Raw genomic sequence first — 57671 nt, forward strand, 5'->3', positions numbered from 1 at the left:
CCCGGAGAGTCGGCCATCAAAGATTCGAGCTCCTCAAATTGCTCCCAACTATAGTAACCAGGGAGAATCAATCGCTGTTCTGCAAGCGTACCTATTTCTTCTAAAATTTTTGCTGTCATAGGTATCACCATCCTATTTTAAATATTACTAGCCCCTACCCAGTACAAACCAGGCAGGGGCATTCACTCACATTCTAACTTAATGAACTAGCTCGATCGCCCTTTTAGTCAACGCCTCAGCAGTCAACCCATTAAACGCCATCAACTGACCAGCACTAGCAGTAGTTTCCCCCCGCTTCCAAGCGAAAGTATCCCGCTGGCAATTGCTGCGGAGCATCACAGGTTCCAACATCCCAGAAGCACCGCCTGTCACGCCAATCAAGGCATCTCCGCCAAACAATTCGGCAAATTTCTCATCGCTCAAAAAGCCGCCGTCAGATTCCGAACAAGTATCCCAAGCAACATCGCTAGCACGATACAAACGCCGGGGATTCACAACAGAAACAATTCGCACTCCAATCCCTTCTGTTTCCAAAAATGCCGCAGCTTCAAACACTGGCATTAACGTCATGTCGCCGACAACTGCAAACACAACTGTCTTATCTCCTGCTATTTCGTGCAGCACTATTCCACCGTCTTGCAAACCTTGGCGAGTCTGTTCAAGAGTAGTGCGAATTGGCAGCGGCGACTTGCTTGCAGTAATCACAACTCCCTTATTTTTAGCAGTCAAAGCCCACTCATAACAAGCTTGAATGCTGTTAGCATCCGGTGGAAACAAAGGAAACACATTGCCGTTCCGCATCATCGCCGCAAAATAAGCCTCAATTTCCGGCCGCTGGTGCGTCCAACCATTGCGGCCTTGTTCCAATGCACCCGCTGTAAATAAAGTGACAGTTGCCGGAGTTGGACGGCGCAATTCTGCCATTGCTTGGGTTACAGTTTGCCAAATTGGTAAACCGTTGATGGCAAAAGATTCGTAGGAACACCACAAACTCCGCGCTCCAAATAGCGATAAACCTACCGCTAAACCAGCGCAAGCATCTTCGCTCAAAGGTTCGTAAACTTGACCGTTGGGCGATTGATTGTACAGGTCATCTGTCGTTGGGTGAATAATCTTTAGAGCTTGGTTGATATTGGCAATTGCCGATGCTTCGTTGCCGTCAGCATTAGTCACAAGAAAAGTCCGATCGCACTCGCCGACTTTCCCTACCAAACGTCCCATTGCTGTTGTCGAAATCTTCGGTTCTCCCCCAACGGCAAATTCTTCTAAAGGCAATTCGCCTAAATCTGCCAGCGGCAATGTAAACTCAGTCACAACTGTTTTCGCCGCCGGCCCGCCGCCCGCACGCTCGCAATTTGTCCGCACCAATTGCCAAGCAGCAGCAGTTAAAGCGCGCTCTTTTAAAGCACTGACAATGTGCGGAGCATCCAGCGTATCTTTCGGATAAAGGTTGTGAGATTTTGCTCCGCGCGCGTGGACGCCGGCACCTTTCAACTGTTTGATAATAAACGCAGTTAATTTGCCGCCGAGAGCAGATTTTGCCGCTTTGTCTACTCCTTGTAAAACAGCTTTGGTAAATGCCATCCGCTGTTCGAGCGAAAAAGCAGTGCTGTCCACATAATCTTCCGGTTGATTTTTATCGTCAAATTCCTTAGCATCAACTAAGATAACTTCTTCAAAACCGTTGCCTTGCCAATAAGCAATCATTTCAGCATTAGTTTTAGTCGAAACCATGCTGTGATGTTCCTGAGAATATCCGTTCCAAACCAACACAGGCAAAAAGTTAGTAACACTCGGATAAGCAGTGTGGAAATGCGCCATACTGCTCATCGGATAGGGTTCGCCCATGCCGCCGTCGCCCATTGTGAAAGCAAACAGTTTTTCGCGGTGCAAAAGCGCTCCCGCCATTGCGAAATGCTGCCCTTGTCCGAGGGGGCCGGCCGGTGCTAAAAGGCCGGGAATGAAACCGGAAAGATGTCCTAACAAACCGTCTTTTTCTCGGAATTTATCGCGTACTTGCTGCACGTTAACAATTCCCATATCCTCCAAAGATCGATCGAGAAACATGGCGCTGTAAAAGCCGGGGGCGTGATGGCCGACTTCGGTGACAATGTTTTTGTGTCCGAGCATCACCAAAGCGGCATAGGCCTCAGCTTGGCTAGCAAAACCCCCCGGATGTCCCGATGCCTTGCTAGCGGTGACTTGTAGCGTCAGGTAGCGCAGGGCGTCTGCTCCCAGCATCGTTTGAAAGACGGCGACGGGATCGGCAGAATCGGCGATCGACTTGCTCCCCTCGGCGATCGCAGGTGTTTTCCCATAAGTATCAAAACCAGGGACTGTTTCAGAAAAATATTGAATGCCTTCGCAAAAAGCGGGCGTTGTTGACGTTGCCTGCGGGGTAGTTGCTGTCATGCTTGATACCGGAAAAATTTGAATTGGATTAATATAATAGTAATTTTATAGCTTCCGTGTTCCAAAAAATCATGAGTTCTATTAAGCTGTTGCGGCCTTTAAATTGTCTGTCAAAAAACAATCAAAGTCTTGTGGGGAGTAGGGCCCTAGCGTCCCGCCCGCCTCGAATATGCAATTTAAATGCGCGACAGCTTATGTCAGTGATAAATAAGTAAAATCTCTCAAATTTTCAGCTAATAAGTAGTTGTTTGAGAACCCGGAGTTTTTTAATAAATCCGGGTTCTGTGTTTACCCATTACTAATCCCTCTCAAATCTCAAATCGCCAATCTAAAATTGTTCCAGCCGTTCCCGCACATCGATATACAGCACAGTACCGCTTTCAGAAAGAGAAGGCACAGCTTTTTGATTCCGCAGCCAAACAAAAAAACTGCTAAGTGCAGGAGTCGGATCTTGATCGCGGCGCAGCGTGTAGATCAAACCTTCGCAAGGCCCATTAACGCGGCTAGTCGTGCAAATCGCTTTCTGGTTATTTACTATACCCACCGTCACATAATTTAGCTGTTTATTTCGGTTATAATTCTCAAGGCGCTGAGTCACTTGTTGGCAGCGAGTTAAAGGATCGTAGCCAGAACTAGAAAAGAAATTAGAATTCCAGCGAATCCAAGGCTCCCTGAACCCTTGCGGATTTTGATACACAGTCACCGGCTCGCCCGTGGAGGTATCGCATACAAATCCTCCATAACTCCGATTCGGCTGGTTTTGATCCGAGGCGCTGCTGAGAGAAAGATTGCTGAGAATGTCCCAGCCGTTACGCTTGTTTTGTGAAAGCAATGCCATAAAAGCATCGATCGGGATTGCCGCATTTAACCCCGTTTTTATCTCCTCAATCTGACCGTTCCACTGACTTCTAATTGTGCCAACAGTATCCCCCTGACCGTGAATTCCTATTACCCTGCCATCAGCATTAAATACAGGCCCGCCGCTCATCCCGCGCCTGGTTACAGCTTGGTAGCGCAGACGATACCCTGATGAGGCGCTGCCCAAGCGAGAAGAGATGATACCAGTAGTAAACTCAAGTTTTCGTTCAACTCCCGAAATTGGCAGCGGATAGCCAGAAACGTAAATAGCAGAACCAACAACAGCACGTTCTGACTCGCCCATTGGTGCTACTGGATACTGTTCTCGGCTCTGAAACTGGATCAAAGCCAAGTCTATATCCGTGTCATTTTTCGGTAGGCGCTGTATTCTAATCGCAGCATAATCCTTCTCTAAATGAGTGCGAATGCTGTATTTTTGAGCGAGGCTTGCCACTACATGATTAGCTGTCAAAACAGTGTAAATATTACCCTGTTTGGCAATAATTACTCCCGAACCACTAGCAAAAAAACCCAGCGTATTGTTGACTTCCACAGTTGTCAAGGTCGCTAGCTGGGCAATTTCTTCTGCTGTTTTGGCACAGGCAGCATATTGTTGACTGACAAGGGCCGTCACTGTTAATGCACCTGTCAAGATGATTGTCAGCGCGTCAAACCGCAAACTCCACACATTCATCGATAACTCCCTAGATGAAACGAGGCGAACTGCCAATATATACTAATTGGAATTCCCCAACTGGATTTAACCATTTTTTCCGATAATTCCGCTGTTGGTTCACTTCCCTCTTCAAAAGCATAAACGCAAAAATTTGGATCTCGATACTTGCCCCTACAGTTAATCCCAATCAAGAAACCTTTGGCATTAAAAATCGGGTCGCCACTCATACCGATTTTACCTCATTTGTATAGCCCAACCTATAACCTTGAGGCAAAGATTTGGCTAGCGGCACCGAAACGAAGCCCGCGTCAATCGATTTTAGATTTTAGATTTGAGATTTTAGAGGCGACCCCACGGATAAATGCTCTTTCTTGAGGATTTTCGATTTTCGATTTGGGATTGACTTGCGCGAGATAAATCACGTGGCGGGTACTACCTTTGAAATTCGTGGTCAGCGAAACTCCTAACCTCAGCACCCCCAGGAAAGCCGACTGCCAACACTGGCTCAGACACCGCTCCGGGTTCAAGGCTGAATAGTGCTATTTTATACTCGATCGCGCTGCGAAACAGAACGATCGCCCGATCGGTATTGCCCAGCCGCCTCAGAACTCCTAGCAGTGGGTGGAGGAGGCCGTCGTCGGTGACAAGTCCGATCGCCACAACCTGCTAGTTAGTGAGCACCCTATAGGTTTGGCCCTGCAGCCGGACGCTCGTCTCGGAACCAGAAGATTTCCCCGTCGGGATGCGTACCGCTGTTTGACGAAGAATTTCAAAGGTGGTATCCGCCACGTGCTTGATCCGTGGAATCAATCGAAAGCATCTAAGGAATGAGAATTAAATAACTTAGAATGCGTGATGCTTCTTGTGGGATGGGCCTGAAAGCCCGTCCAGAAAGGGCGGGCTTTCAGGCCCAACCCACTTTCAAGAGTGTAAATTATTTAATTCGCGATCCTAAAATCTAAAATCCTCAAGCCCCCGAATTTATCCGTGGGGTCGCCTCCAACATCCAAAATCTCAAATCTAAAATCTAAAATCGAATGACGCGCCAAACTTTCCACCTCAATCCTTGGAATTGGTGACGGGATGGAAAATTTGCCCATCTTTAAGGCTGTCCCGACGGCGGAGAAAAAGAAGGCTGTTGCACCTCATCATCCGTGTTTTCCCCTAGCTTTTCCCTGACATCAATGTAAGGAATTTTACTGGTCTCATCAAAAGACGGCATCCCGACATATCCTTGGCGCCAAGCCAACAAATTATACAAAGAGCCGATCGGGTCTTGGCCGGGTCTGAGGGTATAAATCAAATTTTGACACCGCCCATTGACTTGATTCGCCGTGCAGATGACGTTCTGGCCGTTCATTTGGCCTGCTGTAATGTACTTAAGCATTCGTTGGCGGCGATAGGTTTCGAGGCGTTGACTCACTAATTGACACCGAGTTGCCGGATCGTAGCCAGAACCGGAGAAATAATCGGAAGTCCACTCAATCCAAGGCTCTACAGCACCTTGAGCGTTTTGGTACACCGTCACCGGCGCACCAGTCGAGGTATTGCACCAAAATCCACTTTCCCCCGACGCTCGCCGACCGTAACTCGGTTCAGAAGCAACCGTCAGGCCGCTGAGGGCGATGGCTGTTGCCGCCAAAACTTTTGTCCATAATTGCTGTTTCATGATGTTCTCACTCTTTTTGATGGGATGCGACACAAAAATCACCGAATGCTGCGATAACACCCTTGACACGCCTGTTCGTTACAGATCCGCTGACTGAGGAATTATGTGATTCGCGACTTGACCAGAAACCAGTTTTTTTTACGAAAACACTTCGTTGCAGCCCTTATGCCTGGTTAAACAACCCGGTTTCTTTGCTTTTGATCCGTAAGTTTTGATATTGTTCGCGACTTGGACATTCCCTCTAACCGCGATTATCGGCGCTGTTAAAAAGGCGCTCCGAAACCGAGCTTAAAATGCGCGCGCCAGTCTGAATTCTGTCCTCATTACTACTAATCCAGCTCGGGCTGTCGCAAACCGGAAAGAGGCTCTTTACCTCAGATATTGGAATTGCTCGAATTGCAACGGTACATCACACCTACTGACACGGTATTTGATATCACTTTGCGATCGAAGTCCCTAGCTCGATCTGCTGCGATACCGAGACGGCAGGGTTGCACAAATGAGGACTAATACTTCCTGTGCCCGATCGATCGAACGTGAAAATGAAGGTATTGACCAGAACTCTTAACTTGTTTTCATCTCCGTATTACGGATACCTAGAAATACTTCTAAGTGAGTGTAATCAGGGACTAAATGCTTTCTACTACCAAAGTTCACCCTCCGTACACTGAAGTTTAGTTGAGTATTAAAAACTATGAACCGTATCTGCAAACAGTTAGGATATTTAGGCGTTTGGTTAATTTTGATAGGCGGTAGCGGTTGTTCTACCTCAGATGCAGCTACCTCAACCGAAAACCAGAGCCAACTCTCCCGAAGCGCCCCTCAGTTCCAACACCTACAGCTAACGGGAAATCAAATTGAGGCTCGATCGAGTCAATTAACGCAGCCTTATAAATCTGTTGCCTCAGTTTTAGGCAGTGCTACCCTCTCAGAAAATACTGCCACCGTTACGGTTTATAAGGTAGATAATTTATGTCAAAATCTGAAGCCGGAAACAGTTACAGGCCCAGAGAACCAGTTAATGTCATCGGCGGTTAATGAAGTGTTAAAGCAGCAGATTTTCGATAGTCTTGGTTTGGCTGGCTATCGCCTCAAGATCGATCGCGACCTCGGAATAGCTACCGTGGATCTGCGAGCCTCCGGAAATTCGCGGCAGAAATTGCAAAATTTGTCCAGTTGTCAAATGTTAGGTTTGTTCGGGGGCGTGCGCCAAACTTTAACCAGTTATGCTCCTTGGCAAATCAAAACTGTTCGTTTTACAGAGCTTGGAGAGGATATTTTGAGCACAGTTCGAGAATAAGCGATTAAAATTATTGGAGATGGGAATTACACAATTCTCCCCTTAAAAACAAGGGTTGGGAGGGATTGAATAAACCTTCAAACCCTTTGAAGTTTTTTGATACTGCTAAGTCCTGTGACCCAAACCCCGGTAATTCCTATGACACTACCTGACGGCCCCAAAAGCCCCCGCTTCGTGCAGCTAATTCAATGGATTGGCGATCCGCTGACATACCTGGATCTATCTGCCAAAAAGTACGGGGAGATTTTCACGACTCGATGGGGCAAGCTCAAACCATTCGTGATGATCCACAACCCGCAAGCCATCCAGGAAATGTTCAACAGCAAAGCTTTTGACGCTCCAGGCGAGATCAACGGTATTCTTAAACCCTTGCTGGGAGAACAATCCATGATTGTGCTCTCTGGAGAAAAGCACAAACGCGATCGCCAATTATTAATGCCACCTTTTCATGGGGAACGGATGCGGAATTACGGCCAACTAATTTGCGATATCGCTCGAGATGTTGCCTGCAAATGGTCTGTCGATCGACCTTTTGTTGCCCGCAGCGCCATGCAGGAAGTCACCATGCGGGTAATCTTGCAGGCTGTCTTCGGTCTGGATGACGGGCCACGGTTGCAGCAACTGTCCCCGCTGCTGGCTGCGATTATCGATACGATCGGCTCTCCTTTGCGATCGAGTATGCTGTTTCTAGGCTGGATGCAGCAAGATTGGGGGCCCTGGAGTCCTTGGGGACGGATGAAACAGCAGCAGCGGAAAATTAACGAACTGATGGACGGCGAAATTGCAGAACGCAGACTGCAACCTGATGCCAACCGCACCGACATTCTCAGCTTAATGATGGCCGCGCGCGACGAAAACGGGCAACCAATGACCGATGAAGAATTGCGCGACGAGTTGATGACGCTGCTGTTTGCAGGCCACGAAACCACAGCAACTGCCCTAGCTTGGGCATTTTACTGGATTCACAGTTTGCCCTCGGTGCGCCAGAAGTTGCTGCAAGAATTGGACAGTTTGGGGGAAAATCCCGATCCGATGGAGATTTCCCGCTTGCCTTATCTGAGTGCAGTTTGTCAGGAAACGCTGCGAATTTACCCGGTGGGAATGCTGACGTTTCCGCGAGTGGTACGATCGCCCGTGGAACTGATGGGACATCAACTCGAACCGGGCACGGTTGTTTTCGCCTCAATTTATTTGACCCACAGACGGGAGGATTTATATCCAGAACCGCTGCAATTTAAACCGGAACGGTTTTTGGAGAGGCAATTCTCGCCTTACGAGTATTTGCCCTTTGGAGGCGGCAGCCGCCGCTGTATCGGCTTGGCGCTGGCGCAGTTGGAGATGAAACTGGTGCTGGCAACCATTTTGCGGGATTTCGACCTAGTATTGGCCGAGAAAAAGCCCGTACAGGCCAAACGCCGAGGGGTGACTTTAGGGCCAGCCGGTGGCGTGCGGATGGCCCTGCTGGGGCGGCGGATGTCGCAGCAGAAGCGTGAACCTGTTGTTAGTGGAGTTTGAAGTCGCAGCAGTTGCAGGGGACGATCGAACTTTGGGCTTTGAGTGCAAACAATTTAGCGAGAAAGTGCGATCGTCCGCCAATGCCACAATTTTTTGTAGCACCCGCTACAGATAAATAGCTAGAATCCTTAACCTGTAAGCCTCCCCTCTCTCAATTTTCAAATTCTCAGTCTAAAATAATAGGAGCCTCGCAAACACAGCCTGAAAGCAAAAGTGGGTGATTGCAATAGTCCTCTTGATATCTCAAAAGCCTCCCTGCCATACTTTAAAAACATATGCATACCCTGTTATTCAGCAAGGTCGGAAGCGTGTTGGCAATGCCACCAATCTTCCGGCCTCTTTATTTTTTGGGCTACTTCAGGCATTGGAGACAAGATGCAGAAGGCAAGGCAAAACTATAAATTCTCCCCCTGTCCCCCTCTGCCCCTCTCCCCAATGTAGAGATTCTGCCTCTAATTCCAATAGAATCCGACAGCAAGTTTAAGGAATCACTAAGGAATAATTAATAACTTGTTAAATTATCTCCTTTGGCCCTTCTCTCAATCTTCTGTTTTCAGAAATTCTGACACCGAGACAGACTTCGGGAGACTCTCCATATCTTGAATTTCGCTTTCGTGGGCAAAAAACTCGACTTCTTTGTCGTCAATCTGGATTTGATAGCTAGCGGTAGCTGTCACAACCCGTCGCTTTTTTTTATCTTCTATTAAAACCCAACACACTACAGGTCTTACCCATCTCTCAACGTGCTGGCTTTGCTTGGTACTGCCAAAGGCATACCAGCCTTTAGCTTCAATAATCTGAAGCACTTTAAAATCGTTATTTGCCATATATTTCTATCGCGTTAACTTCAGTATTCTTCTTAGATAGAACGGGTAGCTTGCTAAGCATGGCAAAGGTTTGGCAATTCCAATCCACACTTTATAACCTGATTTTTTGTCAGGAAAAGCGGGTTGACAGGGCCTTGTCTGCGTTGTTGCCTGCTAAATGTAGTGCGAGCTTTTTGTACTCTCCCACAATTACCGTAAAGTATCTATACCGCATCCTCAAAAAATATTCTCGCATTAGCCTCAACAGCAGCCAACTAGACCTTAGCTAGCTGCATCTAAGTGGATGCAAACTGCTTCTAACACCTGGTTGGTGAGAGCGATCGGCATACAATCCTGTTAAGACTTTTTGCTGCAATCAACTATCATCTTTACCCGGTGGGGTAAAACTTAACTAGAGGTTGCCGCTTTCAATTCTAAGCCTCGGCGCGCCTAATTACTAATTAATTGTATGGTGTAGTTGATAATTGCCAAACCGTCGATCGCACTCAACAGCCGTGTCTAACTCTTCGATTACCATCACCGTTAAACTGTTCGCCGCCTTCGGTGAAGCCTACGGCGTTTCGGAACTTACATTAGAACTTCCTCCCGAAACCCCAGTGTCTCAAGTGCTCGAAAGCTCGATCGCCCAATATCCTCAATTAGAACAATGGCGCGATCGCACCCGCTTCGGCCTCAACCTGGAATTCGTCTCCCCCGATACCATCCTCCAAGACGGTGACGAAGTTGTCCTCATCCCTCCCGTCAGCGGCGGGTAGGCTAAGTTGGTTAATCTGAAATGTTGCACCATTCTCAATAAGCTTTTTATGAACAGGCTTTTCGGCCTGTTCCACAAAGAGTGAATTTTCTTGTGGAACAGGCCGAAAAGCCTGTTAAGCGAGAATCGTGCAACATCTCAGTTAATCAAAAATTCGAGGTTTTGTAGTTGTGTTCGATCGCACGACTGCCCAATTCTTAGCCAAAAAAAGATTTATTAAGTTTTGTAACAATTTCGTCGGCAAATCATCCTTGAGATCGATCGGGCTGGCGTGCGGGCCTGAAAATCTGGGTTAAGAACCCGATCCTGAAAACAACTCAAATCCTTGTGGTATGGGCGTCCCGCCCGCCCAAATATCAAAGTTAAATACACCACTGTTTAATTGAAAAATCAATCCCGACTAAAAAAATCGGGTATGGTTGACGCACTAATTTGAGCGTGGTATTCTGCGAAAAGAATTAACAAACATCGCAAAACTAGAGAGTTGAGCTATGACCCAGGCCACCAGAACACAATCCACAGCAGCAACCTTCACAGCCCTCAAATGTAAAGAATGCGGCGAAGAGTACGAACTCCAAGCCAAGCACGTCTGCGATTGCTGTTTTGGCCCGCTTGAAGTCAAGTACGACTACGACGCCATCCGCCGCAGCGTCACTCGCCAAACCATCGCAGCCGGCCCCAACTCGATCTGGCGCTACCGCGCATTTTTACCAGTCGCTACAGATAACGTCATCGATGTCGGCACGGGGATGACTCCTCTATTAAAATCCCACCGCTTGGCGCGCCGCCTCGGTCTAAAAAATCTTTATATTAAAAACGATGCCGTCAATATGCCCACTCTCAGCTTTAAAGACAGAGTGGTGTCAGTTGCCCTTAGCAGAGCGAGAGAATTGGGTTTCACAACGGTATCCTGTGCCAGCACCGGCAATTTAGCTAACTCTACGGCTGCGATCGCCGCCCACGCCGGACTCGACTGCGTAGTCTTCATCCCCTCCGACTTAGAAGCAGGCAAAGTCCTCGGCACTCTGATTTACAATCCAACTGTCATGGCAGTTCACGGCAACTACGATCAAGTTAACCGTCTCTGTTGCGAAGTCGCCAATACACATGGCTGGGGATTTGTCAATATCAACTTGCGTCCCTACTATTCCGAAGGCTCAAAAACCCTCGGTTACGAAGTTGCCGAACAGCTAGGCTGGCAATTGCCCGATCACATCGTCGCTCCCCTCGCCTCCGGCTCTTTGTTCACAAAGATTTACAAAGGCTTTAATGAATTCATCGAAGTCGGTTTAGTGGACGAAAAGAAAGTCAGATTCAGCGGTGCCCAAGCTGACGGCTGTTCCCCCATCGCCCAAGCCTTCCGCGAAGGCCGTGATTTCGTCAAACCGGTGAAACCGAATACAATTGCTAAGTCGATCGCGATCGGCAATCCAGCCGACGGTATGTACGCCTTGGAAATCGCCCGCAAAACAGGCGGCAACATTGAATCCGTCAGCGACACCGAAATCATCGAAGGCATGAAACTGCTAGCAGAAACTGAAGGCATATTCACTGAAACCGCAGGCGGCACCACAATCGCAGTCTTGAAGAAACTCGTAGAAGCAGGTAAAATCAATCCCGATGAAACCACAGTCGTTTACATCACCGGCAACGGTTTGAAAACGCAAGAAGCAGTTCAAGGCTACATCGGCGAACCAATCACCCTCGAACCGAAACTAGAAGCATTCGAGCGCGCCCTAGAACGCGCCCGCACGCTCGAACGCCTAGAATGGCAACAAGTTTCGGTTTAATAAATAGTCATTAGTCATCAGTCATTAGTCATTAGTTATTAGTTATTAAGCTGTTGACTACTGACTGAGGACTACTGATTAATAGTCATCAGTCATTAGTCATTAGTTATTAGTTATTAAGCTACTGACTACTGACTACTGACTACTGACTACTGACTACTGACTACTGACTACTGACTACTGACTAAGGACTAAAAAAATGACCGTCAAAGTTTTAATTCCAACCCCCCTGCAAAAATTTACCAACAATCAAGCCACCATCGAATGCGCCGGCGATAACATTTCCGAATTAATTGAATCGCTGGAAACCAATTGTCCCGGCATCAAAAAAAGCCTGTGCGACGAAAAGGGAGAACCCCGCCGATTTCTCAACTTCTACGTCAACAGCGAAGACATCCGCTTTTTGGATGGCTCAAACACAGCCCTCCAAGATGGCGATGAAGTCAGCATTGTTCCTGCTGTTGCTGGTGGCTGATTAATTTTCAAATAAACGCAAGTGAACGCAGATAGTTATTTAAATCTATCTGCGTTCATTTGTGTTTATTTACGGTTTAAAAACTACTCCTTCGCTAAGCTGTTCGGCATTTAAAGGGCTTGCGTAAGGTGCGTCAGCATCTAAGGTTTTCCGTTTCAGCGTAAGGGTTATAAGCTGACGCACCCTACTAGCCTCGTTACTGGTTTAAATGCTCCACAGCTTAACCGAGAAAATCCTACAAATCCCGGATTAGGTAAGGAATGAGAATTAAATAACTTACAATTTTAATTGTTATTGTGGGATGGGCGTCCCGCCCGTCCAAAAAGGACGGGCGGGACGCCATCCCACAATCTTGTGGAAGTTATTTAATTCTCATTTCTTATATCTAGGCTGGTAGTTGCGCTTGGGTACCCAAGCGCAACTACCAAACCTAAAACTCCTTTCTTTGTTCGCAGTGCGTCCGAGAATTATCCTACTAGGAAGCTGCCCTTGCAGCAGTCCGGGGACGGCGCCGGCCCGTCACCTGATTGGCAGGAGATGGCAAGGATGGGGATGATGGCGATGACGGCGATGATGGCGATGATTGCGAGGATAATAGCTTAGGTGCTTCCAGGGCACCTGGAGATACTGCTGCTTTTTCCGATCGCACTGCTTCTTCAGGAATTTGCATCAGGAATACCAACAGCGGATTGCTTTGCAGTTCCCGGCGCATCACTCGCTGAATTGCTTTTTCTATTTGCGTTTGCACTCCTACCCAGTCAACATCAACTTGTGAGTCAGCAGTGGCAGGTTTTACAAATTCTGACCAACGATCGCTCAAAACTGTTTCAATGGTTTGAGTGATTAATTTGATAACCTCCGCGCGATCGGCTGATGTCACTACACCTTTCAAGTGGACTTCTGGTTTAGCAACTAATTTGCCTTCCCAATTCAAAGCCGCCGCTACAGTTACAACGCCATCTCCCGCCAACTGCTGACGTTCCTTGAGGACGCTAGCTTTGACAACGCCCGATCTAGAAGCATCTACCAATTCAATTCCTGAAGGCACTTGACCAGCAACTCGTATCGAATTTTCGGTCAATTCTACGACATCGCCGTTATCAATAACCACCATATTGCTAGCGGGAATGCCCATGCTTTGAGCCGTCTTGGAGTGCTGGATCAGCATCCGGTGTTCCCCGTGAACCGGCAAGAAGAACTTGGGACGAGTCATGTTAATCATTAACTTTTGGTCTTCTTGACAACCGTGGCCGGAAACGTGAATGCCTTTGTCGCGGCCGTAAACCACGTGTGCTCCTAGCATCATCAGTTTATCGATCGTGTTTACCACTGCGATCGTATTTCCCGGAATCGGATTAGCTGAGAAAATGACAGTATCGCCCTTTCTGATTTTCAGTTCGTGATGTTCGCCGTTAGCAATGCGAGTCATCGCCGCCATCGGTTCGCCTTGGGAACCTGTAGTTAAAATCAGCACCTTGTCTTCTGCCAAATTGCGGATTTCTTTCAGCGGTTTGAAAATACTATCTTCGCATTTGATGTAGCCAAGATTGCGGCAGTGAGCGATGACGTTAAGCATCGACCGGCCAACCACTCCGACATACCGATTGTTTTTCTTAGCCAAGTCCAAAACAATTTGCAATCGGTGTACCGACGAAGCAAAAGTCGTCAGCATTATCCGTCCCGGTGCTTGAGCGATAATTCTGTCTAAATTCGGCGCCACAGAACTTTCCGAAGCGGTAAAACCGGGAACTTCCGAGTTAGTAGAATCGCTGATCAAGCACAGCACGCCTCTCTCGCCGTACTCCGCCAGCTTTTGCAAATCAAAATGCTCGCCGTCTACAGGAGTGTGGTCAATTTTAAAGTCTCCGGTGTGGATCACAATTCCGACGGGAGTGTGAATTGCCACCGTAAAACTGTCGGCCATCGAGTGAGTGTTGCGGATGTATTCGACTAAGAAATTCTTGCCAATTCTGACAGTATCCCTGGGTCTAACCGTTCTCAATTCAGTGCGGTGAGACACTCCGGCTTCTTCGAGTTTTCCGGCTAGCAAAGCCATCGCCAAACGCGGGCCGTAGATGACTGGAATTTCAAATTGTTTGAGGTGATAAGGGATACCACCTATGTGGTCTTCGTGACCGTGAGTCACGATCATACCTTTAATTTTGTGGCTGTTTTCCCGCAGGTAAGTCATGTCGGGAAGGACAATATTTACCCCGTGCATTCCATCTGTCGGGAACGCTAAACCGGCATCTAAAAGAATGATTTCGTCGCCGTACTCGAACACACAAGTGTTTTTACCGATTTCGTGCAGCCCGCCGAGGGGAATAACTTTTAGAGCAGATGCAGTTGTATTTTTGATCATGCGTATCCTTTGTTAGTTATTTTTGTTATTGGTCTGTGGTCTATGGTCTGTCGTCTTTCGTCTTTCGTCTACGGTTCGTTGGTAGGGCGATATTTTTCCAAATATTTATGGAAAAATCCCTGGCGGGTTTTACTCTCCCGTACAGTCAGTTGTCTTTGGCCTTCATTCTTCTATCTTCAGTCTTTAATGCTTGACTGTTAGCTACTTACTAACACTTAATTACTAATGACTGATAACTCAGAACTAATGACTGATAACAACCAATATTCAGTTGTCTGAAAACTCGTTCTCGCTCGTCTAGCTAGCTGATACTGCTGCTAGCTGACTCAGTACGTCCTTTAACTTTTGAGTTACCTCAACGGGCGGATCGCACAGGGGCGGACGGGTGGAGCCGACATCCCAGCCTTGAAGCTTGAGAGCTGTCTTGACTGGAATGGGATTTGTGGTGAGAAAAAGAGCTTTAAACAGGTCAAAAAGTTGCAAGTGAATCTGGGTAGCGACTTGAACTTGACCGGCCTCGAAAGCTTTGATCATCTGTTGCAGTTGTTCTCCTACCAGATGGCTGGCTACGCTAACTACACCAGATCCTCCTACCGCCAACATTGGCAAAGTTAGGGAATCATCTCCAGAATAGATGGCAAATTCAGGGGATGTCAAGCACCGAATTTGACTTGCTTGATCCAAGTTGCCACTTGCTTCTTTTACGGCCACAATGTTGGGAATTTGGGCCAATCGAGCCACCGTCTCCGGCAACATATTCTGACCAGTGCGACCGGGGATGTTATATAACATTATAGGCAATTCTGGAGCAGATTGCGCGATCGCCCGAAAATGATTATATAAACCTTCTTGCGGGGGTTTGTTGTAATAAGGAACCACCTGCAAACAACCGTCTAACCCTAGTTTAGCTGCTTTTTGGGTAGCTGCGACTGCTTCTGAAGTAGAATTCGAGCCTGCTCCGGCGATTACCAACGCCTTACCGGCCACCGCCTTTTGTACCACCTGAAATAATTCGTACTCTTCATCCCACGTCATAGTGGGAGACTCGCCAGTAGTGCCGCACACTACCAAGCTATCTGTACCGCGATCGGCTAAATGAACTGCCAATTGTTCTGCTACCGCATAGTTAACGCTGCCGTCTTCCTTAAACGGCGTAATCATTGCAGTCAGAACCCGTCCAAACTTTACCACACTTTCTCCGATTTTAGACTGTTGATGTTTGATTTTAAATTTTTGATTTCAGATGAAAGGTTTATCTAAAATCCCCAATTTCAATTTTCAAGTTGCGAGGCTTCCCCTAATTAGAAGCCGCCGCCACTTGGCTTCGCAACAAATTTTTTTCTACCAGCAACTCAGCTATCTGCACCGCATTTAAAGCCGCCCCTTTGCGAATTTGATCGCCCGACAGCCACATTTCCAACCCGCAGGGGTGAGAAATATCTTGGCGAATCCTGCCGACTAACACGTCATCCTTACCGCTGGCTTCTGCGGGCATCGGGAAATAATTAGCTTGCCAGTCTTCTACCAGCTTAACCCCGCTTGCCTGCTTTAAGATTTCCCTGGCCTCGATCGCGCTAAAAGGCTCTGCAAACTCTAGATTAATCGCTTCCGAATGAGCCCGCAGTACGGGAACCCGCACACAAGTTGCCGTAATTTTAATCTCGTCCGTACCAAATATCTTCCGAGTTTCGTTTACCATTTTCATTTCTTCTTCACAATACCCCAAATCGTTAATCGGGGTGTTGTGCGGAAACAAATTAAATGCTAACGGGTAGGGAAATATATCTGTTTTGGGAGTTTCTCCCTGCAAAATTGCTCTTGCTTGAGCTTTCATTTCCTCCATTGCCCTGGCCCCCGCCCCGCTGGCAGACTGGTAAGTTGCTACAACGATGCGCTGTATCGGCCTAACTTTGTGAAGTGGCCAAACGGCAACCGCCATCAAAATAGTCGTGCAGTTGGGATTTGCAATTATACCTCGGTGAGCTGCTGCCGCTTGGGGATTGACTTCGGGAACCACTAGCGGTACCGTCGCATCCATGCGGAAAGCGCTAGAATTGTCAATTACCACTGCCCCGGCTGCCACAGCTTGCGGAGCCCATAATTTAGAAGTAGAGCCGCCGGCAGAGGCGAGCACCAAATCTACATTATCAAAAGATCGCGCCGAAACTGCTTCCACCTGCAGCATCTCGCCCCCAAAAGGCAAGGTAGTGCCTGCTGAACGTTCCGAAGCCAGCAGCTTCAAGTGAGAAATCGGAAAAGTCCGGCTGTGCAAGAGTTCTAGCAACTCGGCCCCGACTGCGCCGGTAGCTCCTAAAATGGCAACTCGATAGGATTGAGACAAATTAGTTTCCTCCACAAATTAGAGTCTAAAGGATCGAAATCAAAAATTTAAATAACTGCAATTCTCAATATCAAACTTAATTAATGTTATGCGATATCAGGAGCATGAGAGGATAGCAATGGTGCAGTTAACCTAAAAGGGCGATCGAACTTCCCGATCGATCCGTGCGATCGTACCCAATGCCAGTTTAGCATCTTTTGTCGCTCGCCCACGCCCAATCCGCATCCGGTTAAGTTTTGCGATATATCTGCATTTTCGCAGGCGCATCCATTGACTTTGACTGGCCGCAGAGACCGGCAAGATTGACATCACAGGGCGATATGTGCTATGGTGCATCGGCAATTAGTGGACTTAACCTCCACATTCCTAGCAAAAGCTAGTATCCTCAAACCCAAACTATTTGGCAAGAGCCAAAAAAGTAGCCGGCAATGACTTACAGTCTCATCCGGTAAAGGTGTTGTAGTTGTGCCGTTACGAGTCAAAGCGTACAAAATTAAAATGCAGGCAAAGTCAGATTTGTATGTATTTTATCAAGGAAATTGGGTCTAAAACCCTGTCCTTCTAGGACGGCTTTAATTTCTTAAATCCCTTCCTAAAAGTCAGGAAATTTCTAGTATTCTAGAGTAGTCAAGGTTAAACTCCTGCGCCCTAGTGCATAAAAACAGTTAACGACACACTTTGGCGCGTAAACCGGGGGACAAAGAGCGGCGAAAACTCTATAAACAGCTAGGGGCTTAACACAGTTCCTTTAACCAGAGAAACAAACTATTTAGTCTTGTTAAGTAGGGTAGGGCATACCCGAACTCTAGGTAAATATCCTAGTACGCTTTTGGAGATAGACCAAGAGGGATGACTGCGAATCAGGCTCGTTAATTGGTAGGATTTCTACGGTTAAAAAGTTTGAGGATTGCCGAAAGGACGCAACATTTTAAGGTCAGTCGCTGAATTAAGAATCCCTGACCTAAAGGACAGGGAGTGTCAATACACTATTGTTAAATATCAAAAAAGCCGATGAAAGTAACCCAGGAAAAACTTCCAGCTAGCCAAATTGGTCTGGAAATCGAAGTACCGTCAGAAAAGTCAAAACAAGCTTACGAGCAAGTAATTAAACAATTTGCTCGCGAGGTTAGTATTCCTGGGTTCCGCAAAGGCAAAGTTCCCCGTCAAGTTTTGCTACAGCGCCTAGGCCAGAGTCGTTTGAAGGCGACGGCTTTGGAAAATTTGATTAATGATTCCCTGCAAAAAGCCCTCGAACAAGAAAAAATTGCGGCAATTGGCAGTTTTGAACTTCGCACCGAGTTTGAAGAATTACTAGAGAAGTTCGATCCAGAACAGCCTCTGATTTTTTCGGCGAAGGTTGATGTACAACCCGAAGTAAAAATGGGTCAGTACACAGGTTTGCAGCTTCAAGCAGAAGAAGCTAAGTATGATGAGGGTCAGGTAGATGAGGTATTGGCAAAATATCGATCGGACAAAGCTACTTTAATCCCCGTAGAAGGCCGGCCAGCTCAGTTGGGAGACACGGCTTTGGTTGATTTCTCCGGTAGATTTGCGGAAGCACCAGAAGGCGAAACTCCCGCAGAAATTCCCGGTGGCGAAGCAGAAGACTTCCAAGTAGAATTGTCGGAAAATCAGTTTGTACCGGGCTTTATCCAAGGCATGATCGGGATGAATCCAGGAGAAACGAGAGAAGTTTCTGTACAGTTCCCCGAAGAGTATAGCAGTGAAGAATTAGCCGGAAAACCAGCAGTCTTTACGATTACCCTCAAAGAACTTAAGGAAAAAGAATTGCCGGAGTTGGACGACGACTTCGCCCAAGAAGTCAGCGAGTTTGAAACCTTAGCAGAACTGCGCGAATCGCTGGAAACTCGGTTTAAAGCCGACCAAGAAAACCAGACATCAGCTAATAAGGAAAAAGCTATATCAGCAGCACTTGTGCAGCTAATAGAAGTGGAAATTCCCGAAACAATGGTCGATCGCGAAATCGATTATTTGTTGAATCAACAAGCCCTCCAATTGAAAAATTACGGCATAGATATCAACCAACTGTTTACCGAAGAAAATATGGGCCCGATGCGGGAACGCTCGCGCCCGGAAGCAATCGAGCGCCTCAAGCAGAATTTAGCTCTGGCAGAAGTAGCCAAGCTGGAATCCTTATCTGTTGAACCAGCAGAAGTAAAAGCAGAAGTAGCAAAAATCAGAAAGCAGTTTCCCAAAGGAGATTTTGACCCCCAAAGGTTGCAGGAATTTGTAGCAGAAGACTTGCTCAAACAAAAAACCCTGAAATGGTTGGAAGAAAAAGGAACAATCGAACTCGTACCTGAAGGCTCACTGACTCCTGCAGCAGCAGAAGAATCAGAAGAATCGGACGCTGAAGATTCAGCAGAAGCAGCCACGAGCGTTGAAGTGGAAGTCGTAGGCGAAGAATAGGGCGCAGAATCAAAGTAGTAGGGACACCGCACGCCAGCCCTTCTTCGTGTCAACAAACACGTTAAACCCGCAGTCGGGCAGGGGTTTAAACCCCTGCCTCAAAGCGCAAGTCCTCGCTATGAGGACTGAATAATTCATTAGTCCTCATAGTGAGGACTTTAGCTATAAGCCCCGTGGAATTGATTCCCTGGCGGACTAGCGGGCCCACTGGTGGACTTGGCAGGCTGAAAGCTTAAGTGGACACTAATTGGCTCTTGGAGTGTGCCTAGGGCGGGGATCGGGGGTATCTGAAGTGCGATCGAATTTTACGTTTAATGTCGAGCTACTGTTGAATTTGGGTTAAATAGTCACAAGATTTTTGCTCGACTATGCCCTGTTTGGCCAATGCCCAATTCCCCATTCCCCCGATATCTGTTCAGAAGAGGCATAATAGTTAAAAGCTGGCGGCTTAATTTAAAGCTTTCATCAGCAGCAGCAAATTGTCTAGAATCCTTGACTGGTGTCTTATGGTTGTATCTCAATCTTCCAATTACCTAATTACAAGCTATAACGATTTTGATGTCAGTTCCAGCCCCAGCAATGTAGTGCCGATGGTGCTAGAACAGTCGGGGATGGGCGAGCGGGCTTTTGACATTTACTCGCGCTTGCTGCGGGAGCGAATTGTGTTTTTAGGAACTCCCGTAACCGACGAAGTTGCTGACTCAATAGTGGCTCAGCTATTGTATCTAGATGCCGAAGACCCAGAAAAAGATGTCCAAATGTACATTAATTCCCCCGGTGGCTCGGTGACGGCCGGCATGGCAATTTATGACACAATGCAGCAAATCCGCCCGGATGTGGTGACGATTTGTTACGGTTTGGCAGCGAGTATGGGCGCATTTCTGCTGACAGCAGGAGCTCACGGTAAGCGGATGTCTCTTCCGAGTTCCCGGATTATGATTCACCAGCCGCTTGGAGGTGCTCAAGGTCAAGCAGTTGATATTGAGATTCAAGCCAAAGAAATCCTTTATCATAAGCGTAAGCTGAATCAACTGCTAGCGCACCACACGGGTCAACCGATCGACAAATTAGAGGCGGATACAGAGCGCGACTTTTTTATGTCAGCCGAGGAAGCCAAAAATTACGGTTTGGTCGATCGAGTTATCGCTAAGGAAAACCTTCCGACGGCGGGAGAGAATGTCACTGCACTGAATTAAGAGGCTGTTATGTCTAAGTACGACTCCCATCTAAAATGTTCGTTTTGTGGCAAGTCTCAAGAGCAAGTACGCAAGTTGATCGCAGGGCCCGGGGTGTATATCTGCGACGAATGCGTTGACTTGTGCAATGAAATTTTAGATGAGGAGTTGTTTGATTCGAGTGCAGTGCCCGCAGCGGCGGTGGCTCCGAAGCAGGAAACGACGCAAAAGCGCCGCGGTACTTCGGGCAAAAGTATGTCGCTGAGCCAAATTCCCAAGCCGAGGGAAATTAAAAATTATCTCGACGAAAATGCGATCGGGCAAGATGAGGCGAAAAAGGTGCTCTCGGTGGCAGTTTACAACCACTACAAGCGCCTGAGCTTTATCCATGCCAAAAATAGTGGCAAGCACCCGCCGGAAGAAGTAGAACTGCAAAAATCGAATATTTTGTTAATCGGGCCGACTGGTTGCGGCAAAACTCTGCTGGCTCAGACTTTGGCGGATATGCTAGACGTGCCGTTTGCGGTGGCTGACGCGACGACGCTGACGGAAGCGGGCTATGTCGGGGAAGATGTGGAAAATATTTTGCTGCGGCTGCTGCAAGTGGCAGATATGGACGTGGAAGAGGCGCAGCGCGGAATTATTTATATTGATGAAATTGACAAAATAGCCCGCAAGAGCGAAAATCCTTCGATTACGCGGGATGTTTCTGGGGAAGGCGTGCAGCAGGCGCTGCTGAAAATGCTGGAGGGGACGATCGCCAATGTACCTCCCCAAGGCGGGCGCAAGCATCCCTACCAAGACTGCATCCAAATTGATACCAGCAATATCATGTTTATCTGCGGTGGTGCTTTTGTCGGTCTGGAGAAAGTGATAGAGCAGAGAACGGGCAAAAAGTCAATGGGCTTTATTCAGCCCGGAGAAGCTCAGCCGAAGGAAAAGCGGGCTGCTGATGTACTCAAGCAACTGGAACCGGATGATTTGGTGAAGTTTGGGATGATTCCTGAGTTTATCGGGCGGGTGCCGGTGGCGGCGGTGTTAGAACCGCTGGATGAGGAAACGCTGATGGCGATTTTGACGGAACCCCGAAATGCTTTGGTTAAGCAGTATCAAAAGCTGCTGAAGATGGATAATGTGCAGTTGGACTTTAAGCCAGAGGCGATTCGGGCGATCGCCCAGGAAGCATACCGCCGCAAAACTGGAGCACGGGCGCTGCGGGGAATTGTCGAAGAATTGATGTTGGATGTGATGTACGAGTTGCCGTCGCGCAAGGATGTTGCCCGGTGTACGATTACTAAGGAAATGGTCGAGAAGCGATCGACTGCTGAGTTATTGGTACTTCCGTCTTCGCTACCAAAACCGGAATCGGCTTAAAAGTTTTCACATTGTCAATAAGTCTTTTAGGGCGGGATCTCCTGCCCAACCCATACTCCCCACAAGAAAATTCACTCTTTGTGGAACAGGCCGGAAAGCCTGTTCTTGAGCATGGTACAACATATCATATCGTTTCCGGTTGCATCGAAATTATTAGTAGCCGAAATTAGGAGACGGCAGTGCCGTCTCCCTACCCAAAATAACATTGTAGGGAGATGGCACTGCCGTCTCCTCTATCATTTCCAAGAGTGCAACCGAAATTGATATCATATCAAGCCAATGCCCAATGCCCAATTCTCATTTACCAATCAATAAAATCATCCTCACCTAACTCAGAAGATAACTCGGAAAAATCAGGTTCAGATTCCAATCTAAAAGTTTCCGACTCCCAAATCTCCAAGTCATCAGACAAATCGACTACTTGCCCGTCAAACATATCAGCCCATTGCCTAGCCCTATTCGCGACATCTCGCGCGTCATCACGCACCGCTATAGCCTGAGCGTTAAAGTCAGTTTGAGAGTCTGTAGAACCGTTTGTGGGCGATCGCGATTCGGAAATTGCCGGCACATTAACAGCGGTATTTTCAGTCGCAGGCGGGTGTTTTTGTTCTTCTCTACCCTTCCCCAAAAAATCATCTGTAATCTCAGAAGCCGCCGACTTCTGCACCTGTTGGCCCGCATCATCCGCAGGATGAGAATTGCTGGCATTTTCGCCACCACGTCCGTTAGAAGTTGGCAAATTCTTGGTGCGGGAACTATTAGTTTCAGCGGGATTTGTCAAGCCCACCTTTACTGTTACTCGACGGTTAAAAATTTGCAAAAAAGCTTCTGCAATATTAGCTACTTTGTCTTTAACCATATTGAGCAACGGCTGCGAACTAATCTTAACATAAGCAGTATCATTGCTAAAAATTACTAGCTGTCCATGTTGACGAAGCAGCGATTGAGTTCCATGGGGCCGCACGCGGTCAAGTACCTGTTCCCACACTCGATTTAAATCGATTTCATCGCCTGAATTAGCCGGGGAATAATTTGTTTGATTCGTTTCCGCAGTTGGTGCAGGTGCAGGAATCGCTGCAGGAGGTGTGTTTTCTATTCGATTAGCCACAGGCGGCGACTGCGGCGGAGGATTTTGCGAATTGGGAACAGAAGATTGTTCAATATTAGATGTTTGACTTCCTCCCGATTGTAGGGGCGGTGCCCCCGTGCCCGCCCTTGGTTGGGGGGGGTAATTTTGTGGTGGTTGAGCAACATTTTTCGCTGGTTCGGCTGTTGGTTGCTGCTGAGTTCTAATTGCTGATGGCAATAATCCCAACAGCGTTACTTCCAGCCACAAACGCGGCTGAGTGGTGTTTTTAATTTGCACTTCGTGGGTTTGCAAATGTTTCTGACCGGCCAAAATCAACTCGGCATCCCAATTGCGGGCAAAATCCCCCAGTTTTTCCCAAGTGGCCGATGTTAAAGCTACTAAATCTGACCGTTTCGGGGCAGCTTTGGCTATTAGCAAATCTCGGTAAAAGCTCGCGAGACTTTGCAGCACGATTAGCGGTTCCCGACCGCGATCCATTAGGTGACGAGTCATGTCTATTAATGCTGTAGCGTTATCTGTATCAATAGCTTGCAGCAAATCCATTAAATCATTTTCGGGAACCGCACCGACTAAATCCCAAACTTTTTCGACTGTTACTTGACCGGGAAATAAGCTCAGTTGGTCGAGCAAACTTTCGGCATCTCGCAGACCTCCTTGGGCGATTTGAGCAACCATTTGTACTGCATCACTGGCAATATTGATGTTTTCTAATTGGGCAATTTTGTGCAAGTGAGCAATCATTGCTTCGAGTGGTATGCGGCGGAAGTCGAACTTTTGGCAACGAGAAATAATAGTTGGTAATACTCTTTGTGGGTCGGTTGTGGCGAGGACGAATACAACGCGATCTGGCGGTTCTTCTAATGTTTTCAATAAGGCATTAAATGCCTGGGTACTGAGCATATGAACTTCGTCGATTACATATACTTTATAGCGGCACTGTACGGGCGAAAATTGAGCTCGTTCAATCAAATCCCGAATGTTATCTACTCCGGTGTTGCTGGCGGCGTCAATTTCGATGACATCTAGTGTCGAACCTCGGGCAATTTCTTGGCAAACGTTGCATTTGCCACAGGGTGTGGGGGTGGGGGCTACCGTAGAAATACAGTTGAGGGATTTGGCGAAAATTCGGGCACTGGAGGTTTTACCGGTGCCTCTGGGGCCGGTGAATAGATATGCTGGTGCTATGCGCTCTTGTAGGATGGCGCTGGTGAGGGTTTGGGCGATCGCCTCTTGACCGACTAATTCGGCAAATGTCTGAGGGCGATATTTGTGGTGCAGGGGTTCGTAGGTCACGATCGAATATTGGTGGTATTAGCTGTAATCTTAGCTAAGGAGACGTTGTTCGATCGCAAAGAGAGCTAGACTCTCACAGCAAGCCGCCCGGTGGGCTTGCACGGGGGGAGTGAGCCAACAGTAGGAATTAGCACTCTTCAATGTCCGCCCCTCGATCGTCCGGGCGATCGACTGTTCTGCTTGATGTTTTCCGCAGCTCGCTTCCAGAGTTAGTATTAATTTATGTGTATTTCTTTTTATTTTTCTAGAAAAGGAGACCCCCGAACCAACATTTTTTTTAGCTGTATTGGTATAATATCTTACAGACAATTCACCATTTCTATTGGCCAGTACCAGCGCACGATTTTCCGATATTTCGGAAACCTGCTTGCAGTTAAAGATAAAGTATTAATTAGAGGGTGCGTGTTCCAGTTGCAGAAATCCAGTTGTACCAAGATGATGGTGGAATGATGTCAATGTTGGTTGATCCAGTTGCACTACCAGCTCTACTCTGGAGTCCTGTATAAATATAGCGTCAAATTTTACCCTTTAAAAGCCCATGTCAACCCAAATAATCCTTGTAGAACCAAGGTTGGCAGTAGCCTCTCCCAAACCTAAACAGGCTAAACCCGGAGATCCGTCCTCAGACCAACTCTTCATGGGAGCGTCGGGATTACTGTTGTTATTGCTTATCGGTTTAGCTGTGTTTACCAAGCTAAAACTCGACGATTTGAGCAAAAAGCTCAAGTTTGAGGAGTTTAGAAATCGAGAACTCCAGAAAAAATACAAAATGGCTCTGGAAACCATGTCAAAGATGGAAAAGAATCCCGACCTTATCCACTCGCGAGACTTTAATTTAGACTACCTGAGAATGCGAATGGCGGAAGAAGTCTTTCACTTTGCCATTGTGAATCAGATTAAGGTAAAAGTCAAAGAGAAAATTAGTATTGCCCTGCGTCCGACTCAGGCTGCAGTGGGAGATAAAAACGGGAATGCCGGCAGTGGCAGGCAAGTGGATTCGATGTTTGATATCGAATACGAAACTGGCGATCCGGCGGTAAAAATAGAAAAACGAGTGCTGTTTCGGATTCAAATTAAGCTGATGAAACTGCCGACTCAGGCTACATCAGCGACAATTAATCAAATTATTGACTGTTTGGAAACTTATCTGAGTCCTTCAGACGACCACGACAGTTGGCAGCCGACAATTCAAGGTCGCATCGTTCATATTGAGTGGGATCAAAAAGCCAAGCCGACGCCGATGTTGGTGCTGGAACAGTCGAATGAAGGGGTGAATGTTACCTTTAGGACTACGAGAACGCCTGCGGGCCGACCTGCAAATGACCTTGAGAGCCAGTTGACAGGAGCGAAAGGCCAAAAAAACGGCAAAAGTAGTTCTAAAACTCCAGCCAAAGGTGCAACAAAAAGTCCTGCCAAGGTAGGAGGAAAGCGTCCCGGTTCTCGGAAATAAGTTGAGGTGGATTAATATTATTTTCCCGAAAGAACGCCTGTGGCAGCCGCTGTTGATGTATCTTGTGCGAGGTAGCCGTCTTCCATGTGAATAATGCGATCGGCTATGTCTAAAATGCGGTTGTCATGGGTGACAAGCAAAATAGTGCTGTGCTGTTCTTTGGCTAAACCTCGCATGATTTCTACCACATCTCGACCTGATTTACTGTCTAGTGCTGCTGTGGGTTCGTCTGCTAATACTAATTTCGGCTGGCTGACTAATGCGCGGGCGATCGCAACTCTTTGTTTTTGGCCGCCCGAAAGACTGCTTGGGTAATAATCTATTCTGTCTCCCAACCCCACAGCTTCCAGAATCCCTTCTATTTTATCATTAGTTTCTTTGTTAGAAAGATGGTTGTGTAGGTCGAGGGACATTTGCACATTTTGCCTAGCACTCAAGCATTTCAGCAAATTATGAGCTTGGAAAATATAACCGATGTCGCGACGGACTTGTACTAATTTATTTTTCGGCGTTCCCCGCAATTCTTGGTCGAGAATTTTCAGACTACCTTCTTGGATAGATCGCAAAGCTCCAATCAAGGTTAACAATGTTGTTTTACCAGACCCCGAAGGCCCCGTCATTAGCACGATTTCGCCCGGATAAATTTCTAGGTTGATGTCAAATAATGTCTGTTTGCGAAGTTGACCTTCGCCGAAAGAATGGTTGAGATTTTTAATTGAGACAACTGGTAGAGTGTTCATGGTTATTAGTTATTAGTTATTAGTTATTAGTTATTAGTTATGAGTGTTTTTTTATTTCATAATTCCTCATTCTTTAATCCGTGTATCCGTGTCAGAATCCGTGTCGTGCCTTCCTTCCTTAAAAAATATCCGCCGGATCTGCCGCCTGCAACTTCCTAACCGCGATCGCCCCCGATACAAAACACATGACTGTTGTCATGACAAACACAGTTACAACTTTCCCCAAAGTCATGTACATCGGCAAACTCGTAGCAGTTCTCGCTAAATTGTACAGCACCACAGAAATCCCAAGTCCGGGCAAATAGCCCAGGATTGCCAAAATTAAAGCCTCTTGAAAAACCACACTCAAAAAGTAACTGTCTTTATATCCCATCGCCTTCAAAGTAGCGTACTCTGGCAAATGGTCAGTAACATCAGTATAGAGAATTTGATAGACAATCACGATGCCGACAATAAATCCCATAGCCGCGCCGAGAGTGAAAATAAATCCGATCGCCGTGCTTTCCTCCCAATATTTTCTCTCAAAAGCTACAAACTCTTCTTTAGAAGCAATAGTCACGTCTTGTGGTAAAGTTGCCCTCATTTTTTCAATAACCGCCTTGACATCAGTTCCCGGCTGCAAGTGAACAATTCCGACATCAATTAAGCCTCTAGTTCTTCTACTGTTAAAAATCCGCAGAAAGTTCAAATCGCTGGTAATAATATTGCCATCAGCACCGAAAGATGCTCCTAGAGTAAATAACCCCTCTACAGTAACGCGGCGGTTGTCTATTTCAGTTTCCACAGGCTTTCCCTGGTTGAAATAGTCTGCTACTGGCCCAAACTCCGGGCGGGAAGCTCGATCGAATAAAACGACATCTGAAATTTTGATTTTGTCCAAATTATCCTTAACTTCCGGCAGATCAAAGATGGGACGATTGGGGTCAAAACCGATTATCATCAGTTGGCGGGTATTGTTTTTGTCTGGTGCGGGATTTTTCCACAAACCAAAGCCTAGATATACCGGGCTGATTCCGGTAACGCCGTTAAAACTCAAAGCTTGATACAAACGCCGTTGGGGAAAACTTTTCATGGCTATTAAAGCCGTTGACTGGGTGCTGGTGATAAAAATATCTCCTTTTAATTGCGAGTGAAAGCTGATGGAACTTTCAAACAGCGCATCTCTAAATCCAAACTGGATAAACATCAGCAAGTCGGCAAATCCAATGCCGGCTAGCGCGATTACTAAGCGCATTTTTTCGCGAGTTAACTGTGCCCAAGCTAGCGGTATTTTTGCCATAAGAGTCAATCAATTTTAGATTTTAGATTTTAGATTTTAGATTGGGGATTTTGGATTGAATAATTTTAGGATTTAAGCACGGGTGTTGAGAAACCGGGTTTTTTACCCTTATATTTGATTCACACCCTTAATCTCGGTAAAAAACGCGGTTTCTTGAGTGCCCATGCGTAAGTTTGGTCAACGTAAAATTTAGATATCTATTTTAACTTCAACCTGCAAGTTTGTTAAGGTTGCAACTTTTTTGCTCGACTCGGGATCGAGGCGAATTCTTACTTCGATAACTCTAGCATCAGTGTCGGCGGCGGGGTCGGTATTCAGGACATCTTTTTTGCCGATTTGTTTGCCGATGCGAGCGACTGTTCCTGCCAAAGTGCCTGCCAAAACGGGGCTGGTGACTGCTGCGCGCTGGCCGTTTCGCACTTTGGCGATGTCGGTTTCATAAACTTCTGCTACGGCGTACATTTGGTCGGTGCCGCCTAGTTCTACGATGCCGTCTTGGGTGTTGACGCGTTCTCCTTGTCGGCTGTGAACTTTGAGAATGTAGCCGGATACGGGTGCTTTGATGTAACTTAAGTTTAAGTCTACTTGAGCTTTTTGTTTGGCGGCGATCGCACTTTCTACGGCGGCTTGGGCTGCTTGCACATCTTCGGGACGTACTTCGGCAATTTGGTCTAGATTTGCTTTGGCTTGATTGATTTCTTCTTGGCCAGTTTCTGCTTTTTGTTTGAGTATTGCTTCGGCTTGATTAATTTGTTCTCTACCTGTTTCTATCTTTTGATTTAAGGTGGCTCTGGCTTGGTTAATTTCCTGCCTACCAGTTTCTAATTTGCGTTTGAGATTGGCTCGCGATTGATTGATTTCCTGCTGGCCTGTTTCTACTGTTTGTTTGATTGTTGCTTTCGTTTCGACTATTTGCTCTTGCAGTGTTTGCACGGTTTTTTCTAATATAGCTTGCGCTTCTTTGACTCTCTGGCGAGCCGTCTCTACTGCTAAGCGTTTGGTGTCGTAGGCGGAAGCAGAAATTGCGCCTGTTTCGGAGAGTTCTTTATTGCGTTTTTCCTCGGCTTCGGCGTTGGTTAATTCGGCTTTTAGCCGATCGACTGTAGCGTTTTGAGAGGCAATTTCGCCCCGCAATTGAGCTTCTAACCTAGCCAATTTGGCTTGCTGCACCTCTGTTTCTCTTTGGAGTTGTGCCTCAAATTTAGCAAGATTAGCTTGTTCCGCTTCGGTTTCTCTTTGCAGCGCGGCCTCGAATTTGGCGACGTTAGCTTGTTCGGCTTCGGTTTCTCTTCGCAGTTGAGCTTCTAAGCGGGCGACATTGGCGGCTTCGGCTTCGGTTTCTCTTTGCACTTGTGCTTCAAACTTGGCAACTTCTGCTTTCCCGGCGCCGACAACGCCTGTTTTTGCGCCTGCTTGAATTTTCGCTAATTCTGCTTGTTTGACTTTGACTTCTTTGTCGGCTTGTTGGAGGATTGCTTGGAGCCGATCGCGCGTATCGAGAACTGCTATGATTTGTCCTTGACTGACTCGATCGCCCTCTTCCACCTGCAACTGTTCAATTCTTGCTCCCTCCGACGCCGAAGGGGCCGACAATTTGATAACTTCCCCCTGGGGAGTCAACCTACCCAAAGCGGTAACGCTGTTGCGGGTGGCGACGGAAGTTGCAGCCGCCGTTGCAGCCGCCGCCTTTAACTCTTCGGCTTTTCTAATTTGAGATACTTGCCAAAAACCGACTCCTGTGGTAATTACAGTGGCGGCGATCGCTAAACCGATGATTCCTCGCCCTGGGGGTTTTAAAAATGATTTATCCTTGAGCCGTGATTCCTTTACCATTACTTATAAAGTAGGTGATTTCCTGATTAAGTTTTTTCCCCCTACTGTAAAGTATTGTAAACAATTTTCAGCTATTTAGGGATATCAAAAAGCACCTCGGTCATGTAATGTTCTGCCCAATCTTGACCGAAAGCTTTTTCGAGTACGCGGCGGGTTTTGTCGTTTTGCTGCTGCTGGGTGCAGTAGTAAATTTGAGCGTCTAGAATTTCCGATGTTTCGGCGGCAGAGACTGGTTCGGAAGCGACTGCGTGTTTGCAGTGAATTTCAACGTAGGATTCAACAATATCCAAAAACCGACTGTTTTCTTCGATCGACTCTGGCCGCACAAACAGACAAAATTCTGAGAAAATATCCCCCCATTCGGGAATTGGGCGGGGACAAGAAAATTGCTTGAGTGGCAAAGTTTCCAGTTGGGTTCGGTAGGTTTCCGACAAAGTTCGATCTCGATTGAGGGGAGAAAGGTCTGCGATCGCGGCGCTAACTTGCCCTTTGCCTGCTACGATATCCGTACCGAACATCGGCAAAGCATAATTCGGTCTGGGAAACATCACGCAGTGCAGAATGTCAAGTACCGGCCCGACTTTAGCGAGTTCAAGGTGGATTTTGCGGAACTGGGGCGTTTGATAGCAGCGGTTTTCCACGATCAGTTTTTCTCCTTCCAAGCGCCCTTCTATATATCCCAACTCAGCGGGCAGGTGGTAGGGTTCGAGGTCGAGGTAGCGGTGCCATACTGCTTCCATCCGGTCTGCTAAATCGCGGATGAGATGATGCTGTTGTTCGCGCAGAGAAGGCTGGGATATTTCTAACATTCTTATTTATCGGGGGATAGCTTAATAAAACTCGATTCTACTCTTGCAGGATGCAGGAAAAAACGTAGATACTTTAACAATATCAGTAGATTGACTTACGATCGAGCAAGTTTTACAGGAGATGAGTGTATGTTTGGTCTGGGATTGCCCGAAATGGGCATTATTGCGGTGGTTGCCATACTAATTTTCGGCCCCAAGAAGATTCCTGAGTTAGGAAATGCTTTGGGAAAAACGCTGCGGAGTTTTAAGGAAGGGGTTGGTCAATCTGAGGATGAAGCTGTTGAGAAGGATAAAGAGGAAGAGGGCCAGCCCAAAGTGTAAATTAGGTTTGTAGTGAGGATTTTAGTCCTGATTTTTAAGGGTTCAAGCCCTCACTACGAACCTATTCGGGAAATTTGCCTTCTCTAACTTCTAGAGAATAATCTGTTACAGCTTGAGTAATTGTCTCTCGCAAATTGACATAAGCTTTTGCAAAAGGCGGCTGTTTTTCGGAAAGTCCCAACAAATCGGAAGTAACTAATACTTGTCCGTCGCAGTGCGGCCCGGCACCGATACCAATGGTGGGAATAGTTAATTTTTGGGTAATTTGGGCGGCTAAGTCTGCGGGAATGTGTTCTAAGACGATCGCAAAGGCACCGGCTTCTTGAAGTGCGATCGACTCTGCTATGATGCGATCGGCAGCTTCAACAGTTTTTCCTTGTTTTTTGTAGCCGAGTTGGTGTACCGACTGCGGAGTTAAACCGACGTGTCCCATCACTGGAATTCCGGCGGATGTTAGCTGCGAAACTGTGGCGGCCATTGCTGGATATCCACCTTCTAATTTTACAGCTTGAGCGCCGGTTTCTTTCAAAACTCTCCCCGCCGATTGCATGGCTTGCTGGGGACTTTCTTGATAGGTTAAAAACGGCAAATCGACAACAATTAATGCTTGTTTAACACCGCGACGCACTGCTTTAGCGTGGTGCAGCATTTCATCGAGAGTGAGGGGCAGTGTTGTCTCGTAGCCCAATATGGGCATTGCCAGAGAATCGCCGACTAGGATGATATCTACGCCTGCTCGATCGATGAGTTGGGCGATCGCATAATCATAAGCTGTCAGGGCAACAATTGACCGCCCTTGTTGTTTCCACTGAATTAATTGATGAGTAGTGACTGACATTTTAGTGCAAAAATATAATATTATCTGTCTTCTACAAAAACATCCTCAAAGTCTCTATAACCACTCAACACCCTTTCAATTTGGATACCATTTTTAATAACGCGGTAAAAAATTACATATTTATCTACAGGGAAACTGCGTAGAGACGGTGCTAATTCCTCACGACTGCGCCCCATTTCTGGAAAATCTGCTAATAAACGAAATTTTTCCTGAAAAACATTAAGAAAATGGTTGGCTGCATTGGCGCTAAACTGCAACAGATAGTTCGTGAGTTCCCTTAAATCTTGCTTGGCGGGGGCACTCAAAGTGTATCGACTCATTTTTCACCCTCATCGGCTTGCTGAATCTCCTCACGCAGTTCTCTTAACACTTCTTCACCATCAAAAACCTCTCCGCGATCGGAAGCTTCAATTCCAATCATTATTTCCTTGCGGAGTTCCTCTAAACGCACCAAGCGTTCCATTTCTCGTTGTTCTAGCAATCGTAACGCAGCCCATACCACTTCAGAAGCTGATGAGTATCTACCGTTGTTGACTGTTGACTGAACAAACTGCTCTAGTTCGGGAGTTAAGGATATGTTCATTACGTTGAGTCACCTATTTGAGTCAACTACTATTTCCCATAATAACAAAAAACTATCAAATTTTGCGATCGGGATTTTAAACAATGAATCAGAGACAAGTAAGCTCTCATGTAGGTATAGCCAGCATTTAACGTTAATAATTTAGATTTTACACCCGAATATAGCTTTGCATTCCCTCCGCCGGCAAAACAATCAACCGCTGATTTTTAAAGTCCGGTTCTAAACCCAAATCTTCGAGGGGAATTAAGCCGAGTAAAGGTTCTTCTCCTGCGGGAATTTCTACACAATCATACCTGCCTTCCCGTTCAGCTACGGCAAGACTGACATCTTTGAACAGACGAAATGGTCGAGTTCCTATTGCTGTATTTCCTTGGATTTCACCAACTAAAGTTAAACCTAACTGACTGATAATATCTGCTGGTAAACAGAGTCGAGTTGCTTTTTTATCTACTAGGACGTTATCGATGGTGACCGATCGTATTTGCTCTGTGGCGATAAATCCTCTTTCTGCTAGCATCTTGTCTACTTCGTTGGTGACGGTTATTGTTGCGGTAAGTCGGCCCATTTTTTATCCTTTTGTTTTGCTATAGAATGTTGCCGTTGCCTTTCGACTAAACGATCTACAATCGAGGTTGCCTATTTTACATTTTAACAATATTTGTAACTAAAAGCGCTGTTGTTCTTTATTCTTTAAATTGGGTTGAGAAATATGGCAACTTAATAGCAAAAATGTTCTCTAATTATTGAATTACGAAGCTTCTGCCATTCTTGTTTAGAAACATCTGCACGAGTTTTGTCACCCGATGGATCGCGGATATCCCAAATTGTATCTGCAATCCGATCTAGCGATCGCCCATGATAACGATAATCGAAGTCCCAGAAAGCATCACCGACGCAATCTCCTTGTGTAGTAATCATTTCTCGATCGACTGTACTACGAATAGCATTCCATTCGCGGATGTAGGCCGAAGAATCGTCAGAACGCAATTTGCGACCTCCTAATTGAGGATTCACTCTATAAAAAAACCAATCCGTAAACCTATCCACAGCTTGAGTGCGTGATTCATAATCGCGCGCTGTAGCAATGTCTAGATTGGAACCAGCGAGTACAAGGGCTATAGCTAACGCACACAACCCTAAAAACTTCGATTTTGACTTAAGTGAAAGTGATTTAGTTAGCACGATTAAACCCAATAAAAATTATCAATATCCCAGATATAGCTGCCAATAAATCTTTTATTTCCATCCATCTTTAGAACAAGAAATTCCTCCGGTTTTAGGTGCGAGAGTAGATAAACACCAATAACTTTTTCCATCAAACACAACGCCTTTTGTGATATATTGTAACTCAGATAGAGGTTGCCACGGTCGGTCGATATTAGACTCATCATAATATCGATATTGTTTTCCCTTTACCTCTAAACCCTGAGCCGAACCTCCCAACCAATAACGACCTTCTTGAATTATGTTTGATGACGATTTTTGTTGATTGCTATCTGTCTTTTTCTCAATCCACCAATTCCTCACAAAACGTTTTGTATTTTCAGAACCTCTTGTTGTAGCGACTATAACTAGCAGTTCTCCTTGTTGATTGATAAACTCAAAACGACAAGGCCCTTCTCCTGTACCCGAACAATCCTTAATCTCTTTATATCCTAAATCAAATAGCTCTTTAACCGAACGATCTCTGAGGTTAGGTTGACTTTGTAAGCTTGGCTGCCACCCTTGTTTAATCAGGATTTGACGCGCCTCTTTGTATGGCATACCTTGTTGAAGAGGGATTTTTTTGGGGGCATTTACAGAAGTTTCAAGGCTGACTAGAACTTTTTTATTCAAAGCCTCGATAGTTGAATTTTCTTCTGGATGATTCAGGTGATTTTTTTTAGTTGTTGTATCGATGTTTGCACTATTTAGGCTGGGAAGTTGTTGCTGTGTGGCAGCATCGGCCAAACTTGTAGATCCAATGGCGATTAGTCCCATCAAGGCTGCAATAATTCTGGTTGTAACAAGAGTGCGATCGCATATCCAATTTTTCATACTCATCGGTTTAAAACCTTTCTTTTTACAATCAATGCTGCTTGCGGCGTAAGGCGATCGAGTCTCACAATCCACAATTGGAAATATACATTTCGCGTCGAATTGCTGACCATTCACTAATGCCGATCCGATCGCTTTTGGGAATGGGCTGTCCGGTTCGTTGAGGATGGCGGCTGTAAAAAATTGTATCTGCAAGTAAATCGTAGGTTTGCTCGTAGGTTTCGCCGTTAATTGTCGTGAATTCCCATCCTGTCTCTTCTGGGGCTGGCATAAAACAGACTTCTTGTACCGACTTAACTCGCGGATCGATCGCTTCGCGCAATCTCCGCCATTGATTGCTATATTCGCGATCGCCCCCATGGAGTTTGCGATTGTTTAACTGAGGATTAACCCTGTAGAATAAGAAATCAGTCAATCGATCGACGGCTTGTTCTCGCGATTCGGCTTTGGCTAGATTGGGGCTGCTGAGGACAAGGGCGATCGCGATCGCACAAATTATTGATAATCTGGAGACGGGTTTAATTGACAGCGACTTGATTAGCATAAGAGTCTATAAACCGGGTTTTCATGAAAATACTTGGTTACCGTCCGTAGACTCCGCACAAACCCGGTTTCTTTGGTATTTATGAACATATTACAACAATAACCTGTTGATTTCATGTAACACTTCAGCTAACGTGGGTGCGGAAGAGGCCACAATATTTTCTTCACTCTCTTCATGCTTATGGTGAGGTAAATTAGGTAAATTCAACTTAGGTTTATGGTCAGCATTATCATAACGAAAAATTAGATTTTCCGACGAATTAACATAGTGATATGAATACATATCCCGCTCAACTTCTGTAATTACATAGACAAACTCGCGCAGATGAAGTAATGAGCCATCTGGAAAGTAAACCCTCCCCCGCAAAAACCCGGTATAACTATCACGTTTGGCTTCTGTCAGTAGAAAAGACTCAACTGCTGTACAAGCAGCAATAGCCTCCCGAATTTGCTCAAAATACTCCTCAATGAACAAACTATGCCTCCCTCATTTCACTCACTAATTGAGCTGTGGCTAAATCGGCGGTGATTGTGGCTATAGTGCCATACCGCCGGGACTGCGGCGTTACAAAAAATTCAATACTGTTTAATTCCTTAGCATTATCTTGCAATCTCTTCAGCATCCTAGATTCACCAATCCACTCATCAAAGTCGGGACTATGATGTAATTCATCATTGCTAAACTTGCTTAAAAACTCTTGAGTGGAAAATTGATATTGAGTTTCAAACTCTCTCAATCTCTCCTCAGTGACTCTAATTCCATCGGCGAGTAATTGTAACTCTTTAGTAATCGCATCTGTGACGAAACGCAGGATTGAGTCTGGGCGTTCACAGATGATTTTGATTTCAGCCATTCTTGTGACTCCTTTTGAAGCTTAGATTATTATACCAAATCCGGTGGCATTGGAATTGATATTACGCAAAACAATCATAACCATTACTTCCATCCCAACCACCTGAGCACCGGCACAACTAAATAATGACTAACTCCCAAACAAAGCCCGATCGCACTTCCCAACAAACCAAAAAACACAATTGATCCCCAAACTTGCAGCCAGCCGAAGGTAACGTTAGACAGTGACAAAATCCCAAAGAAACTCCCCGGAAAAATGTTCCACGCATTCAGAAACAGAAACATTCCCGTAGAGAAAACAGCCACTACCAAAGCGTGAACTAATTGATGACTCCGCAAACCCATTCCCACAGTCATAGAGGCGATCGCAAAAGCTCCCAAAATAACCCCCTGCACACCGCTAGAAGCTGTTGCTTCCATCCAGCACAAACCCGCCAACAAATAGCCCTGAGCTCCCATCAATCCAGACAGCCAATACTGTTTTTGCTGGCGAAAACTCCCCGCATCAGTCAAACCGATCGCAGTTCCCAATCCCGCAAATCCAAACAGCAGCACTTCCGGCCCGACAGCGAAAGTCATATTAGGAATTAATTGCTGCAAACCTTCATTCAGAAAACTGGCAATTTCCGGGCCAATAGGCGAAGCATAACCCAAAACCAAACCGCCGATCGCCCCCGCACTTCCACCAACGGCACCCAGCACCATTTCCCAGCCCGTATCCAGAGAAGCTACCACGATTTGGGCGATCGCGCCGAACAGCGCAACCGTCAAACTTCCCGTTTTTTGCGCCCCCGCCACCACTATTTGCCGACAGAATTCTACAATAGCTTGACCCATGGGGGCGATGGCAATTTTGCCCTTACTCCTAGCATAAATCTCCTGCAAACGCGCCCGAACATCCCCAGCCGTCGCCGGACGTTCCCGCACGTTCGATCGCACCATATCGTCCAACAAATTCGCAAAAGGCGGACTCACAGATACAATGTGGCGCCACCGCAACTCACCCGTCATCGGATCTTCAATTTGGGCCGGATACTTCCCCGTCAGCAAATGAATGCAAGTCCGCCCCAGCGCATAAAAATCCGTCGCCGGCACCACACCGCCGCCCACAATTTGTTCCGGCGGACTGTACCCAGGCGAAATCAACCGCGTCGAACTCGGAGAATCTTTCCCCACCGGTTCGACACCGCCCATTTGTTTAACTCCCCCAAAGTCGATCGCCACCAATTGCAGTCCGCCCAAACCCTTGCTCAGCAATACTTGGGGCGATTCCGGGTCTCGCAGCATCAAATTTGAGGGTTTAATGTCCCGGTGAATAATCTGACACCTGTGCAACTCCTCTAAAATTTCCACAGCTTGACTCAGCCAACTAAACACCCATTCCTGCGGACATCCTTGAGGGTGCTCGTCGAGAACCTCTTCTAAAGTTTTGCCGTGAATCTTTTCCATTACCAAACAAGGCAGCCGCTTCGCCGCAGGATTTCCCTCCCCGCCTGCAAAATTTTGTGTTTGGACGTGAAAATAACCGTCAGGATCGACTCTAGGGACGCCAGGGTGCCGCAAAAGTGCCAAAACCCAAGCTTCTTGCTCGAACAGTTTCAGGGCTTTCGGGGCCGTTTCGAGCAACACTTTCAGGACGCGCTCGGTTTCAGTTTCTGTGTCCCAAACTGTGAAAATCGCTGCAAAACCCCCGGAACCGAGGCTTTCTAGAGGCACGTAGCGATTTTTTAGTCGCAGGGGAGCTCCGCAACTATGACAAAAATTGTTGCCCCAAGTCTGAGGGTAGGGCCTTGGGCAATCTGGATTGATGCAGTGGACGGCTTTTGAAGGGGGGTGAGGCACAACCAGAGTAAAAATGGGGCTAAATATCCATAGTAGACTTACGCGCCGCTAACGCAGAAACCCGGTTTTCAGCGTGGTCAAATGGCTGTAACGACGGATTTGGTTTGAGAGCACAAGTCCTGTCCATATTATGTGCTATGCTGTCGATTTTTGAGTTGGCGGTCTCCGATTCACGGGATTTTAGATTTTCGATTTTAGATTGTGGATTTTGCCAGAGTTGGCGCGATCGCAGCAGCAACCTCAGAAACCGGGTTTCTTGGTATATTTCTCGTTTAGCACCAATTTTTCGTAGAAACCCGGTTTCTCGCCCACCCACGGGATTTTGGATTTTGGATTTTCGATTTTGGATTGTGCCAGAGTTGGCGCGATCGGGCTTTACAACCTCAGAAACCCGGTTTCTTGCTATATTTCTCGTTAATATACCCAAATTTTTCCCATCAACCCGGTTTCTTGGCCCCCCACGGGATTTTCAATTAAATAATTGCATACTCGATTGCAGTTGAGCTCGATCTCCTACCCTAAAATTAAGTATTTATAACTAACTTTTCCTCCCCCCAACCTAAAATTTACAATCTCAAATTTAATCGATCTCCACCATAAAATTAAGTATTTATGACTAATCTTTCCTGTTTCCTCAATCTAAAATCCAAAATCTAAAATCCAAAATCTCTTCGATCCCCAGCCTTTCCTCCTGCATCCTTCGTCGCTGGTATTTCATAAGATATGTTACAAATATTTGCCTAATGTAAAGCAAAATAAATAATACTTATGATGATTAAAAGAATATTAAAATTTGAGAGTGACACTTTGTTGATATATTTTTAACAGCCTGCGATCGGGCAAAAAAATTAAGCGAATACTAGGAAGCGAGATATGGCTTACGCGCAAACCCAAACTCAATCAAAGGCTGGGTATAAAGCCGGAGTTCAAGACTATAAACTAACGTATTACACGCCGGACTACACGCCGAAAGATACAGATATTTTGGCAGCCTTCCGCGTCACACCGCAGCCGGGAGTTCCCCCAGAAGAAGCAGGCGCTGCTGTGGCTGCTGAATCTTCTACAGGTACATGGACGACTGTTTGGACAGACCTCCTGACCGACCTCGACCGCTACAAAGGTCGCTGCTACGACATCGAACCAGTTCCCGGTGAAGACAACCAATATATCTGCTTCATTGCTTATCCTTTGGATTTGTTTGAAGAAGGTTCCGTCACCAACTTGCTGACCTCTTTGGTCGGTAACGTGTTCGGTTTCAAAGCTCTGCGCGCTCTGCGTTTGGAAGATTTGCGGATTCCCATCGCTTACCTGAAAACCTTCCAAGGCCCTCCTCACGGTATTACCGTTGAGCGGGACAAATTGAACAAGTACGGCCGTCCTTTGCTGGGTTGTACAATTAAGCCCAAATTGGGTCTGTCTGCTAAGAACTACGGCCGTGCCGTTTACGAAGTTCTGCGCGGCGGTTTGGACTTCACCAAAGACGACGAAAACATCAACTCGCAACCGTTCATGCGTTGGCGCGATCGTTTCTTGTTCGTTCAAGAAGCTATTGAAAAAGCCCAAGCAGAAACCGGCGAAGTCAAGGGTCACTACCTCAACGTAACTGCCCCTACCTGCGAAGAAATGATGGAGCGGGCTGAGTTCGCTAAGGAAATCAAAACCCCCATCATCATGCACGACTACCTGACCGGTGGTTTCACTGCAAACACCACCTTGGCTAAATGGTGCCGCCGCAACGGTATTTTGCTGCACATTCACCGCGCCATGCACGCAGTTATCGACCGTCAGAAAAACCACGGTATCCACTTCCGCGTGCTTGCCAAGTGCTTGCGGATGTCCGGTGGAGACCACCTGCACTCCGGTACAGTTGTGGGTAAACTCGAAGGCGAAAAAGGCATCACGATGGGCTTCGTAGACTTGATGCGCGAAGACCACATCGAAGAAGACCGCAGCCGCGGTATTTACTTCACCCAAGATTGGGCCTCCATGCCTGGTGTCATGCCAGTTGCATCCGGTGGTATCCACATCTGGCACATGCCAGCCTTGGTGGAAATCTTCGGCGACGACTCCTGCTTACAGTTCGGCGGCGGCACCTTGGGCCACCCTTGGGGTAACGCACCTGGTGCAACTGCTAACCGCGTTGCTTTGGAAGCTTGCGTCCAAGCTCGTAACGAAGGCCGCAACTTGATGCGCGAAGGCGGCGACGTAATTCGCGAAGCTTGCAAATGGTCTCCTGAACTGGCTGTTGCTTGCGAACTCTGGAAAGAAATCAAGTTTGAGTTTGAGGCAATGGATACCCTTTAAGGATTTTTGGTTTGAGATTTTAGGTTTTAGGTCGCAAACTTGCTGGGAAGTCTTTATCTTTGAAGAAGATTTACAAGTAAGTTTGCATCCAAAATCTAAAATCCAAAATCTAAAATTTGAGGGAGCTGGGGTCAAAATGGATCTCAAACAAGTTGCGAAAGACACCGCTAAGGTGCTGGCAAGTTACCTAACCTATCAATCCGTGCGGATGGTGGTCGCTCAGTTGAGCGAAACCAATCCTCCTCTGGCAATCTGGTTGAATGACTTTTCCACTAAGGGCAAAATCCAAGATGGAGAAGCTTATATTCAAGAGTTGCTTTTGGAAAATCAAGATTTAGGCTTTCGGATCATGACTGTGCGAGAGTATCTGGCTCACGATGTGACGGAATTTTTGCCAGAAATGGTTTGTACTGGCATTCAACAGGCGAATATGGAACACAGACGCCAGCATTTAGAGCGAACTACGCAACTTAATTGGTCTGTTTCTAGCAGTAATCCTGAAACATCAATAGATTCTGAACCGAATCTGGATAATTTGTCGAGTTAATCGATCGACAAGTGCGATCGAACACACACCTTAGAGATACAAAAATGAAGACTTTACCTAAAGAGCGTCGTTACGAAACTCTGTCCTATTTGCCCCCGCTGACAGACGCGCAAATTGCCAAGCAACTCCAGTACATCCTGGATCAAGGCTACATTCCCGGCGTAGAATTCAACGAAACCTCTGCCGCTGAAATGCGCTACTGGACTATGTGGAAGTTGCCTTTGTTTGGTGCTCGCAGCGTCCAAGAAATCATGACAGAAGTTCAAGCTTGCCGTCAAGAAAATCCTAGCTGCTACATCCGCGTCATGGGTTTTGACAACGTGAAGCAATGCCAAGTGCTCAGCTTCATCGTCCACAAGCCTAACACCAGAGGCTACTAAAAAGTATTGGCTGGCTAATCTAACTTTTAGGTTAACAGTCATTGCAGATTGGAGGCGGGGAATTTTCTCTGCCTCTTTTTTTATAGCTTACAAATAGCTTTTAAAACTTGCAGCAACAAAATTGAAGAGTCGGACTCCATCAGGTTTAGCAAAGGCATTAGCTGATAGGTTGGGTTGTGGCCCCCCTGAATATGGACGAACTGATAGTGCATTCCGTTTGTTGTCAAGCCCCAGATTGTGTCTTGATATTTTAAATTTTGATAAGCATAGGTTAGCAATTGGGATAAACCCATCAATGCGTTGATTCCAGAATTTTTACTTTCAATCACCAAAACCCAAAAATATGTATCGCTTCTGATAGGTTTTATCCTGTTGACAGCCAAGATATCAAACCGTCCTTTAATGATAGTATCTTCATCTTCAATGCTAATTTCAGCGATGTCTTGTTCTAAACTAATTTTAATCGGGCGGCGGTAGAAGCCAGCTAATCGCATTAGGGGAAAGGTAGTCAGAGCTTTTACCAGTCCTTCAGAAACTCTATCAGTTGAAATGTAGTCATCGAAATCATCCCTAATTTGTATAAGTTCCTCCTTTTCGTGTTCTGTGATATCTTCAAAGGATAACAGAGAGGTAAATGAGTTCGTGTACTGCTTTTGAAAGCCGAACAGACGGTGTACTTCTGCTAATGTTAGGTTTTTGGCATTAATAGTTGTCATTGTATAATAGTTATTTAAGTTTTAGTGATAATTATAACATAGACATTGCGGTAGTCAATTTGCACCATTCTTAGGAACAGGCAAGATGCCTGTTCCACAACATATCAAGTTTCTTGTGGGGTATGCCGGAGAGCCGGCTCATATTCTTAGGAACAGGCAAGATGCCTGTTCCACGACATATTAATTTTTTTGTGGGGCGGGCATCTTGCCCGCCCAAGAAAGTGACAAATGGGATAACTGCGAACCTAATCTATCCTTTCCATCACAATTCCATCAACTATTTCATAACCCCAATTAGAGTTGCGGTTGGCAAGCTGTTTTGCCATATCATATTCGCCTAAATTGCAGAGTTCAACTAACTTTTGATATCCTTCATCTATTTCTCGCTGCAACCTCTCCCCCCGCAGTTTTTCTCTCTCTTCCTCAGAAGGATTTGGTCGCTCTTCTCCCAGTGGATTGATATCGCTAATTCGTTTCATATCCGTCTCATTAAAAAGGAATTGATTCGACTATTTCACCGTCAACTATTTCGTAGCCCCATTCTGGGTTGGCAGCGATTTGTTTTTCTACTAGACTTCGACCTAGAGGAGTTTTGTAAGCTTTTTGCAAAGAGGAAATACTGGGGATTTCGGTGGCGGTTGATGGCTCTTTTTGTTCGAGTTTTGGTGGTTCAGCAATTGTTTCAGATGTGGATTGATTGAGGGCAAATTGCGGGGCGATCGCCCCTAACTTCCGCATAACGCTATCCTTGGTGATTTGCGGTTTTTCGTTGAAGGAAGACGGCAGATATGGTGTGTCAACGCCCTGCTGTTTTGCTTTGAGTGCATCATCAGCAATACGATCGCACTTTCGCAAAAAACCCTCCCACAAATCTTTGCCCAAAACCGGGTTTCTCAAATCAGCACGGGCTTTAGAGACTGCTGCTTCCAGCGGTTCGCCTTTGTGCACGTAATACTGAATTCGCTCCTCTTCAAAGGCGGGATAAGGCACTTCCGGCTCGATTTCCCAATCCCGCTTGACTTTCTGACTTTCTCCTAAAGGGATTCCGGCGATAAATTCATCCCAAAAAGTCGAGGTTAAGCCTTTTGTCATGCTGTCAATAATTTTAAATGCCCATCCAGAAGGATTGCCAAATCCTAAATTATGCTCTTGAGCATATGCTTCTAAAGCTCGCTGAAAGTTGTGGAGTTCTTCTTGGGAATTCCAAGGGCCGCTAAATCGGTAATTCGGGGTGACAGCAACGGCTATTTGCTGGCGGGGTTGCCCGAAATATTTGTCGGTTTTAACTACATGATTTGGGGGTGATGTTTCGGGGATTATTTCTACAGGGTGATTGTTGTTTTCCCGGGTTGTCTGTGGTATAATTCCGGCAGGATTGGATGTCCAAAAGTGATTGAGTTTTTCCTCCAAAGCGTCAATGTCCGCCCAGATTTCTAGGGTGTCGGTGTTGGGATTTGGTAGTTTTTCTTTCAGGAGCGATCGCACTTTGAGCTGCTTTCTCGCTAATTCCTGTTCTTCCTGATTTAAACCCGTTGCTTTTTCTATTTCTGTGCTCTTAGTTTTCACCCATTCGCCGGAGTTGGACTTTTGTGATTGCCATTGCAATAATTGGCAAAGAAAAATACTCGCCGCGACTCCGCCAGTAATTGTGGCGAGTTTGGGATAGTAGATGGCGGGGTTTCCGAGATTTCCTAAAAATATTCCTATTTTCATTTTTTATATTCCTAATTCCCTTGAATAGTAGGGTGATTTTCGGCGCACCATACCTCGACTAAACTAGCATTGAAAAACTTAAGATTTTCTTTAAACTCCTGTCTATTCCTGACTGAATGGAGTTCCTAGAGTAAAAACGGGGATCGCTTATTCGATCGCCTGATTGACAGGACTGAGTTAAACGTAATAATAAATTATTTACTGTAAAGCTCCTGCCAAAATGAATCCAGAACGTCAAGAGGCTTATTTGAACTTAATCGAGCGAGTGCTTACCTGTCCCAACGGCCAAGAACCAGAAGTTTTGAGTTCCCGTTCGGATTTAATTGATGCGGGATTTGTGCAAATGCTAATCCAGATATCGGCTTCAATGGCCCGCGAAGGTGACGAAGATACTGCTAATTTTTTAGTGCAACTTGCTCGTTTGCTGGGGAAATCTTTGGGTTTGTCGCCGGATTTGATGCTGGCTGGGTACAGTAGTGGACAGGGGTAGAGAAAAAGTGCGTTAGCGAAGCCCTCGAAGAGGATCGTCTCGTTGTATCATGTTTTGAGAAATGAGGGCGATTCCCTACCCTTTGGGATAGCTTTGTGTCACCTAATTTTTAAATGCAGCTATGGCTTTACAGTTTATATTCGAGAGGTTCACAAAAATCATTTACCCCAGTTTTAAATACATAAATAATCACCGAAGTCACCAAAATATCAGGGCAAATTTTTGCGGCAACTAAATCTCTAAATGCTGCATTCAATTGTCCGTTTGTTAACTCTTCTTTAACCTCTGATTTGCAGATAGCAACGCGGCATCTTTTAGCCAATCCGTCTAACCAATTTTCCGAGATATTCGGTTCTTGTCCGGCTTGAATTGCTAGAGATATCGCTGCATCTTCGATGTTACCTTCGCAATCTTCGATGGCGTCTAGGGCTTTTAGGGCTTCGGGATATTCTGCTAATTGCGATCGAAATTGGGCAATTTGTTGTGAGGTAATAATCACCATATTATTTTCCTGTGTTTTTTGCTGGTGGGATAAGTTTAGCAATTAAAGTGGCTATTATAGCATTTTTTGATTGAGATGGGAATTGGGCGATCGAACTTAATTACATTTTCAACTAATATTTTGCACTTCGCAATGGTCGGGCTGGGGCTTAAGCCCTGGTATTAAAGCTTAAGTCCAGGCTATGAGGAGTGATGTTGAAATTGACAAAATGTGGGGCTAAAATAGGTTTGCAGGACTCATATTTCTAGGGAGTTAGGAAAAATGACAACCATTATTTTAAACTTAGATACTGTCGAACTAACAGATGAACAGTTTTACCGTTTATGCCAGATGAATCGAGATTGGCAATTTGAACGGACACCTAAAGGAGAAATCATTATTATGTCACCCGTAGGCGGAGTCAGTGGCAATCGAAAAGCCTATTTAATTACAGATTTGGGCTTGTGGAACCGTAAAACGCAGCTAGGGAGAGTGTTTAGTTCTTCTACAATTTTTCGCTTGCCTAATAATGGCTATCGAGCTCCAGACGTGGCTTGGGTTAGCCTAGAAAGATGGTCTGCTTTAACAGCAGAAGAACAAGAGAAATTTCCGCCAATTTGTCCTGATTTTGCCATTGAATTGCGATCGCGCCCAGACCCGCTGCGGCCGCTGCAGGAGAAAATGCAGGAGTATCTAAACAGCGGTTTACGCTTGGGTTGGTTAATTAATCCTCTAGACGAACAAGTTGAGATTTATCGCCCTTCTCGCCAAGTAGAGATTGTACAATTTCCTGTAAATTTATCGGGAGAAGATGTCTTGCCCGGATTTGTACTTAATTTGCCCATGATTTGATATTGCATCAAATTTTTCCTGTTTCCAACTGTATTTTCTTCGGACAAATATCATCATCGTACCAACCAGTCAAAGCCACCGCCAAAGCATCCGCCGCATCGTCGGGTTTCGGAATGTAACCCAACTCCAACTCCCGCGCCACGGCATCTTGCACTTCAGATTTATCCGCATTACCGCGGCCCGTCAAAGCTTGCTTAATTTGAGCCGGCGTAAACTCGAACAGCGGCACTCCACACTGCGCCAATACTAGGGTCAAAACGCCCCGCGCTTGCGCTACCAGTATGGTATTTCCCATCTTGTAAAAAAACAGTTTTTCGGCAATTGCTATATCAGGTTTAATCTGTTCAATTACCTCGTGCAAATCGTCGTAAATTGTTTTCAAGCGCTGTCCCATTTCCTGTTTTGGCGTTGTTTGTATGACGCCGCAATCAATCATGGAAACGCTGTTTTTATCTTGTTTTCCGGGGACAATTTGACAACTAATTGCCCCGTAGCCAAGATTTGCTAAGCCCGGATCTAATCCTAAAATTCGTTTTTCCATTGCCAGAATTAGTAATTGGAAATGGGGAATTAGGTATGAAAATTTGGGAAGGTTTCATCACCACCAATTACCCATTTCCAATTACCAATTACCAATTACCCCTCAGTTGTTTCTAGGCCGAATACCCGATCGAACACTTTAGTCACTTTATACCCCGAATCTATTGATTCTAGCGGGTCTTTCCGCAACCGGTGCCGCAAACACAGAGTCATCACCCGGCGAATATCGTCCACAGTCACCTCCGTGCGGCATTCCAAAGCCGTGAAAGCTTTCGCAGCCCGATTCGTCACCAAATCGCCCCGCAGCCCGTCTACGTCCAATTCCGCGCAAACTTGGGAGATTTTTACCCGCAACTCTCGATCGATAGTTACCGATTTCAATCTTTCCTGAGCTTCCACCAACTTCTGCTGCATATCATCTTGTTCGTGCTGATATTTCGCGAGAAACTCCGGCGGATTTTGGTCAAAACTCGATCGCTGTTCGACAATTTCCACTCTTAAATTCGGGTCTTTTACAGTCCGAATTTCTGCGTGCATCCCGAATCTGTCGAGCAACTGCGGCCGCAATTCTCCTTCTTCTGGATTCCCGGAACCGATGAGAATAAACTTAGCCGGGTGGCGGATCGAAATGCCTTCTCTTTCCACAGTATTCCAACCGCTGGCGGCGGAGTCGAGCAAAACATCGACTAAATGATCGTCGAGCAAATTGACTTCATCAACGTACAGAATGCCGCGGTTAGCTTTAGCTAAAAGACCTGGTTCAAAAGCTTTAACACCTTCCGACAAAGCTTTCTCGATGTCGATCGTACCGCAAACTCGGTCTTCGGTAGCGCCCAAAGGTAAATCTACCATTTGGACTTTTTTGCGGGCGATTTTAATGTCAGTTTGAGATAAAGTGCGATCGCGCACCTCATCACTCATCAAATCTGGATCGCTGGGATGACTGTTAAAAGGATCGTCAGCCACCACCTCAATTTCCGGCAGCAAATCAGTGAGGGCGCGGATTGTGGTAGATTTACCAGTACCTCGATCGCCCATAATCATCACTCCGCCAATTTTGGGATCGATGACATTCAACAGCAGCGCCAGTTTCATCTCCTCCTGGCCAACAATTGCAGTGAAGGGAAAAACAGCGCGACGGGCTGCGGTAGCGGTAACGGTTGGTAGGACGCCCGCATTTAGGGTATTGCTGACTTCGGCAGTAGGACTCACAGGATAACTCAAAATATAATAATTGCTTGTTTATTGTAGGGGATAAGGGATTGTCTGGGGCGATCGCACTTGTAGGGTATGGTTCCCACAGAGCACTGAGCCCCTTTAAAACCTAAGCGCCACTAAGATTTGCTGCATTTACATTGTAGATTTGCGCGGACTCTCCTGCCCACCTCACAAGAGTTTGAAGCAACATCACCAAGTACATTAAATGCGGGTAGATTGCAAATTTTGGGCGATCGGCAACCCTAATGTAAACTTATGTAACGATTCACCGCGCTTCGCATAAAAACCTCAACTTCCCCCAGATAGATAATTAAGAGCGTTTTCAACCAACTATTTTTCAGGGGTAGTATGACTGAACTTAACATCGGGGCATTGGCTGACGGCAAAACCTACACAGGTAGTGTTGACACTACAAATATTTTTGACCTTTACAAATTTAACCTCAACAGTCCGGGAAGTTTCAAATTCACGATCGACGGTTTGAGCGGGAATGCCGACGTATTTTTGTTAAACTCTAGTGGCGCACCACTTTACAGTTCCACAAACGCGGGAACCAGTGCAGAAACAATTAGTGTTGACAGCTTACTAGCCGGAGACTATTCAGTCAAAGTTTTGCAAATCAGTGGCGACATCAAATACACGCTGAATTTAGCACCAACTAGCACTCAAAAATCATCCGACGCAGACACCCTCACCGGTGCACAATCAGATTCTCTACTTCCCTCAAACAGCGCCGAAACTTCGGAAAAACCCACTGCAAACATAGATGTAATTACAGGAACTCCTGTTGAAGACAAGACTGTCACCGCAGAAACAACATCAACAACTACCGACAAACCAGTCACTACCGACTCCGAAACAACTCTCACATCTGAACCAGAAAAACCTGTAGCAACGACTGAATCTGCCACAGAAACATCAACAACTACCGACAAACCAGCTACTACAGATTCCGAAGCAACTCTCACGTCTGAACCAGAAGAACCTATTTCCACGACTGACTCGGCAATTGAAACAACATCAACAATTACCGAAAAATCAGTCCCAGACACCTCCGAAACAACTCTCACATCTGAACCGGAAAAACCTGTAGCCACGACTGAATTTGCTAGCGAAGAACTGCCAACAAGTGAAGAGACTACATCAGCGGGGGAAATCGCACAAGACAAGCCAACCGATTCGGCAATTTCAACACCCGAAGAACCCAGCGAAACTGTTGCCACAAACAATCTAAATAGCACAGCCGCCGCCAAAACAGATGCAGTTGCAGGCGAAACAGTTGCCACTCAAGAACCAAAAACAGGCGAGACTGTAGTTACTATTTCCCCAGATGCCAGCAAGCCCGAAGACGACACAAATACTGACACTAGCAACGGGGAAGAAACAGAGAAAGAGAATTCAACTACTACCATAGCAACAACTGAAACCCAAAAAGAACCCGAACCGACTACGGATAAAAAGTTAATTTCTCCCTTTACATCGGGGGTATTTACTACCGATGAAACTGGTCGCATCAGTATAGACTACACATTTGATGGTGGGAGGTTCCAAGGTGAGTTAGCTATTTTCAGCTTAGACGATTTAGACAAATTTGAACCTGGTTCGGAAGCATTCATTAAAGAAGTAGCTGCGCGTTCTTTAAGTAACTCGGTGAAAGGTCATGTAGTGATTAATGATGCTACAGAAGGTGCACGGTTTTCCGGTTTCTTAGGAGAGAATAATGCCAACGAAGGAGTCTACCTAGGAGTCAAAAGTTTTGCCGTAACTGCTGGGGGTAAATATGGGGTGATGTTGGTACCCAACGGTAGTGTCAAGTCTGTGTTTGATAATCCGACTGCTGGCGGCGCTCAACGTCCTTTATTTTCAATGGCAATGGCGAATCCTGTGGAGGGATTTCACTTTGGTCAAATTGCCGATGTCACGGGGGAAGGCAATACCTTTGTCATGGAGGATATGCGGTTAGATTCGGGGACTGACAGGGATTACAACGATATCATTTTCCAAGTGCGGGGTGCGACGGCAACAACTGCTTTGGTGGATAGTGTGATTAACCCCGATAAAGAGTGGCGGAAAACTGATTTGGGCAAGGCACTTATTGCTTATGCGAAACCTTACATTACCCCGGAAACAAAACCAAATGTAGATGCTGAACTATCCGATTTACTTGATGATTTAGAAACGGAAATTCTGAATCCATCAACTTCAGATATAGAGACTCCAAAAACTCCAGCGCCTGTCGCAAATACCGACACCAATACTACTGATGCAACCAAGGTTGTACCAACGGATAAGGTAGATGCAAATCCTACTACTCCAGCGGTGACGACTGAGGAAGAAGTCAAAGATATTGCGAATAATTCGGGTGATTCGACTCAGGTTGAAACTACCGACAAGGTAGATGCAAAGCCTACTACTCCAGCGGTGACGACTGAGGAAGAAGTCAAAGATATTGCGAATAATTCGGGTGATTCGACTCAAGTTGAAACTACCGAAAAGGTAGATGGAAAGCCTACTACTCCAGCGGTGACGACTGAGGAAGAAGTCAAAGATATTGCGAATAATTCGGGTGATTCGACTCAGGTTGAAACTACCGAAAAGGTAGATACAAAGCCGACAACAGGTGCGACAACTACACCAACTGCTGGCAAAGATACTGTGGCGGATTCGACTGAAAATTTACCAGTTGAAAAAACGCCTATTCCCGCAGCGACAACTGAGGTAAAAGACCAAGTTACCGAAGCACCAGCGATGCCAACTTTGCCAGCTAAATCTACTACTGAGACGGAAGTTGCTGCAACGATACCAACTGAGAAAGTAGAAACAAAGCCGTCAGTTTTGCCAGCGGAAACTCTGACAAAGGTAGAGACAAAGCCGTCAGTTTTGCCAGCGGAAACTCTGACAAAGGTAGAAACAAAACCCGAAGTCTTGCCAGCGGAAACTCTGACAAAAGTAGAAACAAAATCCGAAGTTTTGCCAGCGGAAACTCTGACAAAGGTAGAGACAAAACCCGAAGTTTTGCCAGCGAAAACTCTGACACAAGTAGAAACTCAGCCGTCAGTTTTGCCAGCGGAAACTCTGACAAAGGTAGAAACAAAACCCGAAGTTTTGCCAGCGGAAACTCAGGCGAAAGTAGAAACAAAGCCGGCTTTAGTAACTGAGGTAGAGAAAACTGAAACTCCTCAAGTTGTTGTAGCCGCAAATCCTGTAGAGTCGGTGAAGGAAAGTCAGCCAACAGTGGCTATTGAGCCGAAAGAAACTCCAGCGATTGTGCCGCCGACAGCAGCGAAAACTATGCCAGTTGTAGGTACGAATACTGCTGTAGACTTGCGGAACAAGGAGATAGTTACTCAGACTGAGACTGCTGGTGTTAATGATGCTGCACCAAAAGAGTTATTGCCAATTTCTCCAACTGTTGCAAAACCAATTGAGAATAATTCGACTGCGGCGGTGACTGAACCGGTTAAGCAGGAAGTAGCACAAAACAATAATAATGTCAATGCTGATTGGATTGCGCGGTTGGATAGCATTAAACAGCGTTTGAGTAATTTGGGTAGTGCGGATATTGTTGAGGAGAGTATTATAGATCGCACTTCGATCGCTCGTTTAGAAGCCATGACTGAGAAGTTGAGGGAGCAAACTGAATCGACTCCTATTTCTGACAATACAGCGGCGTTGATTTCGCGGCTGGAAGATATGGTTGTGAAAGTCGCACCTAAACCAGTTGAAACTGTTCAACCAGTACAATTCGAGTTTCCTGTAGCAAATCAGCCGTTAGTGGGTGTAATTGATACGGGTTTCAGCGGTAATAATCCTGATATTGACTATTCACGGATTATTTTAGGGCGCGATCGCGTTTCTAATGATGTTAACCCCTTACTGGCCACAGGTGAAGGCAACGAACACGGTACGCACATTTTAGGGATTATTGGCGCAATTCAAAACAACGGTGTGGGTATTGATGGGGTGAACGATAAAGCGCCTTTGTGGGTGGGGCGGGCGATCGGTTCTGGACAGTGGGCGGAATCTTTGGTTGAATTTGTCAATGCTGCGATCGAGTCGAATCAACCGAATGCTGTTGTCAACCTGAGTTTAGATTTAACTCAAATCAATCCTGACGGTAGCGTTACTACTCGCTATGAATTTACGCCGGAGGAAAGAAGTGCGATCGAATATGCGCGTCAGCATAACGTATTGCTGGTAGTTGCGGCTGGTAACGATGGCGGTGTGATGTCAGTTTTGGGTCAAGCTTCCCAGGAATTTGACAACATTATTACTGTCGGTGCGGCGGAACGAATTAATGATGAAATTGCACTTTCTAAAGCTTACGATCGCGCCGACTATTCCAGCTACGGTCGCGGATTGGATATCATGGCCGACGGGGGGACAGTGGAAAATCCAGTGTTGTCCACTACTGGCGATGGAGTTGGTACGATGGCGGGGACTTCGGTGGCGACTGCGAAGGTAACGGGTGCTGTTTCGCAAGTTTGGGCGGCGAATCCGCAGTTGAGTTATCGCCAAGTGATTGATATTCTCAAGTCTACGGCGACTGATTTGAAGGAGCCTAATTGGGATAATGAGACGGGTGCGGGGTTGTTGAATATGGCGGCGGCTTTGACTTTGGCAAAAGCTACTCAACCGGAATTATTGCCAGTCAAGCCATTACCAATAGAGCCACCTAAAGATGATGAACCTAAAGAACCAGAAGTCCAGGAATCGGTAATAAAAATAACTCCTGAAATGGGGTTTTTACCAGAGCCTATTAAACTTACTGATGATATTTGGTTCCTGGGAGGGCCTAGTCCAGATAAGTTAAATTTGATTGGGGGTTTTTCTAATCGGAACGCTGCTGATACAACTAATGCTGACCAACTTTGGTCAGGTGGAGGTTTAGGGCTAAATCTGAATGGTTCCGGTGTAACTGTTGGTGTATGGGATGGAGGAAAAGTCCGCAATACGCATCAAGAGTTTGGCTCTCGTGTTGTCATTAGTGATTCAGCCTCAAGTTTCGACGATCATGCTACTCATGTTGCCGGAACAATAGGAGCTACTGGGGTTAACTCTGAAGCTCGTGGTATGGCTAATCAAGTTAATATCCGTAGCTATGATTGGAACAACGATTTACAAGAATTAGAAGCCACTGCTAAGACAGGGTTGACTTTATCTAACCATTCTTATGGCGCGCTGATGGGCTGGGATTCTCGAATTGATTGGTCTAATATTGGTGTTCCTGGCTCAGTTGATAGTTGGTTTGGAGATCGAGCAAGATTTTCTGAAGCTGAAGGTTTTGGGAAGTACGGTCAAGGTTCTAAAGAGTTAGATCAGGTACTCTATAACAACCCTAATTTGCTAAGTGTATGGGCTTCGGGTAACGATCGCAATAATAGTTTCGCAAATCAATCTGGAAACAACACCTATGTAACTTACTTGTCATCAAATCCAGGGAATATTCCCAATTGGCAAGGCCAAGGTTTCTATCGAATCCCCAACAGTGGTATTACAACCGCTCCTGGTAAAGATGGCGGAAATACTGGTTATGATACTCTAGCTTCCAAAGGTGCAATAGCCAAAAACACCTTAGTAGTTGGCGCAATCAACGCAATTACAGCCGACCCCTATAACAACAGTAACGTTGTGATGTCATCCTTCTCTAACTGGGGGCCAACGGATGATGGGCGACTCAAGGTTGATGTCGTCGGTAATGGAGTGGGTGTCTATTCAACATTAGCTAGTTCCAACAAGGCATACGCATCTTATGACGGTACGTCTATGGCTGCACCAAACGTAACAGGAACAGCCGCGTTACTAACCCAACACTACAAAAACCTCTACGGTGCATCTCCCCGCAGTGCCACACTGAAAGGTTTAATAACTCATACAGCTTTCGATGCAGGCAATAAAGGATCAGACTATACCTATGGATGGGGTGTTGTTGACGGTGCTGCTGCTGCCACATTCTTGACTAACGCTAAAAATCAAGTCAGCGATCGTCTAATAGAAAGTACATACACAGGTTCTCAACAAAGCCATCAGATTACATCTAATAGTAGCGGACCACTAAAAGCTACGATCGTATGGACAGATCCACCCGGAAATCCACATGGTAATGGTTTAGATGAAAAGACTCGTGTGCTTGTTAACGATCTCGATCTATCAATCACTGCACCAAATGGTCAAGTATTTCGTCCTTGGACGCTCGACCCAAATAATCCCTCAGCGCCAGCAGTTCGCACCACCCGTAACAACGTCGATAATATCGAGCAGGTACTAATTGATGCACCTATGGCTGGAACTTACACGATTAATGTTAATCATTCGGGTAATTCCTTCACGCAAGCGTACTCTTTGCTAGTTAGCGGTATATCAAAACCACCAGAAAATCCGATTGGTCGTGCCTCACGCGCACCCAATCTCTTTATAGATGCCTACAACCGCGTTAACGGTCAAGGTCGCGGACTCAAAGCTCAAGGCGATGCTTATCGTTGGGGTAATGGCTGGACTCAGCGTTTCCTTGACTCCAACAATAATGAAGTGTTGATCATGCTGGAAGATGGTCAAAACCAAGCTTACGTGGTGTGGGGAGAAATTCTCAAAGAGTACAAAAATGTAGGTGGTCCTGTTGGCGCAAACCTTCCTGGCGGTGGCTGGGCATATCTCGGCTATCCTCGTTCTGACGAAAAAGGTGGCACCAGTAGCAAAGGCTCACCTTTGGCCTTACAAGAATTTGCTGGTGAGAATGGTACGGCACGGCTTTACTACCACTGGAATAACGGCAACCGAGTTGCTACTTGGGGAAGTATCGGTGCTTACTACATTAGTCTTGGTGGTCACAATCACTGGCTAGGAGCACCAACCAAGCGGGAATACATTGATGGGGACACAATTTTTGTTGACTTTGAAGGCGGTCGGATTGCTTTCCGCACTAGCGACGGAAAAAAAGAAGCCTTGCAACCTGGTCAACAACCATCTTGGCGACAAACCCAGAATCGTCCAAGCTGGGAAATCGCGATCGATAAAGAATACGAACAAACCAAGAATTTATTAGGTTCTCCAACTAGCGGATACCAAGATTCTACCAAGTCGCCATACGGTACAACTGGTAAGTATCGTAGTTATCAAAACGGTACAATTCACTGGACACCTCAGTATGGTGCTGTAGCAATTTGGTACGATCTCCAACGGGAATACAGCCAGTATTCTTCGCCCAATGGTTCCGGCGGTTGGTTAGGCTTTCCAACTAAGCGTGAGTATGCTTGGAATGGAGGAATGCGAACAGACTTTGAAGGTGGCTACATCTTCTGGGATGGACAACGCGCTAAAGCCTATCGTTCTTGGGAAAACCCACCATCTAAAAACTCGATAACATGGGTTAACTTCAGTGGCAGCGTTGGTCCATCAAATGGTATAAACCTGCGTTATAGTCCTAACTTTAGCGATCGCAGTTCTTTGAATGAAAACTGGGGTAAGCAGTTACAATTTGATGCTTGGACTTACGGCGAAGTAGGTACTGATCTGTGGCTAGGAACGCCAGACGCTCGCTGGTTTAAGATTAAAGGGCAAAATCTGTGGGTTCCTAGTGCTTGGATTTATGGCAATCCACCTAATTCAAGCCCTATGCCATAAGCCATATAGGGACACTGCACTGTATTTTACCCAAGTGCGATCGCTTTTTGAGATGAGAAAAGCGATCGCCCTTTACCCAAACAAAAGAAACCGGGTTTTTTAGATAACCTTTACGTCTCAACCGATATCTTGTGCAAAAACCCGGTTTCTGAACCCCCTGGCGGACTCGGATGCTCGATCGCAATGTACGCAACTTCCGACAAATCAATCGGTAAAGTTTTAACAACACTGACTGTTACGAATCGTGCCGACCAGTCTGCTGCTAAACGAGGATTCATTCCAACTGAGCAAATACGTTCCATCACCCTAGATCATGTTTTGGTTGACTAGGGCGCAACTAGATTATGCTTGCGGTGTTGTTGCGATCGCCATTCCAGCGAAAACTCAACAGCAAATCGCGATCGGCCTTTATTGCTTTTTCTCAAAAAAGGGCGATCGATCTTTTGGAATAAGTCAAAAAGGGCGATCGCCCTTTACCCCTTTTTCTCAACCAAGGGCGATCGCTACCAATTAATTACCGTTAAAATAGTTACCTTTGCGAACTCTCGATCGGCCGTCACCAAACTTGCTGAATTTTGGATTGCCATTGCTGCAATCACCGCATCTGGTAGTTTCAAGCGATGTTGCTGGCGAATTTCAATGATTTTCTCAATCAAAACAGCATCCATCGCCACTAAACCAAGAACCTCCACTCGTTGCAGAAACTGCTCAAAAATCTGACGATCGTCTTGAGTCAACCCAGGAAATACCAGAAACTCAATTTGGCTAATAACTGAAACTCCGATCCAATCCGCATCTTTAAGTAATTCAACCAGTTGAATATTCCCTTGAAGCAAAGCAACGATCGCATTCGTATCCAACACATAGCGATTACCACTCATCGCGTAGATTCCTCTGCATTGTTACTGCATCTCCCTGCCAAGTTAATCGCCCCACTAAATCCGAGAAATCATAGCTGGATTTCTGCTTCTCCTCTGATGAAACCGGATTCAAAACAACTAAAACTTCTCGTTCTTTTAGCAATTGTAACCCAGCCAGAATCACTTCAGAAGCAGATGAGTACCTACCGTTTTTGACTGTTGATTGAACAAACTGCTCTAGTTCAGGAGTTAAGGATATATTCATGATGTTGAGTCACCTATTTGAGTCAACTACTACCCCCATAATAACAAAAATTATCAAATTTTGTTATTTAACATTTTTTGCTATGGGAAGATTTCGCGAGATCCTTGCTTGTAAGCGCAGATTAGCGATCGCCCTTTCTTGCTTTTTCTCAACCAAAGGCATCGCCCTTTTGGAATTTGTCACAAAGTGCGATCGCCCTTTCTTGCTTTTTCTCAACCAAAGGCGATCGCCCTTTTGGAATTTGTCAACAAGTGCGATCGCCCCTTTGGAATAAGTCAAAAAGGGCGATCGACCTTTTCAAATAAACTCTATATGGTTCTGCATATCCGACGGTTCAAGTACCTCCCAAATCAGAATCAAACCGCGCACAATTTCACCCAGTGAACGGCTGTTTTGGTGACAGTAAACAATACCGCAATGCTCTAAACCGCGTTGATGAATTGCTAAAAAATCATCATCTTGGGTAAAGATTGCTCGTTCTTGAGCAATCGCAAAAGCTAACTGTTCTTCATCCGCAGCACCTAAAAGTCGTGCTTCCGGTGTAGTCGTGACATCAATACCGCGCCTTCTTAAAGCTTCTGCGATCGCCCGTTCGACTTGTTCATCACAATGAAATCGGATCTTTTCCAAGATTCTGCCCTCTCAATTTCTGCTGTACCTTGGAAGGAGTTTTTGCTTGCAATTCCCGCACAAAAGCATCGCTATCTCGAATTTGTTGTCGAATTTCCTCAAGATGGTCGTGGTAATAAGTCAAGGCTGCGTATACATCTGCTAAAGTAATTGTAGGATACCGCGACACAATTTCATCAGGAGACATTCCCATCTTTTCGTGCCAAATTACAACATCTTGAACCCTAATCCGATGTCCGGCAATGCGCGGTTTACCGCCACAAACACCCGGAGTAATTTCAATATGTTCCGCAATCACTGCTGTCATAGAATTTCCTCACAATTCAAGTTAGCATTTATATTAGTTTATCCCAAACCGTGCCTACTTGACAACTAAGCCGATCGCCCTTTTAGAATAAGTCAAAAAGTGCGATCGCCCTTTTGGAATTTGTCAACAAGTGCGATCGCCCTTTCTTGCTTTTTCTCCACCAAAGCCGATCGCCCTTTTGGAATTTGTCAACAAGTGCGATCGCTCTTTTTGATATGGAAAAGTCGATATCTCTTTTGTTCTGAGTCAAAAAGGGCGATCGACTTTTATTTAAGCTGCCACGATTGCCGGACTCGGAGGCACTAAATCTTCTTCTTGGCAATACTCAAGGTAGCTGGAGCTCGCTTCTTTAGCATTGGCGATCGCTTCTTCATAAGTTTTCCCATAAGTACAGGGCTGCATTGCAATTGTTGCAAACTCTGGCAGTCTTACCAAATACAGTCCATCCTCTTGTGACCATTGAATTAATAAACTATAGCGGTAATTCATTCCTCTGATTCCTCTGCTGAAGAATTGTTTCTAACTCTTGAATTGCTTTTTTTAACAATTTCTCCAAATACAATGGTGTATCCTCAACACAAGAAGAGATTTTAGGATCTGCCGTGGCGCTAGTGTGGGTGGCGGTGTGGCATTTCTGGGGGTGGCCGCGCGAAGTAGAAATTGCTAGAGGTAAGCCGCAGGCTAAGAAAAAGCGATCGCCCAATTCTAATTCAGCCTCTCCTAATCCGGTAGAACAAGAACTAAATCAGCTCAAAGCGACAACTGGAATGAATCGGATGAAGCCAATCGATTTTAGATTTTAGATTTTAGATTTTAGATTTTAGATTGACTTGCGCGAGATAAATGCTCTTTCTTGAGGATTTTCGATTTTAGATTTTGGATTGATTCCACGGATAAATCACGTGGCGGATGCCACCTTTGAAATTCGCTTGTCAGTAAGGAATGAGAATTAAATAACTTACCATGCGTGATGGTTCTTGTGGGATGGGCGTCCCGCCCGTCCAGAAAGGGCGGGCGGGACGCCCAACCCACTTTCAAGAGTGTAAATTATTTAATTCGCGATCCTAAGACGATCGACCCAGCCAACTCCTGAAGTTCCTCAATGGTACGTGTTTCGCAGCGGTGAAGCCAAAGGGCCCTATACCAAATTGCAATTATGGGAGATTGAGGAAATCACAGCCAGAACCAAAGTGCGGCGCGGGGAAGCCGAGTGGCAGCGCGGCGGTGAAATTCCAGAATTAGCGTCGTACCTCACTCAAAAATAAGACAGTACACGTCA

At 46.0% G+C, this 57671-nt stretch carries 61 protein-coding genes (1 of these 61 only partly in view); 21 read left to right on the forward strand and 40 right to left on the reverse strand.

The window, feature by feature from the left end:
• The 5 genes from QT984_RS14330 to QT984_RS14350 form a co-directional block, all read right to left on the reverse strand.
• Window positions 1–119: the beginning of a Uma2 family endonuclease gene (locus QT984_RS14330; protein ID WP_333054776.1), read on the reverse strand. It extends 481 nt beyond the left edge of the window; only the first 119 of its 600 coding nucleotides appear in the window; the start codon lies at window positions 117–119; its stop codon lies beyond the left edge, outside the window.
• A gap of 79 nt (window positions 120–198) precedes the next feature.
• Window positions 199–2412, reverse strand: coding sequence for a phosphoketolase (locus tag QT984_RS14335; protein ID WP_333054774.1), 2214 nt, complete (start codon window positions 2410–2412; stop codon window positions 199–201).
• Window positions 2413–2740: 328 nt separating this feature from the next.
• Window positions 2741–3964 (reverse strand): COP23 domain-containing protein, encoded by a 1224-nt coding sequence (locus tag QT984_RS14340; RefSeq protein WP_333054773.1) that lies wholly within the window; start codon window positions 3962–3964, stop codon window positions 2741–2743.
• 414 nt (window positions 3965–4378) lie between these two features.
• Window positions 4379–4606 carry a hypothetical protein gene (locus tag QT984_RS14345; protein ID WP_333054772.1) on the reverse strand — a complete coding sequence of 76 codons (228 nt, stop codon included), beginning with the start codon at window positions 4604–4606 and terminating at the stop codon, window positions 4379–4381.
• Window positions 4607–5048: 442 nt separating this feature from the next.
• On the reverse strand, window positions 5049–5615 hold the full coding sequence (locus QT984_RS14350) for a COP23 domain-containing protein (protein ID WP_333233495.1): 567 nt from the start codon (window positions 5613–5615) through the stop codon (window positions 5049–5051).
• Between the two features lie 694 nt (window positions 5616–6309).
• On the opposite strand from QT984_RS14350, the gene QT984_RS14355 reads away from it, so the two are divergent.
• From QT984_RS14355 to QT984_RS14365, 3 genes are all read left to right on the forward strand, one after another.
• On the forward strand, window positions 6310–6915 hold the full coding sequence (locus QT984_RS14355) for a hypothetical protein (protein WP_333054770.1): 606 nt from the start codon (window positions 6310–6312) through the stop codon (window positions 6913–6915).
• A 138-nt stretch (window positions 6916–7053) separates the two neighbouring features.
• A complete protein-coding gene (locus QT984_RS14360) occupies window positions 7054–8430 on the forward strand; it encodes a cytochrome P450 (RefSeq protein WP_333054769.1) in 1377 nt (458 codons plus the stop codon).
• On the forward strand, window positions 8405–8545 hold the full coding sequence (locus QT984_RS14365) for a hypothetical protein (protein ID WP_333054768.1): 141 nt from the start codon (window positions 8405–8407) through the stop codon (window positions 8543–8545). Before QT984_RS14360 ends, QT984_RS14365 begins: the two co-directional genes overlap by 26 nt.
• A 424-nt stretch (window positions 8546–8969) precedes the next feature.
• On the opposite strand, the gene QT984_RS14370 is transcribed toward QT984_RS14365, so the two are convergent.
• On the reverse strand, window positions 8970–9257 hold the full coding sequence (locus tag QT984_RS14370; protein WP_333054766.1) for a hypothetical protein: 288 nt from the start codon (window positions 9255–9257) through the stop codon (window positions 8970–8972).
• Window positions 9258–9316: 59 nt separating this feature from the next.
• Here QT984_RS14370 and QT984_RS14375 point away from each other — a divergent pair, with 59 nt between their 5' ends.
• The 4 genes from QT984_RS14375 (at window position 9317) to QT984_RS14390 (ending at window position 12276) form a co-directional block, all read left to right on the forward strand.
• Window positions 9317–9526 (forward strand): hypothetical protein, encoded by a 210-nt coding sequence (locus QT984_RS14375; protein WP_333208247.1) that lies wholly within the window; start codon window positions 9317–9319, stop codon window positions 9524–9526.
• 225 nt (window positions 9527–9751) lie between these two features.
• Window positions 9752–10012 carry a MoaD/ThiS family protein gene (locus QT984_RS14380; protein WP_015179186.1) on the forward strand — a complete coding sequence of 87 codons (261 nt, stop codon included), beginning with the start codon at window positions 9752–9754 and terminating at the stop codon, window positions 10010–10012.
• A 490-nt stretch (window positions 10013–10502) separates the two neighbouring features.
• Entirely contained in the window at window positions 10503–11801 is a 1299-nt protein-coding gene (thrC, locus tag QT984_RS14385; RefSeq protein ID WP_333238003.1) for a threonine synthase, read from the forward strand.
• A gap of 199 nt (window positions 11802–12000) precedes the next feature.
• Window positions 12001–12276, forward strand: a complete 276-nt coding sequence (locus QT984_RS14390; RefSeq protein WP_333054763.1) for a MoaD/ThiS family protein — start codon at window positions 12001–12003, stop codon at window positions 12274–12276.
• Window positions 12277–12751: 475 nt separating this feature from the next.
• On the opposite strand, the gene QT984_RS14395 is transcribed toward QT984_RS14390, so the two are convergent.
• The 4 genes from QT984_RS14395 to QT984_RS14410 all read right to left on the reverse strand — a co-directional run bounded on the left by QT984_RS14395 (window position 12752) and on the right by QT984_RS14410 (window position 17315).
• The gene (locus QT984_RS14395; protein ID WP_333054762.1) at window positions 12752–14638 is read right to left on the reverse strand and encodes a ribonuclease J; all 1887 of its coding nucleotides are present in this window, start codon (window positions 14636–14638) and stop codon (window positions 12752–12754) included.
• A gap of 297 nt (window positions 14639–14935) precedes the next feature.
• Window positions 14936–15829, reverse strand: a complete 894-nt coding sequence (gene dapA / locus QT984_RS14400) for a 4-hydroxy-tetrahydrodipicolinate synthase (RefSeq protein ID WP_333054761.1) — start codon at window positions 15827–15829, stop codon at window positions 14936–14938.
• 106 nt (window positions 15830–15935) lie between these two features.
• Window positions 15936–16979: an aspartate-semialdehyde dehydrogenase gene (locus QT984_RS14405; RefSeq protein ID WP_333054760.1), complete on the reverse strand. Its 1044-nt coding sequence runs from the start codon at window positions 16977–16979 to the stop codon at window positions 15936–15938.
• Window positions 16980–17111: 132 nt separating this feature from the next.
• Window positions 17112–17315, reverse strand: a complete 204-nt coding sequence (locus QT984_RS14410; protein WP_333208246.1) for a hypothetical protein — start codon at window positions 17313–17315, stop codon at window positions 17112–17114.
• Window positions 17316–17990: 675 nt separating this feature from the next.
• Here QT984_RS14410 and tig point away from each other — a divergent pair.
• The 3 genes from tig to clpX all read left to right on the forward strand — a co-directional run bounded on the left by tig (window position 17991) and on the right by clpX (window position 21958).
• A complete protein-coding gene (tig, locus tag QT984_RS14415) occupies window positions 17991–19409 on the forward strand; it encodes a trigger factor (protein WP_333054759.1) in 1419 nt (472 codons plus the stop codon).
• Between the two features lie 506 nt (window positions 19410–19915).
• The gene (gene clpP / locus QT984_RS14420) at window positions 19916–20605 is read left to right on the forward strand and encodes an ATP-dependent Clp endopeptidase proteolytic subunit ClpP (RefSeq protein WP_333041644.1); all 690 of its coding nucleotides are present in this window, start codon (window positions 19916–19918) and stop codon (window positions 20603–20605) included.
• A gap of 9 nt (window positions 20606–20614) precedes the next feature.
• Entirely contained in the window at window positions 20615–21958 is a 1344-nt protein-coding gene (gene clpX / locus QT984_RS14425; RefSeq protein ID WP_333054758.1) for an ATP-dependent protease ATP-binding subunit ClpX, read from the forward strand.
• A 301-nt stretch (window positions 21959–22259) separates the two neighbouring features.
• Here clpX and QT984_RS14430 read toward each other — a convergent pair whose 3' ends face one another.
• A complete protein-coding gene (locus tag QT984_RS14430; RefSeq protein ID WP_333054757.1) occupies window positions 22260–24341 on the reverse strand; it encodes a DNA polymerase III subunit gamma/tau in 2082 nt (693 codons plus the stop codon).
• A gap of 538 nt (window positions 24342–24879) precedes the next feature.
• On the opposite strand from QT984_RS14430, the gene QT984_RS14435 reads away from it, so the two are divergent.
• Complete coding sequence (locus tag QT984_RS14435; protein ID WP_333054755.1) at window positions 24880–25791, forward strand: hypothetical protein; 912 nt, start codon at window positions 24880–24882, stop codon at window positions 25789–25791.
• A gap of 17 nt (window positions 25792–25808) precedes the next feature.
• Here QT984_RS14435 and QT984_RS14440 read toward each other — a convergent pair whose 3' ends face one another.
• The 4 genes from QT984_RS14440 to QT984_RS14455 form a co-directional block, all read right to left on the reverse strand.
• Entirely contained in the window at window positions 25809–26531 is a 723-nt protein-coding gene (locus tag QT984_RS14440) for a DevA family ABC transporter ATP-binding protein (protein ID WP_333054754.1), read from the reverse strand.
• Window positions 26532–26649: 118 nt separating this feature from the next.
• Window positions 26650–27810, reverse strand: coding sequence for an ABC transporter permease DevC (gene devC, locus QT984_RS14445; protein WP_333054753.1), 1161 nt, complete (start codon window positions 27808–27810; stop codon window positions 26650–26652).
• 189 nt (window positions 27811–27999) lie between these two features.
• Window positions 28000–29643, reverse strand: coding sequence for an HlyD family efflux transporter periplasmic adaptor subunit (locus QT984_RS14450; RefSeq protein WP_333054752.1), 1644 nt, complete (start codon window positions 29641–29643; stop codon window positions 28000–28002).
• Between the two features lie 71 nt (window positions 29644–29714).
• Window positions 29715–30452: a phycocyanobilin:ferredoxin oxidoreductase gene (locus QT984_RS14455; RefSeq protein WP_333054751.1), complete on the reverse strand. Its 738-nt coding sequence runs from the start codon at window positions 30450–30452 to the stop codon at window positions 29715–29717.
• Window positions 30453–30542: 90 nt separating this feature from the next.
• Here QT984_RS14455 and tatA point away from each other — a divergent pair, with 90 nt between their 5' ends.
• Window positions 30543–30773, forward strand: a complete 231-nt coding sequence (gene tatA / locus QT984_RS14460; RefSeq protein WP_333271011.1) for a twin-arginine translocase TatA/TatE family subunit — start codon at window positions 30543–30545, stop codon at window positions 30771–30773.
• A 61-nt stretch (window positions 30774–30834) separates the two neighbouring features.
• Here tatA and panB read toward each other — a convergent pair whose 3' ends face one another.
• The 11 genes from panB to QT984_RS14515 form a co-directional block, all read right to left on the reverse strand.
• On the reverse strand, window positions 30835–31611 hold the full coding sequence (panB, locus tag QT984_RS14465) for a 3-methyl-2-oxobutanoate hydroxymethyltransferase (RefSeq protein WP_333374258.1): 777 nt from the start codon (window positions 31609–31611) through the stop codon (window positions 30835–30837).
• Between the two features lie 20 nt (window positions 31612–31631).
• Window positions 31632–31931, reverse strand: coding sequence for a type II toxin-antitoxin system RelE/ParE family toxin (locus QT984_RS14470; RefSeq protein ID WP_333054748.1), 300 nt, complete (start codon window positions 31929–31931; stop codon window positions 31632–31634).
• On the reverse strand, window positions 31928–32194 hold the full coding sequence (locus tag QT984_RS14475) for a type II toxin-antitoxin system ParD family antitoxin (RefSeq protein ID WP_333054747.1): 267 nt from the start codon (window positions 32192–32194) through the stop codon (window positions 31928–31930). Before QT984_RS14475 ends, QT984_RS14470 begins: the two co-directional genes overlap by 4 nt.
• 148 nt (window positions 32195–32342) lie before the next feature.
• Window positions 32343–32759, reverse strand: coding sequence for an aspartyl protease (locus tag QT984_RS14480; RefSeq protein ID WP_333054746.1), 417 nt, complete (start codon window positions 32757–32759; stop codon window positions 32343–32345).
• A gap of 152 nt (window positions 32760–32911) precedes the next feature.
• Window positions 32912–33376: a hypothetical protein gene (locus tag QT984_RS14485; RefSeq protein ID WP_333054745.1), complete on the reverse strand. Its 465-nt coding sequence runs from the start codon at window positions 33374–33376 to the stop codon at window positions 32912–32914.
• Window positions 33377–33430: 54 nt separating this feature from the next.
• The gene (locus tag QT984_RS14490; protein ID WP_333271003.1) at window positions 33431–34237 is read right to left on the reverse strand and encodes a hypothetical protein; all 807 of its coding nucleotides are present in this window, start codon (window positions 34235–34237) and stop codon (window positions 33431–33433) included.
• A 58-nt stretch (window positions 34238–34295) separates the two neighbouring features.
• Entirely contained in the window at window positions 34296–34775 is a 480-nt protein-coding gene (locus QT984_RS14495) for a hypothetical protein (protein WP_333054743.1), read from the reverse strand.
• Between the two features lie 90 nt (window positions 34776–34865).
• Window positions 34866–35249, reverse strand: coding sequence for a toxin-antitoxin system TumE family protein (locus QT984_RS14500; RefSeq protein ID WP_333374260.1), 384 nt, complete (start codon window positions 35247–35249; stop codon window positions 34866–34868).
• A gap of 1 nt (window position 35250) precedes the next feature.
• The gene (locus QT984_RS14505; RefSeq protein ID WP_333054740.1) at window positions 35251–35628 is read right to left on the reverse strand and encodes a hypothetical protein; all 378 of its coding nucleotides are present in this window, start codon (window positions 35626–35628) and stop codon (window positions 35251–35253) included.
• 83 nt (window positions 35629–35711) lie between these two features.
• Window positions 35712–37469: a serine/threonine-protein kinase gene (locus QT984_RS14510; protein WP_333314251.1), complete on the reverse strand. Its 1758-nt coding sequence runs from the start codon at window positions 37467–37469 to the stop codon at window positions 35712–35714.
• Window positions 37470–37488: 19 nt separating this feature from the next.
• Window positions 37489–37785 carry a hypothetical protein gene (locus QT984_RS14515; RefSeq protein WP_333208236.1) on the reverse strand — a complete coding sequence of 99 codons (297 nt, stop codon included), beginning with the start codon at window positions 37783–37785 and terminating at the stop codon, window positions 37489–37491.
• A 557-nt stretch (window positions 37786–38342) separates the two neighbouring features.
• Between QT984_RS14515 and QT984_RS14520 the strand changes: the two genes are divergently transcribed.
• The 3 genes from QT984_RS14520 (at window position 38343) to QT984_RS14530 (ending at window position 40700) form a co-directional block, all read left to right on the forward strand.
• Window positions 38343–39773, forward strand: coding sequence for a form I ribulose bisphosphate carboxylase large subunit (locus QT984_RS14520; protein ID WP_333045238.1), 1431 nt, complete (start codon window positions 38343–38345; stop codon window positions 39771–39773).
• Window positions 39774–39909: 136 nt separating this feature from the next.
• On the forward strand, window positions 39910–40320 hold the full coding sequence (gene rcbX, locus QT984_RS14525; RefSeq protein WP_333054738.1) for a RuBisCO chaperone RbcX: 411 nt from the start codon (window positions 39910–39912) through the stop codon (window positions 40318–40320).
• 44 nt (window positions 40321–40364) lie between these two features.
• Window positions 40365–40700 (forward strand): ribulose bisphosphate carboxylase small subunit, encoded by a 336-nt coding sequence (locus QT984_RS14530; protein ID WP_333054737.1) that lies wholly within the window; start codon window positions 40365–40367, stop codon window positions 40698–40700.
• 80 nt (window positions 40701–40780) lie between these two features.
• Here QT984_RS14530 and QT984_RS14535 read toward each other — a convergent pair whose 3' ends face one another.
• The 3 genes from QT984_RS14535 to QT984_RS14545 all read right to left on the reverse strand — a co-directional run bounded on the left by QT984_RS14535 (window position 40781) and on the right by QT984_RS14545 (window position 43129).
• The gene (locus QT984_RS14535; RefSeq protein ID WP_333208235.1) at window positions 40781–41416 is read right to left on the reverse strand and encodes a restriction endonuclease subunit R; all 636 of its coding nucleotides are present in this window, start codon (window positions 41414–41416) and stop codon (window positions 40781–40783) included.
• A 245-nt stretch (window positions 41417–41661) separates the two neighbouring features.
• Entirely contained in the window at window positions 41662–41895 is a 234-nt protein-coding gene (locus tag QT984_RS14540) for a hypothetical protein (RefSeq protein WP_333208234.1), read from the reverse strand.
• A 10-nt stretch (window positions 41896–41905) separates the two neighbouring features.
• On the reverse strand, window positions 41906–43129 hold the full coding sequence (locus QT984_RS14545; RefSeq protein ID WP_333374263.1) for a hypothetical protein: 1224 nt from the start codon (window positions 43127–43129) through the stop codon (window positions 41906–41908).
• A 220-nt stretch (window positions 43130–43349) separates the two neighbouring features.
• Here QT984_RS14545 and QT984_RS14550 point away from each other — a divergent pair, with 220 nt between their 5' ends.
• Window positions 43350–43619, forward strand: a complete 270-nt coding sequence (locus QT984_RS14550) for a hypothetical protein (protein ID WP_333054733.1) — start codon at window positions 43350–43352, stop codon at window positions 43617–43619.
• A 127-nt stretch (window positions 43620–43746) separates the two neighbouring features.
• On the opposite strand, the gene QT984_RS14555 is transcribed toward QT984_RS14550, so the two are convergent.
• A complete protein-coding gene (locus tag QT984_RS14555) occupies window positions 43747–44121 on the reverse strand; it encodes a hypothetical protein (RefSeq protein WP_015179219.1) in 375 nt (124 codons plus the stop codon).
• 261 nt (window positions 44122–44382) lie between these two features.
• On the opposite strand from QT984_RS14555, the gene QT984_RS14560 reads away from it, so the two are divergent.
• Window positions 44383–44952, forward strand: a complete 570-nt coding sequence (locus QT984_RS14560; protein ID WP_333054732.1) for a Uma2 family endonuclease — start codon at window positions 44383–44385, stop codon at window positions 44950–44952.
• A 7-nt stretch (window positions 44953–44959) separates the two neighbouring features.
• Here the strand turns inward: QT984_RS14560 and ruvC are convergent, their stop codons facing one another.
• Window positions 44960–45493: a crossover junction endodeoxyribonuclease RuvC gene (ruvC, locus tag QT984_RS14565; protein WP_333054731.1), complete on the reverse strand. Its 534-nt coding sequence runs from the start codon at window positions 45491–45493 to the stop codon at window positions 44960–44962.
• A gap of 95 nt (window positions 45494–45588) precedes the next feature.
• Entirely contained in the window at window positions 45589–46704 is a 1116-nt protein-coding gene (gene bchI / locus QT984_RS14570) for a magnesium chelatase ATPase subunit I (RefSeq protein WP_333374265.1), read from the reverse strand.
• Window positions 46705–47058: 354 nt separating this feature from the next.
• Here bchI and QT984_RS14575 point away from each other — a divergent pair, with 354 nt between their 5' ends.
• Window positions 47059–54330 (forward strand): S8 family serine peptidase, encoded by a 7272-nt coding sequence (locus QT984_RS14575; RefSeq protein WP_333374267.1) that lies wholly within the window; start codon window positions 47059–47061, stop codon window positions 54328–54330.
• Between the two features lie 110 nt (window positions 54331–54440).
• Here QT984_RS14575 and QT984_RS14580 read toward each other — a convergent pair whose 3' ends face one another.
• On the reverse strand, window positions 54441–54608 hold the full coding sequence (locus tag QT984_RS14580) for a hypothetical protein (RefSeq protein WP_333313077.1): 168 nt from the start codon (window positions 54606–54608) through the stop codon (window positions 54441–54443).
• A 35-nt stretch (window positions 54609–54643) separates the two neighbouring features.
• Here QT984_RS14580 and QT984_RS14585 point away from each other — a divergent pair, with 35 nt between their 5' ends.
• A complete protein-coding gene (locus QT984_RS14585) occupies window positions 54644–54844 on the forward strand; it encodes a hypothetical protein (RefSeq protein WP_333313078.1) in 201 nt (66 codons plus the stop codon).
• Here QT984_RS14585 and QT984_RS14590 read toward each other — a convergent pair.
• The 7 genes from QT984_RS14590 to QT984_RS14620 all read right to left on the reverse strand — a co-directional run bounded on the left by QT984_RS14590 (window position 54834) and on the right by QT984_RS14620 (window position 56881).
• Window positions 54834–55211, reverse strand: a complete 378-nt coding sequence (locus QT984_RS14590) for a type II toxin-antitoxin system VapC family toxin (RefSeq protein ID WP_333374269.1) — start codon at window positions 55209–55211, stop codon at window positions 54834–54836. The genes QT984_RS14585 and QT984_RS14590 overlap by 11 nt on opposite strands.
• Window positions 55201–55455, reverse strand: a complete 255-nt coding sequence (locus tag QT984_RS14595; RefSeq protein ID WP_333202990.1) for a type II toxin-antitoxin system ParD family antitoxin — start codon at window positions 55453–55455, stop codon at window positions 55201–55203. The genes QT984_RS14590 and QT984_RS14595 overlap by 11 nt, the downstream gene beginning before the upstream one ends.
• A 63-nt stretch (window positions 55456–55518) precedes the next feature.
• Window positions 55519–55734 (reverse strand): hypothetical protein, encoded by a 216-nt coding sequence (locus QT984_RS14600; RefSeq protein WP_333374271.1) that lies wholly within the window; start codon window positions 55732–55734, stop codon window positions 55519–55521.
• A gap of 18 nt (window positions 55735–55752) precedes the next feature.
• A complete protein-coding gene (locus QT984_RS14605; RefSeq protein WP_333103358.1) occupies window positions 55753–56085 on the reverse strand; it encodes a DUF5615 family PIN-like protein in 333 nt (110 codons plus the stop codon).
• Window positions 56060–56392 (reverse strand): DUF433 domain-containing protein, encoded by a 333-nt coding sequence (locus QT984_RS14610; protein ID WP_333054723.1) that lies wholly within the window; start codon window positions 56390–56392, stop codon window positions 56060–56062. The genes QT984_RS14605 and QT984_RS14610 overlap by 26 nt, the downstream gene beginning before the upstream one ends.
• Before the next feature lie 82 nt (window positions 56393–56474).
• Window positions 56475–56642 (reverse strand): hypothetical protein, encoded by a 168-nt coding sequence (locus tag QT984_RS14615; protein WP_333374273.1) that lies wholly within the window; start codon window positions 56640–56642, stop codon window positions 56475–56477.
• A 20-nt stretch (window positions 56643–56662) separates the two neighbouring features.
• Complete coding sequence (locus QT984_RS14620; RefSeq protein ID WP_333374275.1) at window positions 56663–56881, reverse strand: type II toxin-antitoxin system HicB family antitoxin; 219 nt, start codon at window positions 56879–56881, stop codon at window positions 56663–56665.
• A 113-nt stretch (window positions 56882–56994) separates the two neighbouring features.
• Here QT984_RS14620 and QT984_RS14625 point away from each other — a divergent pair, with 113 nt between their 5' ends.
• Entirely contained in the window at window positions 56995–57195 is a 201-nt protein-coding gene (locus tag QT984_RS14625) for a hypothetical protein (RefSeq protein ID WP_333374277.1), read from the forward strand.
• A gap of 306 nt (window positions 57196–57501) precedes the next feature.
• Window positions 57502–57657, forward strand: coding sequence for a GYF domain-containing protein (locus tag QT984_RS14630; protein ID WP_333374279.1), 156 nt, complete (start codon window positions 57502–57504; stop codon window positions 57655–57657).
• The last annotated feature ends 14 nt before the right edge of the window (window positions 57658–57671 follow it).

The organism is Microcoleus sp. Z1_B2 (assembly GCF_036700325.1).
Taxonomy (GTDB): Bacteria; Cyanobacteriota; Cyanobacteriia; order Cyanobacteriales; family Microcoleaceae; genus Microcoleus.

Coding starts and splice junctions, on each gene's coding strand:
- QT984_RS14335 (WP_333054774.1), bottom strand. CDS start 2,412: ATGACAGCAACTACCCCGCAGGCAACGTCAACAACGCCCGCTTTTTGC.
- QT984_RS14340 (WP_333054773.1), bottom strand. CDS start 3,964: ATGAATGTGTGGAGTTTGCGGTTTGACGCGCTGACAATCATCTTGACA.
- QT984_RS14350 (WP_333233495.1), bottom strand. CDS start 5,615: ATGAAACAGCAATTATGGACAAAAGTTTTGGCGGCAACAGCCATCGCC.
- QT984_RS14355 (WP_333054770.1), top strand. CDS start 6,310: ATGAACCGTATCTGCAAACAGTTAGGATATTTAGGCGTTTGGTTAATT.
- QT984_RS14360 (WP_333054769.1), top strand. CDS start 7,054: ATGACACTACCTGACGGCCCCAAAAGCCCCCGCTTCGTGCAGCTAATT.
- QT984_RS14370 (WP_333054766.1), bottom strand. CDS start 9,257: ATGGCAAATAACGATTTTAAAGTGCTTCAGATTATTGAAGCTAAAGGC.
- QT984_RS14375 (WP_333208247.1), top strand. CDS start 9,317: ATGGCAAAGGTTTGGCAATTCCAATCCACACTTTATAACCTGATTTTT.
- thrC (WP_333238003.1), top strand. CDS start 10,503: ATGACCCAGGCCACCAGAACACAATCCACAGCAGCAACCTTCACAGCC.
- QT984_RS14390 (WP_333054763.1), top strand. CDS start 12,001: ATGACCGTCAAAGTTTTAATTCCAACCCCCCTGCAAAAATTTACCAAC.
- QT984_RS14395 (WP_333054762.1), bottom strand. CDS start 14,638: ATGATCAAAAATACAACTGCATCTGCTCTAAAAGTTATTCCCCTCGGC.
- QT984_RS14410 (WP_333208246.1), bottom strand. CDS start 17,315: ATGCACCATAGCACATATCGCCCTGTGATGTCAATCTTGCCGGTCTCT.
- tig (WP_333054759.1), top strand. CDS start 17,991: ATGAAAGTAACCCAGGAAAAACTTCCAGCTAGCCAAATTGGTCTGGAA.
- clpP (WP_333041644.1), top strand. CDS start 19,916: ATGGTTGTATCTCAATCTTCCAATTACCTAATTACAAGCTATAACGAT.
- clpX (WP_333054758.1), top strand. CDS start 20,615: ATGTCTAAGTACGACTCCCATCTAAAATGTTCGTTTTGTGGCAAGTCT.
- QT984_RS14435 (WP_333054755.1), top strand. CDS start 24,880: ATGTCAACCCAAATAATCCTTGTAGAACCAAGGTTGGCAGTAGCCTCT.
- QT984_RS14440 (WP_333054754.1), bottom strand. CDS start 26,531: ATGAACACTCTACCAGTTGTCTCAATTAAAAATCTCAACCATTCTTTC.
- devC (WP_333054753.1), bottom strand. CDS start 27,810: ATGGCAAAAATACCGCTAGCTTGGGCACAGTTAACTCGCGAAAAAATG.
- QT984_RS14450 (WP_333054752.1), bottom strand. CDS start 29,643: ATGGTAAAGGAATCACGGCTCAAGGATAAATCATTTTTAAAACCCCCA.
- QT984_RS14455 (WP_333054751.1), bottom strand. CDS start 30,452: ATGTTAGAAATATCCCAGCCTTCTCTGCGCGAACAACAGCATCATCTC.
- panB (WP_333374258.1), bottom strand. CDS start 31,611: ATGTCAGTCACTACTCATCAATTAATTCAGTGGAAACAACAAGGGCGG.
- QT984_RS14470 (WP_333054748.1), bottom strand. CDS start 31,931: ATGAGTCGATACACTTTGAGTGCCCCCGCCAAGCAAGATTTAAGGGAA.
- QT984_RS14475 (WP_333054747.1), bottom strand. CDS start 32,194: ATGAACATATCCTTAACTCCCGAACTAGAGCAGTTTGTTCAGTCAACA.
- QT984_RS14480 (WP_333054746.1), bottom strand. CDS start 32,759: ATGGGCCGACTTACCGCAACAATAACCGTCACCAACGAAGTAGACAAG.
- QT984_RS14490 (WP_333271003.1), bottom strand. CDS start 34,237: ATGAGTATGAAAAATTGGATATGCGATCGCACTCTTGTTACAACCAGA.
- QT984_RS14495 (WP_333054743.1), bottom strand. CDS start 34,775: ATGCTAATCAAGTCGCTGTCAATTAAACCCGTCTCCAGATTATCAATA.
- QT984_RS14505 (WP_333054740.1), bottom strand. CDS start 35,628: ATGGCTGAAATCAAAATCATCTGTGAACGCCCAGACTCAATCCTGCGT.
- QT984_RS14520 (WP_333045238.1), top strand. CDS start 38,343: ATGGCTTACGCGCAAACCCAAACTCAATCAAAGGCTGGGTATAAAGCC.
- rcbX (WP_333054738.1), top strand. CDS start 39,910: ATGGATCTCAAACAAGTTGCGAAAGACACCGCTAAGGTGCTGGCAAGT.
- QT984_RS14530 (WP_333054737.1), top strand. CDS start 40,365: ATGAAGACTTTACCTAAAGAGCGTCGTTACGAAACTCTGTCCTATTTG.
- QT984_RS14535 (WP_333208235.1), bottom strand. CDS start 41,416: ATGACAACTATTAATGCCAAAAACCTAACATTAGCAGAAGTACACCGT.
- QT984_RS14540 (WP_333208234.1), bottom strand. CDS start 41,895: ATGAAACGAATTAGCGATATCAATCCACTGGGAGAAGAGCGACCAAAT.
- QT984_RS14545 (WP_333374263.1), bottom strand. CDS start 43,129: ATGAAAATAGGAATATTTTTAGGAAATCTCGGAAACCCCGCCATCTAC.
- QT984_RS14550 (WP_333054733.1), top strand. CDS start 43,350: ATGAATCCAGAACGTCAAGAGGCTTATTTGAACTTAATCGAGCGAGTG.
- QT984_RS14555 (WP_015179219.1), bottom strand. CDS start 44,121: ATGGTGATTATTACCTCACAACAAATTGCCCAATTTCGATCGCAATTA.
- QT984_RS14560 (WP_333054732.1), top strand. CDS start 44,383: ATGACAACCATTATTTTAAACTTAGATACTGTCGAACTAACAGATGAA.
- ruvC (WP_333054731.1), bottom strand. CDS start 45,493: ATGGAAAAACGAATTTTAGGATTAGATCCGGGCTTAGCAAATCTTGGC.
- QT984_RS14575 (WP_333374267.1), top strand. CDS start 47,059: ATGACTGAACTTAACATCGGGGCATTGGCTGACGGCAAAACCTACACA.
- QT984_RS14580 (WP_333313077.1), bottom strand. CDS start 54,608: ATGAATCCTCGTTTAGCAGCAGACTGGTCGGCACGATTCGTAACAGTC.
- QT984_RS14585 (WP_333313078.1), top strand. CDS start 54,644: ATGTTTTGGTTGACTAGGGCGCAACTAGATTATGCTTGCGGTGTTGTT.
- QT984_RS14590 (WP_333374269.1), bottom strand. CDS start 55,211: ATGAGTGGTAATCGCTATGTGTTGGATACGAATGCGATCGTTGCTTTG.
- QT984_RS14595 (WP_333202990.1), bottom strand. CDS start 55,455: ATGAATATATCCTTAACTCCTGAACTAGAGCAGTTTGTTCAATCAACA.
- QT984_RS14610 (WP_333054723.1), bottom strand. CDS start 56,392: ATGACAGCAGTGATTGCGGAACATATTGAAATTACTCCGGGTGTTTGT.
- QT984_RS14620 (WP_333374275.1), bottom strand. CDS start 56,881: ATGAATTACCGCTATAGTTTATTAATTCAATGGTCACAAGAGGATGGA.